This is a genomic window from Agromyces mediolanus (assembly GCF_044917495.1).
Taxonomy (GTDB): domain Bacteria; phylum Actinomycetota; class Actinomycetes; order Actinomycetales; family Microbacteriaceae; genus Agromyces; species Agromyces mediolanus_B.
In genome coordinates this window covers 282,272-337,392 of the sequence record NZ_JAVSSI010000003.1, presented here as the reverse complement: position 1 = coordinate 337,392, position 55,121 = coordinate 282,272, and the positions used below count along the sequence as shown (strand labels likewise).

General features: G+C 72.9%; 55 protein-coding genes and 1 tRNA gene (2 of these 56 running past the window's edge). 28 read left to right on the top strand and 28 right to left on the bottom strand.

The features are described from left to right. On the bottom strand, window positions 1-1,147 hold the 5' portion of the coding sequence (locus tag ROT00_RS06945; protein WP_404773438.1) for a polyamine ABC transporter substrate-binding protein. It extends 5 nt beyond the left edge of the window; only the first 1,147 of its 1,152 coding nucleotides appear in the window; its start codon is at window positions 1,145-1,147; the stop codon falls past the left edge of the window. A gap of 39 nt (window positions 1,148-1,186) precedes the next feature. Then, window positions 1,187-2,278, bottom strand: coding sequence for an ABC transporter ATP-binding protein (locus ROT00_RS06940; protein ID WP_404773436.1), 1,092 nt, complete (start codon window positions 2,276-2,278; stop codon window positions 1,187-1,189). 163 nt (window positions 2,279-2,441) lie between these two features. Here ROT00_RS06940 and ROT00_RS06935 point away from each other — a divergent pair, with 163 nt between their 5' ends. Both ROT00_RS06935 and ROT00_RS06930 read left to right on the top strand, forming a co-directional pair. Continuing rightward, window positions 2,442-3,179, top strand: a complete 738-nt coding sequence (locus tag ROT00_RS06935; RefSeq protein ID WP_404773434.1) for a FadR/GntR family transcriptional regulator — start codon at window positions 2,442-2,444, stop codon at window positions 3,177-3,179. After that, a complete protein-coding gene (locus ROT00_RS06930; RefSeq protein ID WP_404773432.1) occupies window positions 3,176-3,691 on the top strand; it encodes a tetratricopeptide repeat protein in 516 nt (171 codons plus the stop codon). The genes ROT00_RS06935 and ROT00_RS06930 overlap by 4 nt, the downstream gene beginning before the upstream one ends. Before the next feature lie 21 nt (window positions 3,692-3,712). Here the strand turns inward: ROT00_RS06930 and ROT00_RS06925 are convergent, their stop codons facing one another. The 3 genes from ROT00_RS06925 to ROT00_RS06915 all read right to left on the bottom strand — a co-directional run bounded on the left by ROT00_RS06925 (window position 3,713) and on the right by ROT00_RS06915 (window position 6,547). Next, window positions 3,713-4,033, bottom strand: coding sequence for a metal-sensitive transcriptional regulator (locus tag ROT00_RS06925; protein ID WP_404773430.1), 321 nt, complete (start codon window positions 4,031-4,033; stop codon window positions 3,713-3,715). Continuing rightward, window positions 4,030-5,682, bottom strand: a complete 1,653-nt coding sequence (locus ROT00_RS06920) for an FAD-dependent oxidoreductase (protein WP_404773428.1) — start codon at window positions 5,680-5,682, stop codon at window positions 4,030-4,032. Before ROT00_RS06920 ends, ROT00_RS06925 begins: the two co-directional genes overlap by 4 nt. 343 nt (window positions 5,683-6,025) lie before the next feature. Then, complete coding sequence (locus tag ROT00_RS06915; protein WP_404773426.1) at window positions 6,026-6,547, bottom strand: hypothetical protein; 522 nt, start codon at window positions 6,545-6,547, stop codon at window positions 6,026-6,028. A 342-nt stretch (window positions 6,548-6,889) separates the two neighbouring features. Between ROT00_RS06915 and ROT00_RS06910 the strand changes: the two genes are divergently transcribed. Continuing rightward, window positions 6,890-7,381: a hypothetical protein gene (locus ROT00_RS06910; RefSeq protein WP_404773425.1), complete on the top strand. Its 492-nt coding sequence runs from the start codon at window positions 6,890-6,892 to the stop codon at window positions 7,379-7,381. A gap of 25 nt (window positions 7,382-7,406) precedes the next feature. On the opposite strand, the gene ROT00_RS06905 is transcribed toward ROT00_RS06910, so the two are convergent. The 6 genes from ROT00_RS06905 to ROT00_RS06880 all read right to left on the bottom strand — a co-directional run bounded on the left by ROT00_RS06905 (window position 7,407) and on the right by ROT00_RS06880 (window position 13,565). Continuing rightward, on the bottom strand, window positions 7,407-8,786 hold the full coding sequence (locus ROT00_RS06905) for a dihydrolipoamide acetyltransferase family protein (RefSeq protein ID WP_404773424.1): 1,380 nt from the start codon (window positions 8,784-8,786) through the stop codon (window positions 7,407-7,409). Next, window positions 8,783-9,748 (bottom strand): alpha-ketoacid dehydrogenase subunit beta, encoded by a 966-nt coding sequence (locus ROT00_RS06900; RefSeq protein ID WP_404773509.1) that lies wholly within the window; start codon window positions 9,746-9,748, stop codon window positions 8,783-8,785. Before ROT00_RS06900 ends, ROT00_RS06905 begins: the two co-directional genes overlap by 4 nt. A gap of 59 nt (window positions 9,749-9,807) precedes the next feature. Continuing rightward, window positions 9,808-10,923 carry a pyruvate dehydrogenase (acetyl-transferring) E1 component subunit alpha gene (gene pdhA / locus ROT00_RS06895; protein WP_404773422.1) on the bottom strand — a complete coding sequence of 372 codons (1,116 nt, stop codon included), beginning with the start codon at window positions 10,921-10,923 and terminating at the stop codon, window positions 9,808-9,810. 108 nt (window positions 10,924-11,031) lie between these two features. Beyond that, the gene (locus tag ROT00_RS06890) at window positions 11,032-11,523 is read right to left on the bottom strand and encodes an Lrp/AsnC family transcriptional regulator (RefSeq protein WP_404773420.1); all 492 of its coding nucleotides are present in this window, start codon (window positions 11,521-11,523) and stop codon (window positions 11,032-11,034) included. A gap of 33 nt (window positions 11,524-11,556) precedes the next feature. Beyond that, entirely contained in the window at window positions 11,557-12,354 is a 798-nt protein-coding gene (locus ROT00_RS06885) for an oxygenase MpaB family protein (RefSeq protein WP_404773419.1), read from the bottom strand. A 56-nt stretch (window positions 12,355-12,410) separates the two neighbouring features. Further along, window positions 12,411-13,565 (bottom strand): aggregation-promoting factor C-terminal-like domain-containing protein, encoded by a 1,155-nt coding sequence (locus ROT00_RS06880; RefSeq protein WP_404773418.1) that lies wholly within the window; start codon window positions 13,563-13,565, stop codon window positions 12,411-12,413. An 89-nt stretch (window positions 13,566-13,654) separates the two neighbouring features. On the opposite strand from ROT00_RS06880, the gene ROT00_RS06875 reads away from it, so the two are divergent. Both ROT00_RS06875 and ROT00_RS06870 read left to right on the top strand, forming a co-directional pair. Then, window positions 13,655-14,824, top strand: coding sequence for a glycoside hydrolase family 3 N-terminal domain-containing protein (locus tag ROT00_RS06875; protein WP_404773416.1), 1,170 nt, complete (start codon window positions 13,655-13,657; stop codon window positions 14,822-14,824). Between the two features lie 151 nt (window positions 14,825-14,975). Beyond that, window positions 14,976-15,539: a YceI family protein gene (locus tag ROT00_RS06870; protein ID WP_404773415.1), complete on the top strand. Its 564-nt coding sequence runs from the start codon at window positions 14,976-14,978 to the stop codon at window positions 15,537-15,539. 94 nt (window positions 15,540-15,633) lie between these two features. Here the strand turns inward: ROT00_RS06870 and ROT00_RS06865 are convergent, their stop codons facing one another. Next, entirely contained in the window at window positions 15,634-16,740 is a 1,107-nt protein-coding gene (locus ROT00_RS06865; RefSeq protein ID WP_404773413.1) for a winged helix DNA-binding domain-containing protein, read from the bottom strand. A 119-nt stretch (window positions 16,741-16,859) separates the two neighbouring features. Between ROT00_RS06865 and ROT00_RS06860 the strand changes: the two genes are divergently transcribed. After that, a complete protein-coding gene (locus tag ROT00_RS06860; protein ID WP_404773411.1) occupies window positions 16,860-18,458 on the top strand; it encodes an ABC-F family ATP-binding cassette domain-containing protein in 1,599 nt (532 codons plus the stop codon). Between the two features lie 34 nt (window positions 18,459-18,492). Here ROT00_RS06860 and ROT00_RS06855 read toward each other — a convergent pair whose 3' ends face one another. From ROT00_RS06855 to ROT00_RS06845, 3 genes are read right to left on the bottom strand one after another with little or no spacing between them, the layout of a single operon-like run. Next, entirely contained in the window at window positions 18,493-19,362 is an 870-nt protein-coding gene (locus ROT00_RS06855; protein ID WP_404773410.1) for an SURF1 family cytochrome oxidase biogenesis protein, read from the bottom strand. Next, complete coding sequence (locus ROT00_RS06850; RefSeq protein ID WP_404773408.1) at window positions 19,359-19,601, bottom strand: hypothetical protein; 243 nt, start codon at window positions 19,599-19,601, stop codon at window positions 19,359-19,361. Before ROT00_RS06850 ends, ROT00_RS06855 begins: the two co-directional genes overlap by 4 nt. Continuing rightward, window positions 19,598-19,987 carry a DUF3099 domain-containing protein gene (locus tag ROT00_RS06845; protein ID WP_404773407.1) on the bottom strand — a complete coding sequence of 130 codons (390 nt, stop codon included), beginning with the start codon at window positions 19,985-19,987 and terminating at the stop codon, window positions 19,598-19,600. Before ROT00_RS06845 ends, ROT00_RS06850 begins: the two co-directional genes overlap by 4 nt. 143 nt (window positions 19,988-20,130) lie before the next feature. Here ROT00_RS06845 and ROT00_RS06840 point away from each other — a divergent pair, with 143 nt between their 5' ends. Together ROT00_RS06840 and ROT00_RS06835 are read left to right on the top strand one after the other, a co-directional pair. Continuing rightward, complete coding sequence (locus ROT00_RS06840; protein WP_404773405.1) at window positions 20,131-20,841, top strand: beta-ketoacyl-ACP reductase; 711 nt, start codon at window positions 20,131-20,133, stop codon at window positions 20,839-20,841. Between the two features lie 11 nt (window positions 20,842-20,852). Further along, a complete protein-coding gene (locus ROT00_RS06835) occupies window positions 20,853-21,320 on the top strand; it encodes a hypothetical protein (RefSeq protein ID WP_404773404.1) in 468 nt (155 codons plus the stop codon). 24 nt (window positions 21,321-21,344) lie between these two features. Here the strand turns inward: ROT00_RS06835 and serB are convergent, their stop codons facing one another. Continuing rightward, window positions 21,345-22,013 carry a phosphoserine phosphatase SerB gene (gene serB, locus ROT00_RS06830; protein WP_404773402.1) on the bottom strand — a complete coding sequence of 223 codons (669 nt, stop codon included), beginning with the start codon at window positions 22,011-22,013 and terminating at the stop codon, window positions 21,345-21,347. Next, entirely contained in the window at window positions 22,010-23,257 is a 1,248-nt protein-coding gene (gene glgC, locus ROT00_RS06825) for a glucose-1-phosphate adenylyltransferase (RefSeq protein ID WP_404773400.1), read from the bottom strand. The genes serB and glgC overlap by 4 nt, the downstream gene beginning before the upstream one ends. A gap of 92 nt (window positions 23,258-23,349) precedes the next feature. Between glgC and glgA the strand changes: the two genes are divergently transcribed. The 3 genes from glgA (at window position 23,350) to ROT00_RS06810 (ending at window position 25,778) form a co-directional block, all read left to right on the top strand. Continuing rightward, window positions 23,350-24,537 carry a glycogen synthase gene (gene glgA, locus ROT00_RS06820; RefSeq protein WP_404773398.1) on the top strand — a complete coding sequence of 396 codons (1,188 nt, stop codon included), beginning with the start codon at window positions 23,350-23,352 and terminating at the stop codon, window positions 24,535-24,537. 54 nt (window positions 24,538-24,591) lie between these two features. Next, a complete protein-coding gene (locus ROT00_RS06815; protein WP_404773397.1) occupies window positions 24,592-25,380 on the top strand; it encodes an ABC transporter ATP-binding protein in 789 nt (262 codons plus the stop codon). A gap of 143 nt (window positions 25,381-25,523) precedes the next feature. After that, window positions 25,524-25,778 carry a type B 50S ribosomal protein L31 gene (locus tag ROT00_RS06810; RefSeq protein ID WP_404773395.1) on the top strand — a complete coding sequence of 85 codons (255 nt, stop codon included), beginning with the start codon at window positions 25,524-25,526 and terminating at the stop codon, window positions 25,776-25,778. Between the two features lie 168 nt (window positions 25,779-25,946). Here ROT00_RS06810 and ROT00_RS06805 read toward each other — a convergent pair whose 3' ends face one another. Further along, entirely contained in the window at window positions 25,947-26,645 is a 699-nt protein-coding gene (locus ROT00_RS06805) for an exonuclease domain-containing protein (protein ID WP_404773394.1), read from the bottom strand. 60 nt (window positions 26,646-26,705) lie between these two features. On the opposite strand from ROT00_RS06805, the gene ROT00_RS06800 reads away from it, so the two are divergent. Together ROT00_RS06800 and ROT00_RS06795 are read left to right on the top strand one after the other, a co-directional pair. After that, window positions 26,706-27,596 carry an alpha/beta fold hydrolase gene (locus ROT00_RS06800; RefSeq protein WP_404773392.1) on the top strand — a complete coding sequence of 297 codons (891 nt, stop codon included), beginning with the start codon at window positions 26,706-26,708 and terminating at the stop codon, window positions 27,594-27,596. After that, complete coding sequence (locus tag ROT00_RS06795; RefSeq protein WP_404773391.1) at window positions 27,593-28,693, top strand: glycosyltransferase family 4 protein; 1,101 nt, start codon at window positions 27,593-27,595, stop codon at window positions 28,691-28,693. The genes ROT00_RS06800 and ROT00_RS06795 overlap by 4 nt, the downstream gene beginning before the upstream one ends. A 118-nt stretch (window positions 28,694-28,811) precedes the next feature. Here the strand turns inward: ROT00_RS06795 and ROT00_RS06790 are convergent, their stop codons facing one another. Both ROT00_RS06790 and ROT00_RS06785 read right to left on the bottom strand, forming a co-directional pair. Continuing rightward, on the bottom strand, window positions 28,812-29,420 hold the full coding sequence (locus tag ROT00_RS06790) for a histidine phosphatase family protein (RefSeq protein ID WP_404773390.1): 609 nt from the start codon (window positions 29,418-29,420) through the stop codon (window positions 28,812-28,814). Between the two features lie 52 nt (window positions 29,421-29,472). After that, window positions 29,473-30,318 carry a Sir2 family NAD-dependent protein deacetylase gene (locus ROT00_RS06785; RefSeq protein ID WP_404773388.1) on the bottom strand — a complete coding sequence of 282 codons (846 nt, stop codon included), beginning with the start codon at window positions 30,316-30,318 and terminating at the stop codon, window positions 29,473-29,475. Window positions 30,319-30,424: 106 nt separating this feature from the next. Here ROT00_RS06785 and ROT00_RS06780 point away from each other — a divergent pair, with 106 nt between their 5' ends. Together ROT00_RS06780 and ROT00_RS06775 are read left to right on the top strand one after the other, a co-directional pair. Beyond that, a complete protein-coding gene (locus ROT00_RS06780) occupies window positions 30,425-31,252 on the top strand; it encodes a TrmH family RNA methyltransferase (RefSeq protein WP_404773387.1) in 828 nt (275 codons plus the stop codon). Between the two features lie 11 nt (window positions 31,253-31,263). Continuing rightward, window positions 31,264-32,619: a D-alanyl-D-alanine carboxypeptidase family protein gene (locus tag ROT00_RS06775; protein WP_404773385.1), complete on the top strand. Its 1,356-nt coding sequence runs from the start codon at window positions 31,264-31,266 to the stop codon at window positions 32,617-32,619. A 27-nt stretch (window positions 32,620-32,646) separates the two neighbouring features. On the opposite strand, the gene ROT00_RS06770 is transcribed toward ROT00_RS06775, so the two are convergent. Beyond that, window positions 32,647-33,489, bottom strand: a complete 843-nt coding sequence (locus ROT00_RS06770; RefSeq protein ID WP_404773383.1) for an SGNH/GDSL hydrolase family protein — start codon at window positions 33,487-33,489, stop codon at window positions 32,647-32,649. Window positions 33,490-33,611: 122 nt separating this feature from the next. Between ROT00_RS06770 and ROT00_RS06765 the strand changes: the two genes are divergently transcribed. Then, on the top strand, window positions 33,612-35,417 hold the full coding sequence (locus ROT00_RS06765; RefSeq protein ID WP_404773381.1) for a DEAD/DEAH box helicase: 1,806 nt from the start codon (window positions 33,612-33,614) through the stop codon (window positions 35,415-35,417). A gap of 48 nt (window positions 35,418-35,465) precedes the next feature. Here the strand turns inward: ROT00_RS06765 and ROT00_RS06760 are convergent, their stop codons facing one another. Next, window positions 35,466-36,698: a trans-sulfuration enzyme family protein gene (locus ROT00_RS06760; protein WP_404773379.1), complete on the bottom strand. Its 1,233-nt coding sequence runs from the start codon at window positions 36,696-36,698 to the stop codon at window positions 35,466-35,468. Window positions 36,699-36,807: 109 nt separating this feature from the next. Between ROT00_RS06760 and ROT00_RS06755 the strand changes: the two genes are divergently transcribed. The 3 genes from ROT00_RS06755 to ROT00_RS06745 all read left to right on the top strand — a co-directional run bounded on the left by ROT00_RS06755 (window position 36,808) and on the right by ROT00_RS06745 (window position 39,354). Beyond that, complete coding sequence (locus ROT00_RS06755) at window positions 36,808-37,284, top strand: Lrp/AsnC family transcriptional regulator (RefSeq protein WP_404773377.1); 477 nt, start codon at window positions 36,808-36,810, stop codon at window positions 37,282-37,284. A 189-nt stretch (window positions 37,285-37,473) separates the two neighbouring features. Continuing rightward, on the top strand, window positions 37,474-38,562 hold the full coding sequence (locus tag ROT00_RS06750; RefSeq protein WP_404773375.1) for a VIT1/CCC1 transporter family protein: 1,089 nt from the start codon (window positions 37,474-37,476) through the stop codon (window positions 38,560-38,562). 45 nt (window positions 38,563-38,607) lie between these two features. Beyond that, complete coding sequence (locus ROT00_RS06745; RefSeq protein WP_404773373.1) at window positions 38,608-39,354, top strand: SDR family oxidoreductase; 747 nt, start codon at window positions 38,608-38,610, stop codon at window positions 39,352-39,354. Between the two features lie 35 nt (window positions 39,355-39,389). On the opposite strand, the gene ROT00_RS06740 is transcribed toward ROT00_RS06745, so the two are convergent. The 5 genes from ROT00_RS06740 to ROT00_RS06720 all read right to left on the bottom strand — a co-directional run bounded on the left by ROT00_RS06740 (window position 39,390) and on the right by ROT00_RS06720 (window position 46,298). Beyond that, window positions 39,390-40,256: a DUF3097 domain-containing protein gene (locus tag ROT00_RS06740; RefSeq protein WP_404773372.1), complete on the bottom strand. Its 867-nt coding sequence runs from the start codon at window positions 40,254-40,256 to the stop codon at window positions 39,390-39,392. Window positions 40,257-40,329: 73 nt separating this feature from the next. Beyond that, on the bottom strand, window positions 40,330-43,761 hold the full coding sequence (locus tag ROT00_RS06735; RefSeq protein WP_404773370.1) for an error-prone DNA polymerase: 3,432 nt from the start codon (window positions 43,759-43,761) through the stop codon (window positions 40,330-40,332). Beyond that, complete coding sequence (locus ROT00_RS06730) at window positions 43,761-45,299, bottom strand: DNA polymerase Y family protein (RefSeq protein WP_404773368.1); 1,539 nt, start codon at window positions 45,297-45,299, stop codon at window positions 43,761-43,763. The genes ROT00_RS06735 and ROT00_RS06730 overlap by 1 nt, the downstream gene beginning before the upstream one ends. Next, window positions 45,296-45,997 (bottom strand): hypothetical protein, encoded by a 702-nt coding sequence (locus tag ROT00_RS06725; protein ID WP_404773366.1) that lies wholly within the window; start codon window positions 45,995-45,997, stop codon window positions 45,296-45,298. Before ROT00_RS06725 ends, ROT00_RS06730 begins: the two co-directional genes overlap by 4 nt. A 216-nt stretch (window positions 45,998-46,213) precedes the next feature. Further along, window positions 46,214-46,298 (bottom strand) — tRNA-Leu (locus ROT00_RS06720). Between the two features lie 200 nt (window positions 46,299-46,498). On the opposite strand from ROT00_RS06720, the gene ROT00_RS06715 reads away from it, so the two are divergent. Beyond that, complete coding sequence (locus ROT00_RS06715; RefSeq protein WP_404773364.1) at window positions 46,499-47,818, top strand: M20/M25/M40 family metallo-hydrolase; 1,320 nt, start codon at window positions 46,499-46,501, stop codon at window positions 47,816-47,818. Between the two features lie 70 nt (window positions 47,819-47,888). Next, window positions 47,889-48,707, top strand: a complete 819-nt coding sequence (locus ROT00_RS06710; protein ID WP_404773362.1) for an undecaprenyl-diphosphate phosphatase — start codon at window positions 47,889-47,891, stop codon at window positions 48,705-48,707. 37 nt (window positions 48,708-48,744) lie between these two features. Here ROT00_RS06710 and ROT00_RS06705 read toward each other — a convergent pair whose 3' ends face one another. Next, entirely contained in the window at window positions 48,745-49,656 is a 912-nt protein-coding gene (locus ROT00_RS06705) for a PAC2 family protein (RefSeq protein WP_404773360.1), read from the bottom strand. 77 nt (window positions 49,657-49,733) lie between these two features. Between ROT00_RS06705 and ROT00_RS06700 the strand changes: the two genes are divergently transcribed. The 7 genes from ROT00_RS06700 to tatC form a co-directional block, all read left to right on the top strand. Then, entirely contained in the window at window positions 49,734-50,441 is a 708-nt protein-coding gene (locus tag ROT00_RS06700; RefSeq protein ID WP_404773358.1) for an HAD family hydrolase, read from the top strand. Next, window positions 50,438-51,448 (top strand): tRNA (adenine-N1)-methyltransferase, encoded by a 1,011-nt coding sequence (locus ROT00_RS06695; RefSeq protein WP_404773356.1) that lies wholly within the window; start codon window positions 50,438-50,440, stop codon window positions 51,446-51,448. Before ROT00_RS06700 ends, ROT00_RS06695 begins: the two co-directional genes overlap by 4 nt. A gap of 61 nt (window positions 51,449-51,509) precedes the next feature. Further along, window positions 51,510-52,463 (top strand): FKBP-type peptidyl-prolyl cis-trans isomerase, encoded by a 954-nt coding sequence (locus ROT00_RS06690; RefSeq protein WP_404773354.1) that lies wholly within the window; start codon window positions 51,510-51,512, stop codon window positions 52,461-52,463. A 46-nt stretch (window positions 52,464-52,509) separates the two neighbouring features. Further along, a complete protein-coding gene (locus ROT00_RS06685) occupies window positions 52,510-53,526 on the top strand; it encodes a helix-turn-helix transcriptional regulator (RefSeq protein WP_404773352.1) in 1,017 nt (338 codons plus the stop codon). Next, on the top strand, window positions 53,526-54,536 hold the full coding sequence (locus ROT00_RS06680; RefSeq protein ID WP_404773350.1) for a helix-turn-helix transcriptional regulator: 1,011 nt from the start codon (window positions 53,526-53,528) through the stop codon (window positions 54,534-54,536). The genes ROT00_RS06685 and ROT00_RS06680 overlap by 1 nt, the downstream gene beginning before the upstream one ends. Window positions 54,537-54,575: 39 nt before the next feature. After that, window positions 54,576-54,806, top strand: a complete 231-nt coding sequence (tatA, locus tag ROT00_RS06675; RefSeq protein WP_404773349.1) for a twin-arginine translocase TatA/TatE family subunit — start codon at window positions 54,576-54,578, stop codon at window positions 54,804-54,806. A gap of 6 nt (window positions 54,807-54,812) precedes the next feature. Next, window positions 54,813-55,121 carry the 5' portion of a twin-arginine translocase subunit TatC gene (gene tatC / locus ROT00_RS06670; RefSeq protein WP_404773347.1) on the top strand. The gene runs 489 nt beyond the window's last position, so 309 of the gene's 798 nt are visible here — the first part of the coding sequence; it begins with the start codon at window positions 54,813-54,815; its stop codon lies off the right edge, out of view.

The following is a 55,121-nucleotide window of genomic DNA, read 5'->3' as shown; positions in this document are numbered from 1 at the left end:
CTCCCGCGCGCGCCTTCATCTCGGCCACGATCTGCATGCGCGTCTCCTGCGCGGCGTTGATCTGACCGGTGTACATGCGCTGCTTCTCCTCCTCGGACGGGAAGATCATCCCGAGGAGCGGCGCGTCCTCGGCGGCGAGCTGGCTCTCCGCCGCGCCGATCCCGGTGCCGTAGCCGACGTACTCGGTGTTGCGCACGGCCTGCTCGAGGCCGAGCGAGTAGTCGATGAACTCGTAGGCCGCGTCGATGTTCTGCGCACCCTTCACGATCGCCCAGTTGTCGGTCCAGAGGTTGGTGTCGGGCGTGGGCAGGACCCACTTCCAGCGATCGGGCTCGGAGCTCGCCATGATGCCGCGCCGGGCCTCGCCGTTCCAGGTGTGCACGAGGGCCTGCGATCCCTGGGGGATGGCGCCGCTTCCGGGCGCGGAGTCGAAGGCCGAGATGTGCTGGGCGAGCTCGTCGACGAGGAAGGTGCGGATCTTCTCCAGCTCTCCCTTGTCCTGGGTGCTCTGGTCCCACCCGCGCGCGAAGCACAGGATGGCGCAGATCTCGCCCGGGTCGTCCGCGAGCGAGGTGCGACCGCTGGCCTCGTTCTTCGCCGCGTCGATGAAGTCGTCCCACGAGACGAGCTCGCGCGTGATGACGCGGGTGTCGTAGGCGAATCCGGTGGTGCCCCAGTACTTCGGCACGGTGTACGTGTTGTCGGGGTCCCACGCCTGGCCGAGGAACGCCGCGTCGATGTTCCCGAGGTTCTTCAGTCTGCTCAGGTCGAGCTTCTCGAGCAGGTCGTTCTCGGCCATCTGCGGCACGAAGACGCCGGTCGGGATCACGATGTCGTAGCCGCTCGTCCCGCGAGCGGCGACGAGCTTCGCGATCATCTCCTCGTTCGAGGAGTAGGAGTCGATCGCGACGCCGGATGCGAAGCCCTTCACGTTCTCGGGGGCGTCGTAGCCGGACCACGAGTAGACGCGCATCGTGCCCGAGCCGCCGCCGGAGCCGGATCCACCGCTGCCGGCATCGCCCGGGGCGCACGCGGCGAGGGCGAGGGTCGCGCCAGCACCGACGACGCCACCGAGGAAGAGTCGGCGTGTGATCTCACCCTCACGGGAGCGGGGGACGAGGATCCGGGGGATGCGCTGATCGGTCATGTGTGTGCTCTCCTTCGAGTTCGGACGGCGGGTGCCGGTTCAGGCGGCGAGTGCCGCGGGGAAGACCGCGACGTGGTCGGGGGTCCAGTCGGCGACGACCCGGTCGCCGACGCCGAAGCGCCGGGGTTCCGAGACGCGGGCGGACCGAGTGAGGAGCGTGCGGCCCGAGGTGGTGCGGACCACGTACTGGCGGGAGTCGCCGAGCGTGTTGACCGCTTCGACGACGCCGGCGCAGGCGTTCACCGGCACCTCGCCGAGCTCGGGGCGGAGCGAGATCGCCTCCGGTCGGATCGCGACGGTGCCCTGGAACCCGGCGGCGGGCGCCGTCTCCGGCAGGAATCGCACGCCGTCGCCGTCGACGAGCAGCCCGCGCTCGGCGCGCACGTCGTCGAAGAAGTTCTGCTGCCCGACGAAGCCCGCGACGAAGCGCGTGGCGGGACGCTCGTACACGAGCTCGGGCTCGTCGAGCTGTTCGATGCGGCCGCCGTTCATGATCGCCACCCGGTCGCTCATGGCGAGGGCCTCGCCCTGGTCGTGGGTGACGAACAGGAAGGTCGTCCGCAGCCGGGTCTGGATGAGTCGCAGCTCGATCTGGACCTCTTCCCGCAGCTGTCGGTCGAGTGCGGCGAGCGGCTCGTCGAGGAGCAGCACCCGCGGGCGGTTGACGAGGGCGCGTGCGAGCGCGACCCGCTGCTGCTGCCCGCCCGACAGCTCGGCCGGCTTCCGGTCGGCGAAGCGCTCGAGGCGCACCAGCTGCAGCGTCTCGGTGACGCGCTCGGCGATCTCGGCCCGGGGCACTCGCCGCTGGCGCAGCCCGTAGGCGACGTTCCCCGCGACGGTGAGATGCGGGAAGAGCGCGTACGACTGGAACACCGTGTTGACCTCGCGCTTGTTCGCGGGCAGTTCGGCGATGTCGACGCCGTCGAGCACGATGCGTCCCGCGTCGGGCTGTTCGAAGCCCGCGATCATCCGGAGCGTGGTGGTCTTCCCGCAGCCGGAGGGCCCGAGGAGCGAGACGAACTCCCCGGGGCGCAGGACGAGGTCGAGCGAATCCACGACCGGGGTCCCGCCGAACCGCTTCGTGACGCCTCGGAGTTCGAGGGTCGAGCCGCTCGTCGGTTCCATGCTCATCGCGTTCTCCTGTTGACCTCGTTGAAACTCAGGCCCTGCTGAACGCTCTGGGGGATCGATCAGGCCGGGACTTCCGATTATGTTTATATGTAGGTCATATTTCAAATCGAACGGAAACGGGTCGGACATTACTTTGCACGGGACTCTCCGAGATAATCGGGGGATGGATGCAGCGTCGCCCGGGTCATCAGCCCTCCACGAGCGAGTGATCGAGACCCTCGGCGCCGAGATCGTCTCCGGACGCCTCGCGGCAGGCGAACGCATCCTCACCACCGACGTCGCGGAGCGCTTCAACGCGTCCCGCTCCGCGCTCCGCGAGGTCGTGCGCGTCCTGGAGTCGATGGGGCTCGTCGAAGTGCGACGCCGGGCCGGGGTCGAGATCCTGCCGCGCGAGCGCTGGAACCCCTACGACCCGCGACTCATCCGGTGGCGCCTCGCGGGCCCGGAGCGGCTCGACGTCCTGCACGCGCTCAGCCAGCTGCGCAGCGGCGTCGAACCGCTCGCCGCCGGACTCGCCGCCGAGCATGCGACGGCCGAGCAGCGATCCGCGATCTTCGCCGCGGTGGCCGGGATGGCCGAGCAGTCCCGCGAAGCGGACGAGGCGCCCTATCTCGACCACGACCTCGCCTTCCACGCCGCTGTCCTGGATGCCTCGGGGAATCACTTCCTCGCCGCCCTCGGGCCGGTCATCGGCGAGGTCCTCCGCGGCCGCACGCACTACGACCTGATGCCGCACGAGGCGAACCCCACCGCGCTCCGACTGCACCAGGAGGTCGCGTTCGCCATCGCCGAGGGTCGCGCCGACGAAGCATCCCGAGCCATGGCGGCCATCGTGACCGAGGCCTCCCACGCGGTGCAGAACGTCGTCGCGGACGTGCGTCCGCGGACGGACGCGCGATGACCGCCGAGCTCACCCCCGAACTCGAGGAGGCGATCCGCCTGGGCTACGAGCGCCGGGACCGGGCGGACATGGCCCCGACGATCCGGTACTTCGCCGAGCTCCTCGCCGCCCACCCGGACCACCCGGTGCTCGTCTACGAGCTGGCGGGCGCCTACGACACGGCGGGCGAGGAAGCGGTCGCGCGCGAACACTACGAACGGGCGCTCGACCTCGGCCTCGAGGGCGATGTGCTCCGTCGCTGTCTCTGCCAGTACGGCAGCACGCTGCGCTGGCTCGGCGAGCTCGACGCGTCGCGCGACGTCCTCGATCGCGCGCGTCGGGAGTTCCCGGACTCCGACGCGGTGCGGATCTTCTCGGCGCTGACCCGGCTCGAGGCGTCCGATGCGGACGGCGCGGTCGGCGAACTCCTCGAGGTGATCACCGGGCACGCCGAGGCCACCGACCTCGGGCGGTGGGCCGTCGGTCTCCGTGGCCTCGCAGGCTGGCTGGCGGCGGGGCGACCCGCCGACTAGCTGCGGCCCCGGCCGGGCGGACTAGGCGAGCGAGAGGAAGAGCTTCTCGACCTCGTCGAGGCTGAGCTTCGCGCCGCCCTCAGCGCCCGAGGCCCGGCCCGTCGCACCCTCGATCTCGTCCGCTTCGCTCAGGCAGTCCTGCATCGCGTGCGAGATGATCAGGAAGCCCGCCCGGTCGAGGGCGCCCACGACGGCCGAGAGCCGCTGCACGACCTCACGGCAGTCGGCGCCCGACTCGACCGCTTCGATGACCCCGGCGAGCTGCCCCTGTGCGCGCTTCAGGCGGTTCGCGACCAGGCGGTCAGCGGGCTGCGGTGCGCTGGGCGAGTGCGTGTTCGTCATCGTGCCTCCATCGTCTCGGGTGCCGCGACGGCCGCGGCGCTGCCGGCGGACCAGGTGCGGTACCCGCCGTCGAGGTTCCTCGCATCGACGCCGTGCTGCATCAGGAGGCGCGCGGCCGTGTGGCCGCGTTGGCCGACCTGGCAGTACACGATCACCGGCGCGTCCGGGAGCTCCTCGAGTCGTTCGCGGATCTCGTCGAGCGGGATGCCGAGCGCACCGGGAATGGCGCCCGCCTCGCGCTCGGCGTCGCTGCGCACGTCGACGACCGTCGCCCCGTCGCGCTGCAGCGCTCCGAGCTCGTGCCACTGCACGGTCGTCGTGGTGCCGGTGCGGAGGTTGTCGGCGACGTACCCGAGCTGATTGATCGGGTCCTTCGCCTGTCCGTACTGCGGCGCGTACGCGAGTTCGAGTCGCGCGAGTCGCGATGCGGTGATCCCGCCCGCCATGGCGACCGCGAGGACGTCGATGCGCTTGTCGACCCCTGCGCCGCCGACCGCCTGCGCGCCGAGGATGGCATCGTCGGCGGGATCGATGAGGAGCTTCAGGGCCATCCGCTCGGCTCCGGGGAAGTAGCCGGCGTGCGAGGTCGGGTGGGTGTGCACGACGCGGAACGCCCGACCGGCCCGACGCAGCCGCCGTTCGGACCAGCCGACGCTCGCGGCGGAGAGCCCGAAGACGCGAACGATGGCGGTGCCGAGTGCGGGGGAGTTCCCCTCCTCGCGGCCGGCGATGACATCGGCGGCCGTGCGGCCGTGCCGGTTCGCGAGCCCGGCCATCGCGACGAGCGTCTCGGCGCCGTCGGGCCCGAGCTTCTCGACGCCGTCGCCCACCGCGTACACCCGCGGGTCGCTCGTGCGGTTCGCCTCGTCGACGGCGATGCCGCCGTTCGCGCCGAGCCGAAGACCGGCCGCCCGGGCGAGGGAGGTGTTGGGCGCCGCCCCGCTCGCGTTCACGATGAGATCGGGACGCACGGTGAGCCCGTCGCTCAGGAGCACCTCGCCGTCCGCGACGGAGCGGATCTCGGTCGAGGTGCGCAGCTCGACGCCGTTCGCGCGGAGTTCGTCCTCCACGAGCACCGCCAGCTCGGGATCGAGCGTGCCGAGCACGTGCGCGCCGCGATGCACGAGCGTCGTCGCGACGCCGCGGCGCACCAGGTTCTCCGTGGCCTCGAGCCCGATGTACCCGCCGCCGACGACGAGGGCGGTCTTGCCTGCATCGCCGGCGAGGAGCGCGGAGATCGCGTCGACGTCGTCGACCGTGCGGAGCGTGTGCACCGGAACCCCGTCGGCGTCGATCGGGTGCGCCGTCGCACCGACGGCGAGGATCAGCACGTCGTAGTCGAGCTCGACGAGCGAGTCGCTGCGGTGGTCGACGACCTCGACTCGGCGCTCATCGAGATCGAGCGCGAGCACCTCGTGCCGGGTGCGGACGTCGAGCCGGAACCGGGCGGCGAGCGACTCCGGCGTGTGCAGGAGCAATTCGGCGCGGTCGGCGATCTCGCCGCCGACGTAGTACGGCAGGCCGCAGTTCGCGTAGGAGACGTAGTCGCCCTGTTCGAGCACGACGATCTCGGCCGCTTCATCGAGCCGCCTGAGTCTCGTCGCCGCGGACATTCCACCCGCGACGCCGCCGATCACGATCACCCGCACGATGCTGCTCCTCTCGTGCGGCGCAGGTGCGCCGCAGTTCCGTTGTGTACAGTGTAGGCCATACCCCGGGGGTATCCGGGACGGAACAGAGGAGTGCGTATGTGTTCACCGGTCACCTGCAGGCGGTGCGGGAAGACGACCTGGTCGGGATGCGGCCAGCATGTCGCCGAGGTGAAGCGCCGGGTCCCCGCCGGTCAGTGGTGCGACGGTGCGCACGAGCCCGCCGAGTCGGGCGGCGGATTCTTCGCGAAGCTCTTCGGCCGCGGCTGAACTCCCGGAAAGGCCGGAGGCCCGACGAACGTGGTCGTCGGGCCTCCGGTGTGGAGCGGTTCGGGTCGCTCGCTCAGGGGCACGCCCAGTAGCCGACGCCGTCGTACACGATCCACTCCAGCGTCTCCGCGGGGCAGGGTCCGCAGTTGCTGTTGTCCGGTCGTGGCGACGTCGGCTGGGGTGCAGCCTCAGCAGGCGCCGGAGCGGCCGCGGGTGCGGCCTCCTCGGCGGAGCCACCCGACCACGAGCCCTCGTCGTCTGACCAGGAGGTGTCGTCGGCCTCCTCGTAGACGACCTCGGCCTCGGCCTCGGCTGCGGCAGCGGCTTCCGCCGCAGCAGCGTCGGCCGCGGCCTTCGCTGCCGCAGCATCAGCTGCAGCCTTCGCCGCGGCAGCGGCGCGAGCCGCTTCGAGACGGGCGTCGTGATCGGCTTGTGCGCTCGCACGGTACCCGGAGACATCCGTCCCCGGGTTGTCGCCGAAGCCCGCCGCGTGCACCGCGACCGCTGGCGCGGCCGCAGGCTGGGCGGCTTGGGCCGCGATGCCGGGCACGAGTGCACCGGCGAGGATGAACAGGGCGACGACAGTGGGTTTCATACCGCGTGTCCTTCCGTGCATGCACAGCCTCACAGCGGTCGCCGTGAGGCGAACGGTGACTGATCCGAGGGTTGGACACCTGCATTCTCCGACCGAACGGTCGATGAACACGGGCGTCCGCGCCTCAGGCATGCGCGGTACGACGTCAGCTTCGAGCGGGTACTCTCAGCCTCTCGCCCCCGAACGAGTTCCCATCTGCTTTCGATTCTGGCCGAAGGCGCGGGCCCGGCGATACCCCTGTACGTAGCCAGTTCAGGGGGCACGAGGGGGTCTTCGTCTTGACCGGGCATCGCAGCCGACCCCAGAATGGGGGACGTATCGCTGATCGGACCGGAGGCAACGATGACCGAGACCGCTCCCACGTCTGCCCTTCCCGATCCGCTCGGCACGGGCGTTCCCGCACCGGCTCAGGGCCCCGTTCCCGACCGTCCCGCGGCACCGCCGTCCGCCGGCAGGTGGAGCCGGGACCTGCGGTTCATGCTCGTCGTGCTGGCCGCGATCGTGGCGCTGTTCCTGGCGTTCGCGCTCCTCGTCGCCTTCGCCCCGAACGGCGCCGCCATCAGCGCGCTCGCGATCATCGCGGCGCCGATCGCGACGATGGTCGCCGCATACTACGGCATCTCCCTGGCGCTGAAGCAGGTCGCGGACGCCCGGGAGGCCGCCGAGACGGCCGACGCGCGGGCACGAGCGGCCGAAACCAGCGCGCGCGAGTCCGACGCCTGGGCCGCGCAGATGGAGTCCGGCCTGCGGGTCGCGGTGGCGAAGCTCCGGGATGCCGGGCGCGACACGAGCGACGTCGAGCGCGCCGCGGGCACGCCGGCCGAGTTCTTCTGAGCCCCGCCCGCGCGCCCGCGCTCCGCTACACCGCGGCGATGAGCGAGATCGGGTGCTCGATGCACCCGGCGACGAAGGTGAGCAGCGCCGCAGCCTCGGCGCCGTCGCAGACCCGGTGGTCGAAGCTCAGGGTGAGCTCCGTGACCGTCCGCGGGACGACGGCGCCGCCGACCACCCAGGGTCGCTCGATCAGGCGACCGACCCCGAGCATCGCCGCCTCCGGATGGTTGATGATCGCAGCCGAGCCGTCGACGCCGAGCGCGCCGTAGTTGTTGAGTGTGAACGTGCCCCCGCGGAGCTGGGCCCTGCCGGCCGCGACCTCGTCCGGCAGGGCGGAGATCGCATCCCGGAGCCCGCGGAGCCCGAGCGTGTCGGCGTTCGCGACGACGGGGACGAGCAGTCCGCGCGGACTCTGCGTCGCGATGCCGAGATGCACCGCCCCGTGCTGCACGATCTCCTCGCGCTCCGCGTCGAAGCTCGAGTTGAGCAGCGGGTGCCGGCGGAGACCCGCGACCACGAACGACGCAAGCAGGGCGCTCAGGCCGAACCGTTCGCCGGTCGCCGCGAGGAGCTCGCGGCGGGCCTCGACGAGACGCGAGGCGTCGACGTCGAGCCACACCGTGGCGTCGGGGATCTCGCGTCGGGAACGAGTGAACTGCGCGGCTGCGGCACGACGCATCCGATCGAGCGGGATGCGCTGGTCGACGGCCCGTCCGGGAGCCGCTGCCGAGTCGAGCGGAGCGGATGCCGGAACGGGCCGCTCCGACGCCGCACCGCTGGTCGCCGCGCCGTCGGACTTCGAGGCCCGGCGCGCCTGCAGCGCGGCGTAGTCCTCGACGTCGCGCCGGAGCACGAGGCGATCCGGGCCGCTGCCCTCGAGCCGGCTCGCATCGAAGCCGTTCTGGCGGGCGAGGCGACGCACGATCGGCGACACGACGGGGGAGCGCCGGCTCGGGTCGAGCGCGGGCGGCGACGTCGTGCCCGCCCGCGCAGCGCCGCGCCGGCCGAATCGCGCCGGGGCATCCGCCGCTCGCACCGTCGCTTCGCTCGCCATCGTCCCGTAGCCCACGAGCACCGCGCCGGACCCCGCCTCCTCGGCCGTCACCTCGGCGTCGGCGCCGATCACCGCCGGGCGCGCCGACGTGGCGACCGCGTCGGTCTCCGCACCGCTCGACTCCAGGCTCAGCAGCACGGCACCCTCGTGAAGGACTTCCCCGACCTCGCCGCCGAGCCGCTCGACGACACCCGCGTACGGGCACGGCAGCTGGACGACGGACTTCGCCGATTCGAGCTCGACGACGGGTTGATCGATCGCCACGGTGTCGCCCGGCGCGACGAGCCAGGCGACGATCTCCGCCTCGGTGAGGCCCTCGCCGAGGTCGGGCAGCAGGAAGTCGCGGCTCATGCGAGGTCCCAGTCCCAGCCGGCGAGCGCGTGCAGCACCCGATCGACCGTCGGCAGATGGAAGGCTTCGAGCTTCGGCGAGGGGTACGGGATGTCGAAGCCGGCGATGCGGAGCACCGGCTCGGCGAGCCAGTGGAAGTTCCGCTCGGTCACCCGGGCCGCGACCTCGGCGCCGTAGCCGCCGAACTGGGCCGCCTCGTGGATCACTGCGGCGCGCGAGGTCTTCCGCACGGAACGGCTCACGGTCTCGTCGTCGAAGGGGGAGAGGCTCCGCAGATCGACCACCTCGATCTCGAGCCCCTCCGCCGCGGCCGCCGTCGCGGCGTCCAGCGCCGTCTTCACCGTGGGGCCGTAGGCGAGCAGAGTGACGTCTGCGCCCTCGCGGAGCACGAGCGCGCGGTCCATCGGCGCGGTGGTCACCGGGAGCGCGAGTTCGGCGCGCGCCCAGTACCGGCTCTTCGGCTCCATGAAGATGACCGGGTCGTCGCTCGCGATCGCCTCGCGCAGCATCGAGTAGGCGTCGGCGGGGTTCGACGGGGTCACCACGGTGAGCCCCGGCGTCGCGGTCCAGTACGCCTCCGAGGAGTCGGAGTGGTGCTCCACCCCGCCGATCGCGCCGGCGCACGGGATGCGGATGACCATCGGCAATGTGAGCCGGCCCTTCGTGCGGTTCCGCATCTTCGCGACGTGCGAGACGATCTGCTCGAATGCCGGGTAGCTGAACGCGTCGAACTGCATCTCGACGACCGGGCGCATGCCGTACATCGCCATCCCGACGGCCGTGCCGACGATGCCGGACTCGGCGAGCGGCGAGTCCCAGATCCGTTCCTCGCCGAACGCCGCCTGCAGGCCGTCGGTCACGCGGAAGACCCCGCCGAGCGGGCCGACGTCCTCGCCGTAGACGACGACGCGGTCGTCCTCCGCCATCGCGTCGCGGAGCGCCCGGTTCAGTGCCGCGGCCATCGTCACCGGGCCGGCGACGGCGCCGGTGTCCGCGTCGGACTCGACCTCGGCGAGCGCGCTCACTGTGCCGCTCCGGCGGCCTCGAGCTCCGCGGCGAGGCGCTCGCGCTGCTCGGCGAGCTGCGTGCGGGGCGTGCCGTACACGTGCTCGAACAGTTCCATGGGCGCCGGTTCGGCCTCGATCGACATCGCCGCCCGGGTGCGGGCCGCGAGCGCCTCCGCCGCGTCGGTGATCTCGCCGCGCAGCTCCTCGCCGAGGGCGCCCTCCGAGACGAGGTACTTCTCGAGCCGCTCGATCGGGTCCCGGCGCTTCCAGTGCTCGACCTCGCGCTGCTCGCGGTACCTCGTCGGGTCGTCGGAGTTCGTGTGCGACTCCACACGGTAGGTGACGCCCTCGATGAACGTCGGCCCGAGGCCCGCGCGGGCCCGCTCGACGGCGGCGCGGGTGACGGCGTACACCGCCGCCACATCGTTCCCGTCGACGTGATAGCCGGGCATCCCGTAGCCGACGGCCTTGTCGGCGAGCGTCCGGGCGCGGGTCTGCCGCGAGAGCGGCACGCTGATGGCGTACTGGTTGTTCTGCACCAGGAAGACGGTCGGCGTCTGCCAGACCGCGGCGAAGTTGAACGCCTCGTGCGCGTCGCCCTCGCTCGTCGCGCCGTCGCCGAGGAAGGCGAGCGCGGCGATGGGGTCGCGCCGGAGCCGGGCGGCGTGCCCGAGCCCGACGGCGTGGAGCGCCTGCGTCGCGAGCGGGGTCGCCTGGGCCGCGGTGCGGTGCGCCCGCTGGTCGTAGCCGTTGTGCCAGTCGCCGCGGAAGGACACGAGGATCTCGGCGGGGTCGATGCCACGGGTGAGCAGGGTGATGCTCTCCCGGTACGTCGGGAAGAGCCAGTCGGCGGCGTCGAGGGCGGAGACCGCGCCGATCTCGCACGCCTCCTGGCCGAGCGCGGAGGGGTAGGTGGCGAGCCGGCCCTGCCTGGTGAGCGCGGTGACCTGCACGTCGAATCGGCGGGCGATCACCATGCGGCGGTAGAGCTCCACGAGCGTCGCGAGCTCGGGGAGGGCGAACCCGCCCGTGTCGCGGCCGGTCACGGCGTGGCCGGCGTTGTCCAGCAGCCGGAGCGGTTTCTCCGGGGGGAGCGTGCGGGTGGGCGGCAGCTCGACGTTGAGGCTCATGACGCCATCGTGGAACACCGTGGCGGCGCGTCGGCGCCGTGTCGCGCAAGCGTGAACGTTCGGCACTCGGCCGGCCGAAGACGGGACGATCGTCCGCCGCGGAGGAGCTCAGCTGCGCCAGATGTCCAGCGACTGCGCGGGCGGTCTGCCCTCGATCTCAGCGAGGATGAGGTGCGAACGGGTCGACACGACGCCCGGCATGTCGTGGATGTCGCGGAGGATCGCCTGGCTCAACTGCTCGTGGTCGGGCGCGCTCACGGTGAGGATGATGTCGATGTCGCCCGAGACCGCCTGCACCTTCTCGACGAAGGGGAGGGTCGCGAGCTGGTCGACGATCTGCTCCCAGGGGACGTCGCCGACGCGGACGACGACGAGCGCCGAGATCTCGAGCCCGATCGCCTTCCGATCGATCTGCGCGCCGAACCCGCTGATGACGCCGCGGCGCTGCAGCGCCTGCAGCCGGTTGTGGGCGGCCGTGCGCGAGACGTGGACCCGCTCGGCGAGGGTGCGGACCGAGAGCCGGCCGTCCCGGCTGAGTTCGGCGACGATCCTCCGATCGATGTCGTCGAGCGGCTCGCGATGCGACTGGTGCGTGGTCATGGCTCCTGCCGGGGTCTTCTTCGTCCTCGAGGCTCAGCGTACCCCGGTGACCCGCTCGGCGCGCCGCAGCGACTGCCGCAGCGGCAGCTCCAGGACGGTGCGGGGGAGCAGGCGGCGGACGATCGCCACGACCCGGAGCCAGCCGTCCCCGGCGCGGAGCACCCGGGGGTCCGACGAAAGCCCGTAGCCGGTCCGGATCGCCGCGGGCAGCAGCGCGACGGTCACGAGGCGCACGGGCGGCAGGAGCAGACGCAGCGGCCCCGGGAGCACGCGGGCCTCGAACAGCGCGCGGGCCACGGCCCGGGCGTCGTCGCCGACCTCGAGCCCGGCGACGCGCGCGGTCCACCAGGCGTCGAACTCCGCCCGGGTCTCCGGCCAGCCGGCGCTCGTCGCCTGGAGCTGCCCGCCGAGCGCGCCCAGGCGGCGGACGAGCACGTCGGCCTCCGCGGGCGGCAGCGGACCCGCGAGCCGTTCGTGGAGCTCGAGGGTCACGGCCGCGATCGTCGCGGCGACCCAGCGCGGCGCGTCCGGATCGAAGGCGCTGTACCGGGTCCCGTCCGGCGCGCTGCGTCCGTGCACGGGCCGGTGCCGCTCATCGACGCGCCGCGCCATCCGCTCGGCGAGCTCCGGGCTGCCGAAGCCGATCGTGTAGAGGTAGTCGAGCGTCCCGAGCAGCCGGTCGAACGGGCGGTCCGCGAAGTCGCTGTGCCGGGCCACGCCGGCCGCGACCCGCGGATCGGCGAGCTGGAGCAGGATCGCGGCGGCCCCGCCGACGAGCAGGCTCGCGTCCGCCGCGTGCCTGCGGAACACTTCGGTCTCGTCCTGCGCCACCGCTTCAGTGTGCCGTGGGATGCTCGATGCTTCCTGACGCTCGGCCCGGCCGGCGCTCAATACCAGTTGACCGCCTCGGAATGCGCCCACGCCCCGCACGGCGCCCCGTACCGATCGGAGATGTAGGCGAGTCCCCATTCGATCTGCGTCGCCGCGTTCGTGCGCCAGTCGGCGCCGGCGGTCGCCATCTTGCTCCCCGGGAGGGATTGGGGAATGCCGTAGGCGCCGCTCGAGGTGTTGTAGGCGTCCGCCCGCCAGCTCGACTCCCGGGTCCACAGCAGCACCAGGCACTGGTACTGGCCGTCGCCCCAGCCGTATCGGGCCACGGCCTGGCGGGCGTAGGCCTTCGCACCGTCCGGATCGACGACGACGCCGGGCGGCGGCGCGGGGGTCATCCCGCCGTTCGCCTCCGTCTCGGCGGCGGCGCGCGCGTCCGCCTCGCGTTGCGCGTCCACCCCGATCTGGTAGCGGCGCTCGAGTTCCACGGAGCGGTCGCGGAGGCTCGCGAGCTGCGCGTACAGGGTATCGAGGGTCGCCTGCTGCGCCGCGAGATCGGCTTCCGCCTTCTCGTGCGCCGCCTCAGCGGCATCCGCCCGGCTCCGGGCCTCGTCCGCGAGCCGGGTGCGCTCGGTCTCCGCGACGTCCGCCTGCGCGCTGAGGGCCTCCGCGTCGGCCTTCGCCGAGACGGCGGCCGCAGCGATGCCGGAGGAGAGGTCGGCGAGCCGTTCGGTGCGCGAGAGCGCCATCAACGTGCGGCTCGGATCGGCACCCGCGCGCGGGTGGGCGCTCTCGCTCAGCAGCGTCAGCAGCGCATTCGTCGAGCCGGAGCGCGCGAGCAGGGACGCGGTCCGGCCGAACTGGGCTCCGGCCGCCTCGGCGTCGGCGTTCGCAGCGCTCGCCGACGCCGCCAGGTCCCCGGCGTGCGCGGTGGCCTGCGTGAGCGCGGCGTCGGCCGCGGCGGACTCGGCGGCCGCGGCGACCGCCGCATCACCCAGGCGTCCGGACTCGGCCTGGAGCGAGGAGACCAGCGAGGCGATCCGGTCGGACTCCGCCTCCCGGGTCGAGACGTCGGACTTCGCCGCCTCGACCTCGTCCCAGCTCGGGTAGTCGGCGGCGGTCGCGGCGGAGGGCGCGGCGACGGCGAGGACGCCCCCGAGCACGAGAGCGGCGCAGATCGCCGCGCCGCGATGGGACGTGCGGCGAAGACGCATCAGGAACCACCTCCGCGGTCGTCGGCCCGGCGAGTCTACCCGCGGGCTCCCGCGCGGCGGCGTGGACACGCCCCGTAGACTCGATGGCCATGCAGCGAACGCGCGCGGGCCTCCTCGCTCTCCTGGCCGTCGCGACCCTCGCGGTCTCGGCCTGCGGGGCCGCGCCGGCGGCGTCGCCGAGCGCCGAGCCGATGCCCTCCTCGCCGAGCCCGACGACACCGCCCCCGCCGCCGACCGCCGCCGAGTGGGCCGCGGACCGGATCTCCGCGATGTCGCTCGAGGAGAAGGCCGCGTCCCTGCTGATGCTCCACGCACCCGGTATCGAGGCCGCTCCGCTCCGGGCGCTCGCCGAGCAGGGCATCGGCGGGTTGATCCTCATGGGCGACAACATCCCGGACGACCCGGCGGCGCTCGCGGCGCTCACCGCCGCCGTGCAGCCCGATCCCGAGGCGCGCACCCTCATCGCGGTCGACGAGGAGGGCGGCGACGTGCAGCGGCTGCCGTGGGACCCGGCGCCCGGAGCGTCCGAGCTGCGCGACGGTCCGGCCGCCCCGGTCACCGCGGCGTTCGCTCAGCGCGGCGACGTGCTCGCCGCGGCCGGCATCGACGTGAACTTCGGCATCGTCGCGGATGTCACGGACGACCCGGACTCGTTCATCTTCGACCGGGTCCTCGGCACGGATGCCGCGTCGGCGGCGCCGCTCGTCGCGGCCGCCGTCTCCGGCGAGCACGGACGGGCGGCCTCCACGCTGAAGCACTTCCCGGGGCACGGGCAGGCGCCGGGGGATTCGCACGAGAGCCTCCCGACGAGCCCGCTCGACCTCGCCCAGTGGCGTTCGATCGCGGCGCCGCCGTTCCAGGCCGGCATCGACGCCGGCGCCGAGCTCGTGATGACCGGGCATCTGGTGTTCCCCGCGGTCGACGCCGCGCCGGCCTCGCTGTCGACCGAGTGGCACCGGATCCTCCGCGAGGAGCTGGGCTTCTCCGGCATCGTCGTCACCGACGACATGCTGATGCTGCAGCACAACGGGCTCGCCGACTACCAGGACCCGAACGAGAACGCCGTGCGCGCCGTCGCCTCCGGGTCCGACCTGCTCCTCTACGTGCTGCCCGCCGATCCGGCGGAGTTCGGCATCTCCGTCGACGGGCTCGCCACCGCGATCGCCGACGCGGTCCGCGCCGGGCGGATCCCCGAGGCGCGGCTGGACGAGGCCGCGCTGCACGTCCTGACGCTCCGCCGCGCGCTCGTCGAGGGCTGACCCGCGCCGCGGACGCCCGAACAGCCGCGGACGCTTGAGCAGGGGAGTTCCGAGAAATTTCGTATGCATTGGAATACATCTCGGGATTCCATGCGTTGTCATCGAAGCGGGCCGACCCGGCCCCGACGAATCGACATCGGAGACCACCCTCATGACGACGACCGCACCCACCATCGAGATCCCCGGCTACCGCGCCGGCACCTGGACCATCGACCCCGCCCACAGCGAGGTCGGCTTCCAGATCCGCCACCTCATGATCAGCAAGGTGAAGGGCAAGTTCGAGCGCTTCGACGCGACCTTCGTGACCGCCGAGAACCCGCTCGACTCGAGCGTGACCGCTTCGGCCGAGGTCGCCTCCGTCTCGACCAACGAGCCGAACCGCGACGCGCACCTGCGCACCGGCGACTTCTTCGAGGCCGAGACCTACCCCACGATCGACTTCGTCTCGACCGGCGTCCGCGTCGAGGGAGGCGACTTCAAGGTCGACGGCGACCTCACCATCCGCGGCATCACGAAGCCCGTCACCTTCGACTTCGACTTCGGCGGCTTCGGCGGCGACCCCTACGGCAACTACAAGGCCGGCGCCACGGCGAAGGCCGTCATCAACCGCGAGGACTTCGGCCTCCACTACAACGCCGCGCTCGAGACCGGCGGCGTGCTCCTCGGCGACCAGGTGACGATCACCCTGGAGCTCCAGGCGCAGCTCGCGCAGTAGTCGCGACGAGACGAGGAGGGCCGGGCGCTGCGATCGCCCGGCCCTCCTCGCGTCTCCGCACGTCTCCTGACGCCCCGCGCCGGAGGCCGCCGGATCAGCTCGCCCGGTCCAACTCGGCGAGCTCCAGCGACCAGAACGACGCCCAGCGCTCGAACGCTGGCCGGAACTCGTCGAGCGCGGGCATCGCGTCGAACGCTGTGACCTCGATGCCGACGGCGCCCCGGCGCGGCGGCCGGCGCTTCCAGGTGCCGACCACCTCGCCGTCGGCGATGAGGAGCGGCAGGAACAGGCCGTTCTTGCCCGGCACGACCCGGAGCGCGTCCGCCTCCGTGCAGAACGCCGAACGGTCGCCGTAGCCGAGGAAGTACTCGTCGAACGGCGCGAGCACCTGACGCCCGGCCGGCGCGTCCGGCACCGGAGCCGCGTCGGCGGCGACGAAGCGCTCCCCATCGAACGCCGTCACCGTGTCGCCCGCGGCGGCGACGCCGGTGCGCGCCTGCGCCATCGTGAGGCCGCCCCACCACGCGAAGTCCCGCACCGACACCGGGCCGTGGCCGCGGGCGTAACCGAGGAAGAAGCGCGCGAGCGCCTCCTCGTCGTCGAGAGCCGACCCGGGTGCCGCAGGCGACCACTCGTCGAGCAGCGCGAACCGCTGCCGTGCGCGGGTCTCGATCGGCCCGCAGCAGAGCAGCCCCTCGTTCGCGAGGCGCCAGAGCAGATGGTAGCCGCGCTGCCCCTCGATCGGGATGCCGGCCCGCTCCCACGCCGCCTGCAGCTCCTCGCGGGTCGCGGAGCGGCCACCCTCGAGCTCGGCGACCGCGACGGTCCGGGCGCGCGCCGCGACCTCGTCGTCGATGCCCTCCCGCCGGTGGATCGTCGCCGCGCGCTGCAGCACGCGCTCGGCGGTGAGCTGCAGGATCGGTCGGAACAGCTGCGGCGCCACGAAGTGGAGGGTGCCGCGCATCGGCCACGAGCGGAGCAGCTGCCCGGCATCGATCGCGGCGTCGATCGCCTCCTCGTCGCTGCCGGGCACACGAGCGCCGAGCACCCATTTCGCGGCCGCGAGGTCCTGCGCCTGCACGCAGACGAGCCGATCGATCGCCGCAGCCGGCGAGGGGAAGCCCTCGTCGAGCCCCTGCGCGGCGAGCCGCGACGCCCGAACGGCCCTGGTCGCGGCATCCGCCGCCGGAGGAGTCGTCATACGCCGAGTCTGCTCGACCCCGCCGACGCCGCCCTGGCGACGCCCCGGCCGCGGGCGCGATAGACTGGGAGGCTGTGCCGCTCGGCACAGCACCCCCACCACCTCCAGGAGGCCCCGCCGTGCTCGCCGTCACCGATCTCGAGATCCGCGTCGGCGCCCGGCTGCTGATGGAGGACGTCTCGTTCCGCGTCAGCCCCGGCGACAAGATCGGCCTCGTCGGCCGCAACGGCGCCGGCAAGACGACGCTGACGAAGACCCTCGCGGGGGAGACCCTGCCGACGGGCGGCCGCATCGACCGTTCCGGAGAGATCGGCTACCTTCCGCAGGACCCGCGCTCCGGCGACCCGGAGATGCTCGCGCGCACCCGCATCCTCGACGCCCGCGGTCTCGGCACCCTCGTGCTCGGCATGCGCGAGGCCTCCGAGCAGATGGGGTCCGACGACCCCGCCGTCGCCGAGAAGGCGATGAAGCGGTACGGCACGCTGACCGACCGGTTCACGGCGCTCGGCGGCTACGCCGCGGAGGCCGAGGCGGCATCGATCGCCTCGAACCTGAACCTGCCCGACCGCATCCTCGACCAGCCGCTGAAGACGCTCTCGGGCGGTCAGCGCCGCCGCATCGAGCTCGCCCGCATCCTCTTCTCCGACGCCGAGACGATGATCCTCGACGAGCCGACGAACCACCTCGACGCCGACTCGGTGGTCTGGCTCCGCGAGTTCCTGAAGAACTACCGCGGCGGCGTGATCGTCATCAGCCACGACGTCGAGCTCGTCGGCGAGGTCGTGAACCGCGTCTTCTACCTCGACGCGAACCGCTCGATCATCGACGTCTACAACATGGGCTGGAAGCACTACCTGCGCCAGCGCGCCGCCGACGAGGAGCGCCGCAAGAAGGAGCGCGCCAACGCCGAGAAGAAGGCCGACGCGCTGCGCCTGCAGGCGGCGAAGTTCGGGGCGAAGGCCTCGAAGGCGGCGGCCGCGCACCAGATGGTCGCGCGCGCCGACAAGCTCCTCGCCGGGCTCGAGGAGGTGCGCGCGGTCGACCGCGTCGCGAAGCTGCGGTTCCCGACCCCCGCCGCGTGCGGACGGACGCCGCTCCAGGCCTCCGACCTCTCGAAGAGCTACGGATCGCTCGAGATCTTCACCGCCGTCGACCTCGCGATCGACCGCGGCTCGAAGGTCGTCATCATCGGCCTGAACGGCGCGGGCAAGACGACGCTGCTGCGCATCCTCGCCGGCGTCGACCAGCCCGACACCGGACAGCTCGAGCCCGGGCACGGCCTGCGCATCGGCTACTTCGCGCAGGAGCACGAGACCATCGAGGTCAAGCGCACCGTGCTCGAGAACATGGTGTCCGCCTCGCCCGCGCTCACCGAGACCGAGGCGCGCAAGGTGCTCGGCTCGTTCCTCTTCACGGGCGACGACGTGCACAAGCCCGCCGGGGTGCTCTCCGGCGGCGAGAAGACGCGTCTCGCGCTGGCGATGATCGTCGTCTCGGGGGCGAACGTGCTGCTCCTCGACGAGCCGACGAACAACCTCGACCCCGCGAGCCGCGAGGAGATCCTCGACGCGCTCGCGCACTTCGAGGGCGCCGTCGTGCTCGTCTCGCACGATCCGGGAGCCGTCGAGGCGCTGAACCCCGAGCGGGTGCTGATCCTGCCGGACGGCGTCGAGGACCACTGGAGCGCCGAGTACCAGGAGCTCATCGAGCTCGCCTGAGCCCGGTCGGCGCGGGTCGGCGCCGGCGCGCCGCTCAGCGCCGGTCGAGGATCTCGTCCTCCGCGTCCGCGTCGTGGTCCCGCTTCGCGGGCTCCTTCCGACGCGGCGCCCGGTGCTGGGTTCTGGCGGCTCCGGCCGCGGCATCCGTCGGCACGCCCTCGTCGAGGCCGGCCTCCTCGCGCGCCTTCCGCTCCTGGTTGGCCGCCCAGCCGAGCCCGATGAAGGCGAGCAGCGCGAAGACGTACCACTGCAGGGCGTAGGACAGGTGCGGGCCCTCGTCACGCTCCGGGCGGGGCGCGGCGAGCGGCGGTTCGGCGGCGTCCGCGCCGTCCTGGACGAGGATGCCGTACGCCCCCGTGTAGCTCGGTGCGCCCACGCGATCGGCGAGCTCCTCGAGGTCGATCGTCGCGAACTCGCGCCCGGTGGACGTGCGTCCGGCGATCCGGCCCTCGCCGGCCTTCAGCCGGGCGGTCACCTCGACCTCGCCGCTCGGCGGCGGCGGGACTTCGCTCGGCCGGCCGTCGGAGTTCTGCGCGACCCAGCCGCGGTCGATCATGAACACGTCGCCGTTGTCGAGGCGGAAGGGTGTCACGACCTCGAAGCCGGTGGTGCCCGAGAACGGCCGGTTCCGCACGACGACCTCGTCGTCGACGAGGTACTCGCCGCGCAGTTCGACGACCTGCCAGCGCTGATCGACGTCGAACGCGTCGAGCTCGGGCAGCGCGTCCGCGAGCGGGATCGGCTGCGCGTCGTAGTTGGCGTCGATCCTGGCGACCTCGGCGAGGGCCTCCGCCCGTCGGTTCAATTGCCAGGTGCCGAGCGCGGAGCAGACGATCGCGAAGACGATCACCAGCGCGAGATACCCGGCCCAGCGCGGGGCGATCAGGAAGCGCCAGCGGCTCATTCGTCTCCTCCGGGGTCGGCGGTCGGCGCGGCGAACCTGCTCACGGCGACGGGGAAGCTGCGGGCTTCGACGAAGCCGCGCAGGTAGTCGACGTGGGCGTCGCAGGCGAGCCAGATCTTGGTGCGGCCGTCGGTGTGGATGCGCGGGTTGCTCCACTCGACGCGCCACTGGGCGGGCGCATTGCAGCCGGCCCGCGAGCAGATCGCCTCGGCGGGACCGCCGCCCAGACCGCCGATCATGCCACGCCTCCGCGGGGCGAGTCGGGGCCGCCGTCGCCCCGGTCCTCGCCACCGGGCTGAGCGCCACCCTCGGTGCCGCCGCCGTGCGCGCCACCCTCGGCGCGGCCGTCGGCGGCGTCGTACCGCGTCGGCGCGGCGGGGAGCGCACGATCGGGGGAGACGATCTGCCCCGCGCGGCCCGAGCCCTGCGCGTTCGCGAGCACCACCGCGACGTACGGCAGGAAGATCGCCCCGGCGGCGAAGACGACGAGCCACCAGCCCTGCGCGAAGAGCATCGCGAAGATGCACCCCACGCGGATCGTCATCGCGATCGTGTACTTGAGCATGCGCGCGCGCCGCTCCTGATCGGGGGAGGGCGGCAGCGACGTGATCGACTGCTGCTTCATGGTGATCGCCGGGCTCTGACGGCGCTCCTCCCGTCAAGCCTACGTCCGTCGCGGCCGTGCGGATGCCGGGAATGGACGACGTTCTATGCTGGGACGGGCCTCGGGCGAGGCCCGCCATCTTTTCCGACTCGAATGGAGCCGACATGACGACGAGCCGCACCGTGCTGGTGACCGGGGGAAACCGGGGGATCGGGTACGCGATCGCCGAGGAGTTCCTCGCCCAGGGCCACCGGGTGGCCGTCACCGCGCGCTCGGGCGAGGGCCCGGCCGGCTCGCTCACGGTCCGTGCCGACGTCACCGACTCCGCGTCGGTCGACCGCGCGTTCGCCGAGATCGAGGCCGAGCTCGGCCCGGTCGAGGTCGTCGTCGCGAACGCGGGCATCACCCGCGACACGCTCCTCATGCGCATGAGCGACGAGGACTTCGAGCAGGTCGTGGACACGAACCTGGGCGGCGCGTTCCGCGTCGTGAAGCGCGCCTCGAAGGGGATGCTCAAGGCCCGCTACGGCCGCATCGTGCTCATCTCGAGCGTCGTCGGCCTCTACGGCTCCGCCGGCCAGGTGAACTACTCCGCCTCGAAGGCCGGCCTCGTCGGCATCGCCCGCTCCCTGACCCGGGAGCTCGGCGCCCGCGGCATCACCGCGAACGTCGTCGCCCCAGGCTTCATCGAGACGGACATGACCGACGCGCTGCCGGAGGCGCAGCAGGCCGAGTACAAGAAGAACATCCCCGCGGGCCGCTTCGCCGTGCCGAGCGAGGTCGCGAAGGTCGTCGCGTGGGTCGCCTCCGACGACGCCGCCTACATCTCCGGCGCGGTCATCCCCGTCGACGGCGGCCTCGGCATGGGGCACTAGGCGCGACGACCATGGTCGATCTCCCGACCCGCTTGGATGTCTCGGGTGCCGAGTTCGTCCGCATCGACGCGCCCGAGCCGATCGCGTGCTGGACCGCGAGCATCGAGCCCGCAGGAGACGGTCGGCTGCGTTCGGTGAGCGTCATCATGGATCCCGTCGCCCGACCGGGGGAGGACGTACTGCAGCTCGCGGGCGTCGTCGTCGCCCGCTTCGAGGAGCTCGCCGGCGCCGCCGCCGAGTACCTGCAGCAGCGGCTCCGCGAGGTGGAGTACGGCTTGAGCGGAGCGGAGCTCCTCGAGCTGCAGAGCGCCGAGCCGCCGTTCGGCGAGCCCGAAGCAGCGCTCTGGTCCGACGGGAGCTGGATGCTGCGCTTCACGGAGTCGCGTCTGGCGCTGGCGGATCCCTACGGCATCGGGGTGCTCTTCGAGGGGACCAGCCCGTGCGCGGTCGAAGACTTCTCGGACGTGGACCCGGCCTGATACCGGCGCCGGAATGCCGGGGCGCTATCCCGCGTCCGCGAGGCCGGCCAGCGGCAACAACTGCGAGAGATCCGGACGGTCGATCACGACGTCGGCCCGGCTCCGCACGACGGGCTTCGCGCAGAACGCGACGCCGAGCGCGGCGGTCTCGAGCATCCGAAGGTCGTTCGCGCCGTCGCCCGCCGCGACCGTGCGCCGGAGCGGGATGCCGCCCTCCGCCGCCCACTCGGCGAGCGCGACGGCCTTCGCCTCCGCGTCGATGATCGGGCCGAGCACGCGCCCGGTGAACCGCCCGCCCTCGATCTCCAGCCGGTTCGCGCGGCAGTGATCGAGGCCGAGCCGCTCGGCGAGCGGGTCGAGGAGCTCGTGGAACCCGCCGGACACCACGCCGATGCGCCCACCGGCCGCGTGCACACCGGCGATCAAGCGATCGAGTCCCGGCGTCGGGGTCATCCGTTCCCGCACGCGGGGGAGGATCGAGGCATCCAGTCCGGCGAGCGTCGCCACCCGCTCGCGAAGGCTCTCCGCGAAGTCGAGCTCGCCGCGCATCGCGCGCTCGGTGACCGCCGCGACGTGCGCGAGGGTGCCCGCCTCTTCGGCGAGGAGTTCGATCGCCTCTTCGCGGATGAGCGTCGAGTCCGCGTCGAGCACGACGAGGGGGCCGCGCGAGGCGGCCGGGGCTCCGGCGCTCACGCGCGAGCCCGGATGCGCGAGCCCTTGCCCACGACGGTGATGCCGCTCTCGGTGACGATGAAGCCGCGCGCGAGGTCCTGCTGACGGTCGATGCCGACCTCGGCGCCCTCCTCGACGACGACCTCCTTGTCGAGGATGGCCCGGCGCACGGTGGCGCCGCCCTCGATCCGGGCCCGGTCGAAGAGGATCGAGTCCGCCACGTGCGCGCCGGAGCCCACCATTGCCCACGGCCCGATGACGCTGCGTTCGAGGTGCGCGCCGGAGATGACCGAGCCGAGCGAGACGATCGAGTCGATGACGGTGCCGAGGGCGCCGCGGGCGTCCCTCGTGAACTTCGCCGGAGGCGAGTTGAGCTGCTGGCTGAAGATCGGCCACTCCCGGTTGTAGAGGTTGAACACGGGCAGCACCGAGATGAGGTCCTGGTGCGCCTCGAAGTACGAGTCGATGGTTCCGACGTCGCGCCAGTAGTAGCGGTCGCGGTCGGTGGCGCCGGGGACGTCGTTGCGCTGCAGGTCGTAGACGCCCGCGCGCCCCTCCTCGACGAAGGCCGGGATGATGTCGCCGCCCATGTCGTGGCCGGAGTCGGCGCGGTCGCCGTCGCGCTTGACGGCCTCGATGAGCGCGTCGGCGTCGAAGACGTAGTTGCCCATCGAGGCGAGCACCGACCCGGGCGCGTCGGGGAGGCCGACCGGGTGGGTCGGTTTCTCCAGGAAGCGCGAGATGCGGTCGGGCTGCTCGGCGTCGACCTCGATGACGCCGAACTGGTCGGCGAGCGAGATCGGCTGGCGGATGGCCGCGACCGTCGCGGCGGCGCCCGACTCGACGTGGGCGTCGACCATCTGCGCGAAGTCCATGCGGTACACGTGATCGGCGCCCACCACGACGATGAGGTCGGGCCGCTCGTCGTGGATCAGGTTCAGGCTCTGCAGGATGGCGTCGGCGGAGCCGGAGAACCAGCGCTTGCCGAGCCGCTGCTGGGCGGGCACCGAGGCGACGTAGGAGTTCAGCAGCCCGCTCAGCCGCCAGGTCTGCGACACGTGCCGGTCGAGGCTGTGCGACTTGTACTGGGTCAGCACCACGATCTGACGCAGCCCCGAGTTCAGCAGGTTGGAGAGCGCGAAGTCGATCAGGCGGTACTGCCCACCGAAGGGCACGGCCGGCTTCGCACGGTCCTCGGTCAGGGGCATCAATCGCTTGCCCTCGCCGCCGGCGAGGACGATCGCGAAGACCTTGCGCGCAACCATGGTCCCCAGCGTAACGAGCGCGGGCCGGATTCGTGCCCTCCGAGTCGATCCGAGTCCGCCGTCGCGCCACCGCGCTGCGATAGCGTGGCGGCATGCTGGTCGATCTGCTCACCAGGGAGTACCCGCCGGAGGTCTACGGCGGGGCCGGCGTGCACGTGGCCGAGCTCGTGCGCGCGCTCCGCCGCGACCTCGACGTCCGGGTGCGCTGCTTCGGCGCCCCCCGCGAGGAAGAGGGCACGTTCGCGTACACCCCGCCGGTCGAGTTCGCCGGGCGGAACGCCGCGCTCGGCACCATGGGCGTCGACCTCCTGATGGCGGACGACGTCGCCGGGGCCGACCTCGTGCACTCGCACACCTGGTACGCGAACCTCGCCGGGTTCACGGCGAAGCGCCTGCACGGGATCCCGCACGTCGTCACCGCACACAGCCTGGAGCCGCTCCGGCCGTGGAAGGCCGAGCAGCTCGGCGGCGGCTACCGGCTCTCCTCCTGGGCGGAGCGCACCGCCTTCGAGGACGCCGACGCGGTGATCGCGGTGAGCGAGGGGATGCGCCGAGACCTCCTGCGCGCCTACCCGGCGATCGACCCCGCCCGCGTCCAGGTCGTCTACAACGGCATCGACCTCGACGACTGGGCGCCGAACGACGACGCCGCACTGGTCCGCTCGCTCGGCGTCGACCCCGAGCGGCCCGCGATCGTCTTCGTCGGCAGGATCACCAGGCAGAAGGGGCTGCCGTACCTCCTCCGCGCCGCCCGGCGCCTGCCTCCGGAGGCGCAGCTCGTCCTCTGCGCGGGCGCCCCGGACACCGCGGAGATCATGAGCGAGGTGACCGCGCTCGTCGAGGAGCTCCGCCGCGAGCGCGACGGCGTCGTGTGGATCGACCGGCACCTCCCGAGGCCCGAGCTCACCGCTCTGCTGACCGCGGCGACCGCGTTCGTCTGCCCCTCGATCTACGAACCTCTCGGCATCGTGAACCTCGAGGCGATGGCCTGCGGCGCCGCCGTCGTCGGCACCGCCACCGGCGGCATCCCCGAGGTGGTGGCGGACGGCGTGACCGGGGTCCTCGTCCCGATCGAGCAGGCCGACGACGGCACCGGCACCCCGCTCGACCCGGAACGCTACGTCGCCGATCTCGCCGCCGCGCTCGAGCGCGTCCTCGCCGATCCGGCGGAGGCGAGGCGGCTCGGCGCCGCGGGCCGTGTCCGGGCGGAGGAGCACTTCGGGTGGACGGCGATCGCCGAGCGCACCCGCGAGGTGTATCGGGACGCGCTCGCCCGCTGACGGGGGCGCGGCGGTGGGCCGTCGGGCCCTCCCGCTGCCGATAGCATGGATCGCATGGCGAGCACGGTTCTGAAGTTCAGCGATGTGTCGGTGGTCCGCGACGGGAACACCATTCTCGACGGGATCGACTGGACGGTCAGGGCCGATGAGCGTTGGGTCGTCCTCGGCCCGAACGGCGCCGGCAAGACCACGCTGCTCCAGATCGCCGCCGCGGCGATGCACCCGAGCTCCGGCGAGGCCGAGGTGCTCCTCGAGTCGCTCGGCAAGGTCGACGTGTTCGAGCTCCGGCCGATGATCGGCTTCGCCTCCTCGGCGATGGCCCGCAAGCTCCCGAAGACCGAGACGGTGCTCGACGTCGTGCTGACCGCGGCGTACTCCGTCGCCGGCCGCTGGAACGAGGAGTACGAGGAGATCGACCTCCGCCGCGCGCAGCGGGTCCTCTCCGAGTGGGGCCTCGAGCGCTTCGCCGACCGCCGCTTCGGCAGCCTCTCCGACGGCGAGCAGAAGCGCGTGCAGATCGCCCGTGCCGTGATGACCGACCCCGAGCTCCTGCTGCTCGACGAGCCGGCCGCGAGCCTCGACCTCGGCGCCCGGGAGGAGCTCGTCGGCCTCCTCGGCGGCTACGCCTCCTCGAGCGCCTCCCCGGCGATCGTGATGGTCACCCACCACGTCGAGGAGATCCCGCAGGGCTTCACGCACGCGCTGCTCCTGAAGCAGGGCCAGGTCGTGGCATCCGGCCCGTTCGGCGAGGCGCTCACCGCCGAGACGCTCAGCGAGACCTTCGGCCTCCCGATCGAGCTGAGCGAGAACGACGGCCGCTTCGCCGCGCGGGCGACCGCCTGAGGGCGGCTTCCCGCTGCATCTGCTAAACTCGTGAGCTGGCCCGAGGGCCACCGAGCTTCCCTGCCGTCGTACTGCGCCAACCGGGCGGTCGGCCGCGGCGGCGGAATCCCCATCCATCTCGACTACTGATCAAGGAAGTCTTCATGAAGACCGACATCCACCCCGAGTACAACGCCATCGTCTTCCGCGACCTGGCGTCGGGCGCCACGTTCCTCACGCGTTCGACCGCGACGAGCGACAAGACGATCGAGCTCGACGGTGTCACCTACCCGGTCATCGACGTCGAGATCTCGAGCGAGTCGCACCCGTTCTACACGGGCAAGCAGCGCATCATGGACTCGGCCGGCCGCGTCGAGAAGTTCAACCAGCGCTTCAAGGGCTTCGGCGGCTCCAACTAAGACCGTCGCGACACGGGCGGGCGACCTTCGGGTCGCCCGCCCGTTCGTCGTTCCCGGGGTGCCCGCGACGGGGAGACCAGGGACGGGCCTCAGCGGGATGCCCCGTGGCAGGCCGGGATGCCCCCTGGCCGGGAGGTCGCGTGACCGGTTCCGCGGGCGAGCACGCGCTCAGCGCAGCGGCCAGGCCCCGACCGCGACGAACTCCGGCTCCCCGTTGCGCCGGCGCCAGTCCTGGTAGCTCTCGGCCTGGAGCCTCGCCCACTCGACCTGGCGCTCGTGCAGCTCCGCCGCCGCGAGCGCCGCGACCTCCGGGTATGCGCGGGCGATCGCCTGCGCCACCCGGCCCGCCGCGGTCGCGTCGGCACCGGCGTCGTGCGCGTCGACGAGTTCGACCCCGTAGTGCGCCGCGGCGGCCGTCAGGGTGCGCTTGCCGCGCCGGTAGCGGTCGACCGCCTTGTCGATGACGAGCGGGTCGATGACGGGCCAGGGCCCGGGCAGGGGAGTGGTGCCGTAGCGCTCGGCCTCGCGCGACAGCACCGAGAGGTCGTACGCGGCGTTGTAGGCGACGATCGGCAGGCCGCGGGCGGCGGCGTCGGCGAGGGCGGCCACGATCTCCGCGACCGCGCGCGCCGCCGGCATGCCCTCGGCCCGCGCCCGTTCGGTGGAGACGCCGTGGATGAGGCTCGCCGCGGTCGGGATCTCGACGCCCGGATCGGCGAGCCAGCTGCGCTGCTCGATCACCCGGCCCTCGCGATCGAGCACGCCGACGTAGGCGGTCACGATGCGACACGTATCGATGTCGATGCCCGTGGTCTCGAGGTCGAAGACGGCGAGGGTGTCGGCCCAGTCGGCGGTGGCATCGATCATGGCGTCACCCTACGTGCGGCCTCCGACAGCTCGGGCGAGCCGCGCCGTAGACTGGAGAGGATGACCCCCTCGCCGTACGCCGCCCTGCTCGAGCGCATCCCCGTGCGCGAACACCGCGCCACCGTGCTGGGCACGACGACCGCGTGGTGGGAGTACGGCGAGCCCGGCGCACCCGTGATCGTGTTCGTCCACGGCTTCCGCGGCGACCATCACGGCCTCGAGCCCATCGTCGCGAACCTGCCCGGCTTCCGCATCATCTCGCCCGACCTGCCCGGCTTCGGCGAGTCCGAGCCGCTCGCGGGCGCCCACGACATCGACGGCTATGCCGCGTGGCTGTCGGCGTTCATCGAGTCGCTGTCCCTCGGCGGCGCGTACACGCTGCTCGGGCACTCCTTCGGCTCGATCGTGGCCTCCGCGGCCGTCGCGGGCGGGCTGCGCCCGGAGCGGCTCGTGCTCGTGAACCCGATCGGCGCACCGGCGCTCGAGGGTCCCCGCGGCATCATGACCCGTCTCGCCGTCGCGTACTACCGGGCCGCCGCGGCCCTCCCGGAGCGGGCCGGCTTCGCCGTGCTGAAGAGCCGGGCGATCGTGCGCGTGATGAGCGTGACGATGGCGAAGACGCGCTCGCGCGAGCTCCGCCGCTTCATCCACGATCAGCACGACCGCTACTTCTCCGCGTTCAGCGACCGCGACAGCCTGCTGGAAGCGTTCCGCGCCTCCGTCAGCCACGACGTGCGCGAGTACGCCCCGCGGATCGACGTCCCGGTGCTCCTCGTCGCCGCCGAGCGCGACGACATCACCCCGATCGCGGCGCAGCACGTGCTCGTCGAGCGCTTCCCCGACGCGCGGCTCGAAGTGATCCCCGAGGTCGGGCACCTCATCCACTACGAGGCGCCGGGCGACGCCGCCCGCCGGATCCTCGGCTTCGTGCCGCACGGAGCGGCCGCGTGAGGATCGTCTTCGACTGCAGGTACACCCGCATCGGGCAGCACGACGGCATCAGCCGGTTCACGGCCGGCCTCGTGGGCGAGCTCGGCAAGCGGCATCCGGTCACCATGCTCATCAACGACCACCGCCAGCTGGAGCTCCTGCCCGAGCTGCCCTGGCAGCTCGTCAGCGGGCCGACGAGCCCGCTCGAACCGTTCGTGGCGCTGCAGGTGAAGCGGTTGAAGCCCGACCTCGTCTTCTCGCCGATGCAGACGATGGGCTCGCTCGGCCGCGACTACCGGCTGCTGCTCACCCTCCACGACCTGATCTACTACGAGAACCGCACGCCGCCGCGGAACCTGCCGTGGCCGGTGCGGATCCTCTGGCGCCTCTACCACCTCGCGTGGTGGCCGCAGCGGGTGCTGCTGAACCGCGCAGATCGCGTGGTCACCGTGTCGGAGACGACCGCGGGGCTCATCGCCGAGCACCGCCTCACGAACCGCGAGGTCACCGTCGTGCCGAACGCGGCGGACGAGCTCGGCCGACCCGAGCTGCCGCGGCGGCGGCCCGCCCGTCCGCGCCTCGTCTACATGGGCTCGTTCATGCCGTACAAGGGCGTCGACACGCTGGTCCGGGCGGCGGCGAAGCTGCCCGACCACGAGCTGCACCTGCTCAGCCGCATCGACGACGAGGAGCGGCGCCGGCTCACCCGGCTGGCGCCCGACGCCCGCATCGTGTTCCACGACGGGGTCAGCGACGAGGAGTACGCGGAGCTGCTCGCGGGCGCGACCGCGCTCGTGCACGCCTCGCGCGCGGAGGGCTTCGGCATCCCGCTCGTCGAGGCGATGCGGCTCGGCACCCCCATCGTCGTGAGCGACATCCCGATCTTCCGGGAGATCGGCGGCGACGCCGCCAGCTACTTCGACCCGGCCGACCCCGGCGACCTCGTCCGCGCGCTCGACGAGCTCGAGCGCGACGAGGCCTGGGAGCGGCGCTCGGAGCTCGCGGTCGCGCAGGCGGCGCAGTACACCTGGGCCGCGTCGGCGGAGCGGCTCCTGGAGCTCATGCAGCGCACCGTCGCGGAGCAGGGCGGTCGCGGCCGCTCGCATCGGCGCCGCTGAGCCCAGTCGCCCTTGAGTCCCGGCGCCGCTGAGCCCCGGTGCCGCTGCGCCCTGGCGCCACGCCCGACCTGTCTCGACGCACGTCGTGCGTTGCGGCAGCGCACGGACGCGCGAGGAGTCAGTCTCCGGTGCCGGTGAGCCGCTCGGGCTCGACGAGCTCGAGCGCCTCGTCGACGACCCGCACGAGATGCACCGATCCGTTGTCGATGCGGTAGCCGGGACCGGGGAGGGTCCAGTCGCTGAGGTGCAGGATGAGCGAGTGGATGACGCCGCCGTGCGCGACTGCGAGCACCCGTCCGCCGGGATGCCGCCGGGCGAGCGCGAGCAGCGCCGCGGAGCTGCGTTCGATGACCGCCGACCGCGGTTCGAGCCCCTCGATCGTCGCAGCCGACGCCTCGAGCTCGGCGCGGCCCGCGGGGTCGAGCCCCTCGAGCGCGCCGTGGCGACGCTCGACGAGCTCCGGCACGTGCACCGGCTCGGCGAGGCCGAGCCCGGCCGCCATCATCGACGCCGTCTCGGCCGCGCGCGCGAGCGGGCTCGCGTAGATCGCATCCCACGGCTCGTCGCGGAGCGCCTCCGCGGTCGCGGCAGCCTGTCGCCGCCCGGTGTCGTTCAGCGGGATGTCGGTGAGCCCCTGGATGCGCCGCTCACGGTTCCAGTCGGTCTCGCCGTGCCGGACGAGCGCGATCGTGACGGGCTGGAGCGGCACCCTGCTGAGCTCGGTCATCCGACCATGCTCGCAGATGCGCCCGCGTGTTCACGACGCGAGGGCATCGGTTTCACGACGCGAGGGCATCGGCGATCGCGGTCAGGGTCTCGGTGGTGCCGGCGTCGATCTTCACCGTCGCGCGGCCGTCGCCCTTCGTCTCGCCGCGGTTCACGACCACGATCGGCAGCCGGCGACGACGGGCGAGCTCGATGAGGCGGATGCCGGAGTTCACGACGAGCGAGCTGCCGGCGACGAGGAGCGAATCGGCCGCCTCGACGACGCCCGCTGCGGAGCGGAACGTCTCGACCGGCACGAACTCCCCGAAGAACACGACGTCGGGCTTCAGCATGCCGCCGCAGACGGTGCACTCCGGGATGCGCATGTCCGCGACGTCGTCGACCTCGACGTCGCCGTCGGGGTTCGTGCGCACCGCGCGCTCGAGCTCCGGTTCGAGCCCGGGGTTCAGTGTCGTCAGCCGCTCGGCGATCGCCTCCCGGGCGAAGAGCTGGCCGCAGGCGAGGCACACGACGCGGTCCATGCCGCCGTGCAGCTCGACGACGCGGCGGCTCCCCGCGCGACGGTGCAGACCGTCGACGTTCTGCGTGACGATCCCCGTCGCGACGCCGGCCGCCTCGAGACGGGCGAGGGCGAGATGCCCGCCGTTCGGCCGCGCGGAGCCGAAGGAGCGCCAGCCGAGGTGGCTGCCCGCCCAGTAGCGCTTCCGCGCCGGTTCGGAGCCGAGGAAGGTCTGGAACGTCATCGGCGTGCGACGCGGCGCGCCCTCGCCGCGGTAGTCGGGGATGCCCGAGTCGGTGCTCACCCCGGCGCCCGTGAGCACGGCCACCCTTCCGGCGCCGAGCACCTCGACGGCGCGCTCGATGCCCGCCACGATCGGCTCCGCAGTGCTGGTGCTCACAGGGCTCCCTTCCACGGCTGCGACCAGCCCGTGTCCCACGATGGTAAACGCCGCACTTTTCCAGTTTGTTTCCTCGGGTGGCAGGCTGGACCTCCGGGAGGACCACTTGCACATCGAACGAGTGCGCGACGCGGCATCCGACGCCGTCGCCGACTACGCGAACCTGACCGACGTCGCACTCCGCAGCACCGCCGAACCGGAGCGCGGCATCTACCTGGCCGAGTCCGCGAAGGTCATCGCCCGCGCGCTCGCGGCGGGCCACCGGCCCCGCTCCGTGCTGATGGAGGAGAAGTGGCTCCCCGGCCTCGAGCCGCTGCTCGCGGCGTACGACGTGCCCGTCCACCTCGCCGACGCCGCCCAGTTGGAGGAGATCACCGGCTACCGGGTGCATCGCGGCGCCCTCGCCGCCTTCGAGCGCCCCGAGCTGCCCGACCCCGCCGAGCTGCTCCGCGGCGCCCGGCGGGTGGTGGTGCTCGAGGACATCGTCGATCACACGAACGTCGGGGCGATCTTCCGCAGCGTCGCCGGACTCGGCGCCGACGCGGTGCTCGTCAGCCCGCGCTGTGCCGACCCGCTGTACCGGCGGAGCGTCCGGGTGAGCATGGGCACCGTCTTCCAGGTGCCGTGGACGCGCCTGCCGGACTGGGACGAGGCCGTGCCGCTCCTGCACGGCCACGGCTTCGAGATCGCGGCCCTCGCGCTCGCCGACGACGCGGTGTCGCTGCGCGCCCTCGCGGCGGATCCGCCGGAGCGCCTCGCACTCGTCTTCGGCGCGGAGGGCGACGGCCTCAGCCGGCGCGCCCTCGCCGCGGCCGACCGCATCGTCACGATCCCGATGCTGCACGAGGTCGACTCGTTGAACGTCGCCGCCGCCGCGGCCGTCGTCCTGTACGCGCTGACCGATCTCCAGCTCGGGCACGGCTCCGGCGGCTAGGCTCGCAGGCGATGACGACCCACGCTCCCGGCCGCGAGGCCGAGTCCGACGCCGCGCTCACGGGCGACCGCCCCGCCGACCCCGCGGGCGGCTCCGACGCCGCCGCGGCACGGCTCGCCAGGGCGAAACTGTACCGCCGCCGCCGGATCGTCGTCTTCAGCGCCCTCGCGCTCGTCCTCGCGCTGCTCGTCTCGGGCGGCGTCTACGCGGGACGGGCGCTCGGCGCTCCGATCCCGGCAGCGGTCCCGCTCGTCACGGCGCCGCAGCCGGTCGCCGCCGCGGCCCAGCAGCTCGCGCTCCCCGGCTTCGGCGGCTACGCGGTCGGCGCCGTCGGCTTCGACGGGCTCCTCGCCACCGGCTCCGCGGATGCCGCCCTGCCGACCGCGAGCATCACGAAGATCATCACCGCGCTCGTCGTGCTCGACGAGCATCCCGTCGCGGCGGGGGAGGGCGGTCCGGACATCGCCTACACGGAGGCGGACGTCGAGCTCTACTGGGACATGATCGCCCAGAACGGCTCGGTCGCCCCGGTGGAGCCCGGCATCTCGCTCACCCTCGTGCAGAGCCTCGAGGCGATGCTGCTGCCCTCCGGGAACAACTACGCGATCTCGATCTCGAACTGGGCGTTCGGCTCCCAGGAAGCGTTCCTCGAGCGGGCGCGGACCTGGCTCGCCGACCACGGCTTCGCGCACACCGCCATCGCCGACTCCAGCGGGCTCTCGCTCGACAACACCAGCACCCCGGCCGAGCTCGTGCGGCTCGGTGAACTCGCGCTCGAGAACCCCGTCGTCGCGGCGATCGTCGCGACGCAGGAGGTCGAGCTCCCCGAGCTCGGGCCGATCGAGAACTCCAACAAGCTCCTCGGCAGCCGCGGCGTGGACGGCATCAAGACGGGCACGACCGACGACGCCGCCAATCTGCTCTTCTCCGCGGACGTCACGGTCGGCGAGGAGTCCGTCACGATCGTCGGGGTGCTCCTCGGAGCCCCCGACCACGCGAGCCTCCGGGCGGCGGTCGCCGCGCTGCTCGACAGCGTCGCACCCGGGTTCCGCGAGGTCACCGCATTCGACGAGGGCACCGATCTCGCGAGCTATGCGACCCCGTGGGGGCAGACCGCCCACGCCGAGGCGAGCGAAGCCGCGCGGCTCCTCGTCTGGAGCGACACGCCCGTCGAGGTGTCCGTGGACGCGGAGTCGATCACCACGGCCGCCGACGGCACCGAGGTCGGCAGCGCCACGGTCACGGCGGGCTCGCGATCGGTCGTCGTCCCGCTGCGGCTCGACGCCTCGGTCGAGGATCCGGGCCCGTGGTGGCGGCTCGGCAACCCGGGCGCGCTCGACGCACCGGTCGCCGCGCGGCACGACTGATCGGGCCGCGCTCCGCGGGCGGCCGGGTCAGTCGGCGGCGCGCTCTTCGTTCGCGGCGTACGGGCCGGCAGCCGGTCGCTTGGCCGTCACCGAGTCGCCGGACGACTGGTGCCGGATGCGCCGGACGACCCACGGCACGAGGTACTCCCGCGCCCAGGCGAGGTCCTCGACACGAGCGGTGCGCCAGCTCCGGGCGGGCAGCGGCTCCGGAGTCGAGGGCTCCAGCTCGTTCTCGACGTTGAGGGTCGCGAGCACCATGCGCGCCACGGTGTGATGGCCGAGCGCGTTCAGGTGCAACCGGTCGGGGGCCCACATCCGCTGGTCTTGGATCTCCGTGAGGGCCCACTGATCGGCCACGAGCAGGTCGTGCTTCGCCGCGATGGCGCGCAGGTTCTCGTTGTAGATCGCGACCTTGCCGCGGATGCCGCGGAACACGGGGGAGAAGCCGACGTCGACCCCCGTGAACAGCACGATCGTGGCGCGGTCGCGGGAGAGCCGCTCGACGGCGTACTCGAAGCGGGCGGAGATCTCGTCCGGGTCGGTGCCGGGCCGGATGACGTCGTTCCCGCCGGCGGAGATCGTGATGAGGTCGGGCCGCAGCGCGAGCGCGGGCTCGATCTGCTCGTCGATGATCTGCTGGATGAGGCGTCCGCGGATGGCGAGGTTCGCGTAGGCGAAGTCGTCGTCGCCCTGCGCGAGCACCTCGGCGACTCGGTCGGCCCAGCCGCGATGTCCGCCGGGAACCGTGGGCTCGGGATCCCCGATCCCCTCGGTGAAGGAGTCGCCGAGCGCGACGTAGCGGGACCAGGGATGGCGCTGCGCGGACGTCGCTGGCGGCGTGGATTCGTGTGACGTTCCTCCGACTGGCATTCCTCCATTCTGCACACGCCGCCGACGCACCGCGGCAATCGGGCCGGCGTCGTCGCCGCGCCAGGCCCGGTCGGCGGTGCGGCTTCGCTCGTGTCGGATGCCTCGGGTAGCCTCGTATCCTCATGAGCTCAGTGATTCCGAACGGCGCCCACCCGGGCACCTCGGCCGCCGAGCACCTCTCACCGTCCTATCCCGAGCGCGCCGCCTGGGGCACCGCCTCCAAGCTGCGCGCCTGGCAGGCCGAGGCGCTCGAGCACTACCTCGCCGAGCTCCCGCGCGACTACCTCGCCGCTGCGACCCCCGGCGCCGGCAAGACGACCTTCGCGCTGCGGCTCGCCGCGGAGCTCCGCGCCCGTCGCATCGTCGACCGCATCACCGTCGTCGCCCCCACCGACCACCTGAAGCGGCAGTGGGCCGACGCCGCCGACCGCGTCGGCATCCGCCTCGATCCCGGGTTCCGCAACGCCCACGGCCGTTCGGCGCGCCACTTCCACGGCGTCGCCGTCACCTACGCGCAGGTCGCCATGCGCCCCGCGCTGCATCGCGAGCTCACCCTGTCCGGCCGGAGTCTCATCATCCTCGACGAGGTGCACCACGGCGGCGACACGCTCTCCTGGGGCGACGCCATCCGCGAGGCCTTCGAGCCGGCGACGAAGCGCCTCTCGCTCACCGGCACCCCGTTCCGCAGCGACACCGCGCCCATCCCGTTCGTCGACTACGCGCCCGACGCGAAGGGCATCCGCGTCTCACGCACCGACTACGCCTACGGCTACGACCGGGCGCTCGCCGACGGGGTCGTCCGTCCCGTCATCTTCATGGTCTACGCCGGCCACATGCGCTGGCGCACGAAGGCGGGCGACGAGATGGAGGCCCGTCTCGGCGAGGACAACACGAAGGACATCACCTCCGCCGCGTGGCGCACGGCGCTCGAACCGAGCGGGGAGTGGATCCCGGCCGTGCTGCAGGCGGCGAACCGCCGGTTGAGCGAGGTCCGGCAGTCGATCCCGGATGCCGGGGGGCTCGTGCTCGCGACCGACCAGACCGTCGCCCGCGCGTACGCCCAGCAGCTCGAGCAGATCTGCGGCGAGCCGGTCACGGTGGTGCTCTCCGACGACAAGGAGGCCTCGGCGAACATCGAGGCGTTCTCGGCGTCGACGAGCCGGTGGATGGTCGCGGTGCGCATGGTGTCGGAGGGCGTCGACGTGCCGCGGCTCGCCGTCGGCGTGTACGCGACGAGCTCCTCGACCCCGCTCTTCTTCGCCCAGGCGATCGGGCGCTTCGTGCGCGCCCGCCGCCGCGGTGAGACTGCCTCGGTGTTCCTGCCCAACGTCCCGGTGCTGATGGCGCTCGCGAGCGAGCTCGAGCGCCAGCGCGATCACGCCCTCGACCGGCGCGACGGCGACGGCGGCGACGACCCGGGCCTGGAAGACGGCCTGCTCGAAGCGGCCAACCGCGAGGAGAAGGCGTCCGACGAGCTGTCGGCGGAGTTCACCTGGCAGGCGATCGCCTCCGACGCCACCTTCGACCGGGTCGTGTACGACGGCACCGAGTTCGGCACGCTCGCGGAGCCCGGCAGCGACGAGGAGTTCGACTTCATCGGCATCCCCGGTCTGCTGGAGCCGGAGCAGGTATCCGAGCTCCTCCGGCACCGCCAGGCGCGCCAGGCCCGCCGTGCGGGCGAGCGGCGCAAGCAGACCGTCGCCGACGAGGAGCACGCCGAACCCGTCGCGCTGTACCGCACGCTGAAGGAGCAGCGGGCGCTCCTGAACAGCCTCGTCGGCCTCTGGGCGCGGCAGACGGGCGAGCCGCACTCGCAGGTGCACGCGCAACTCAGGCGCGTCTGCGGCGGTCCTGCCGTCGCCCAGGCGACCGTCACCCAGCTCCAGGCCCGCATCGAGTTCGTGCGGAAGCGGCTCGGCGCCCGCTGACGCCCCGGCACGCCGGGGTCGATCGCCGCTCGCCCGGGGCGGGACGCCTCAGTCGCGGGCACCCGCGAGCACGACCGGCTCCCGGCTCGCGTCGCCGTCGGCGAAGGAGGCCGCGTCGAGCGCGCGGAGCAGGTCGTCGGCGAGGTCGTCGACGTGCTCGAGCCCGATCGAGAGCCGCACGACGCCCGCTGCCGGCTTCGCCTCGCCCGCGACCGGCCGGTGGGTGAGCGACGCGGGGTGCTGCACGAGCGAGTCGACGCCGCCGAGGGAGACCGCGTGCGTGACGAGCTCGCAGGCCTCGACGAAGCGCTGCGCTGCCGAGAAGCCGCCCGCCAGATCGAGCGCGATGATCGCGCCGGGCCCCGACTGCTGCCGCCCGATGAGGCCGGCCGGATCCTGCCCCGGGAGCCCGGGGTAGTGCACGGCCGCGACGGCGGGGTGCGCGGCGAGGCGCTCCGCGAGCTCGCCCGCGGTCGCCTGCTGGGCGCGCACGCGCACCGGAAGCGTGCGCAGGCCGCGGTGCAGCAGGTACGCCGCGAAGGGATGCAGGAGACCGCCCGTGAGCGCGCGCACGCGCCGGAGCCGGCCGACCCACTCCGCGTCGCCGGCGATCACTCCGCCCATGACGTCGCCGTGCCCGCCGAGATACTTGGTGGCGCTGTGCAGCACGAGGCTCGCGCCGTGCTCGAGCGGTCGCTGCAGCACCGGGGTCGCGAAGGTGTTGTCGACGAGCAGCGTCACCGTCCCGGCCGCCCGGGCGAGCACGGCCAGATCGACGAGCTCGAGCGTGGGGTTCGCGGGCGTCTCGACGACGACGAGTCCCGTCTCGGGTCGGATCGCCGCGGCGACCTCGTGCACGGTCGCCCACGTCACCTCGGTGCCGAGCAGCCCGGTGTCGAGCACGTGATCGGTGCCGCCGTACAGCGGGCGCACGGCGACGATGTGCGGGCGACCGGCGCTCGCGGAGGCGATGAGGAGCGCCGAGAGCGCCGCCATCCCGCTCGCGAAAGCGACGGCGCCCTCGGCGCCCTCCAGCTCCGCGAGCGCGGACTCGAACCGCGCGACGCCGGGCTGCCAGAGCCGCTGGTAGACGGCGGAGCGATCGGCGCCGAGATCCTGGCCGCCGGCGAGCTCCTCGTACGACAGCCCGCCGAGCTCGACGGAGGGGAGCGGATTCGTCGTGGAGAGGTCGAGTGGAGGAACATGGGAGCCGAGCTCGCGCACCCCGTCCATTCCAGCGTGGACGGCGCGGGTCTCGAAGCGGGACGTCGGTGTCTGCATTCCGCCAATGAAGCAGGATCTGCGAGAATCGGCAAGTAGTGTCGCAGAAACTCGCGAACTGGTATCTTGAGTCGCAGATTCATCGATCTTCGACCGAGAGGACAGAGCGATGGCGCAGAAAGCCGAACTCGACCGCGTCGACCGGGCGCTCATCGCGGCGCTCTCCTCGAACGCCCGCGCCTCGGGCGCGGCCCTCGCCGCGGAGGTCGGAGTCGCCGAATCGACGGTGTCGCTCCGCCTCCGCCGTCTGCAGAGCCTCGGCATCATCCGGAGCTTCCGCGTCGACGTCGACCTCGCCGCGCTCGGCGTCTCGCTGCAGGCGCTCATCGCCGTCCGCCTCGTGAAGCACGACCGGAGCGAGATCGACGCCTTCCGCCAGGCGGTGCCGCACCTTCCCGGCGTCCTCGCCGTCTTCCACATGGCCGGAGCCGAGGACTACCTCCTGCACGTCGCCGCCCGCGACGCCGAGGAGCTGCGCGAGTTCGTGCTCGCGCACCTCACCGGCCACCCCGCCGTCGCGCACACCGAGACGAACCTCATCTTCGAGTACGCCTCGGGCGACGGCTGGCAGCACCTCGTCGGGTGATCGCGGTAGTCGGGGCCACCCCGACGCTTCGGCGCACCGAAGGACGTTCGGGAATCCGAAATGCTGCGAATCCCGCCGTTTCGGGCCGATCCGACCGGCGCCACCGGTAGCTTTGCTGAGGCCGCGAACGCGGCCCACGCGATGGCGCGGGCTGCACGGGCGAGTCGTGCGCCCGCGAGAAGGAGCAGCATGAGCGAGCCGCAGGGCACCGCCGCAGATCGCGCCAGATGGCGCCGCTACCTGGCCGACGAGCGAGCCGAGGCCGCCGTCTACCGGGAGCTGGCCGCGCGCCGCGAGGGGGAGGAGCGGGAGATCCTGCTCGCCCTCGCCGCAGCGGAGGGACGCCACGAGGCGCACTGGCTCCGTCTCCTCGGCGGCGACGAGCAGGGCGTGCCGCGCGCCGACATCCGCACCCGGATGCTCGGCGCCCTCGCCCGGCGCTTCGGATCCATCTTCGTCCTCGCCCTCGCCCAGCGGGCGGAGGCCCGCTCCCCGTACGCGAGCGACCCCGACGCGACCGCAGCGATGGCCGCGGACGAGCGCATCCACGGCGAGGTCGTGCGGGGCCTCGCCGCCCGCGGCCGACGCCGTCTCGCCGGCACCTTCCGCGCCGCCGTGTTCGGCGCGAACGACGGGCTCGTCTCCAACCTGGCGCTCGTGCTCGGCATCGGCGCGACCGGGGTCCCCGCGCCGGTCGTCCTCTTCACCGGGGTGGCGGGACTCCTCGCCGGCGCCCTCTCGATGGGGGCCGGCGAGTACGTGTCCGTGCGGTCGCAGCGCGAGCTGCTCGAGGCATCCGCCCCCGACCCGAGCGCGCGCGAAGCGCTACCCGACCTCGACATCGACGCCAACGAGCTCGCCCTCGTCTACCGCGCCCGCGGCATGGAACCCGAGGAGGCCGCCGAGCACGCCGCCCTCGTCGTCGCGCGCGTGCACGCCGTCGAGCAGCACCCGACGCCGACCGACGCGCTCGGCGTCGCCGAGCACGACGACGAGGCCGTCGGCACGGGACTCTCCGCCGCGATCTCGAGCTTCTGCTTCTTCGCCTCCGGGGCGCTCATCCCAGTGCTGCCGTACCTGTTCGGGATGACCGGGCTCCCCGCCGTCCTGCTGGCCACCGTGCTCGTCGGCATCGCGCTCCTCGCGACGGGCGCGACCGTGGGGCTCCTCTCCGGCGCCTCGCCGCTCAAGCGCGCCCTCCGCCAGCTCGCGATCGGGCTCGGCGCCGCAGCCGTCACCTACGTGCTCGGCCTCGCCTTCGGCACCACGATCGGCTAGCGTGGCGACTCGTGCCGCCGAGCGGGCGGCATGAAGGAGGTCGCAATGCCCGTCGCACTCGTCACCGGTGCCGGACGCCGCACCGGCATCGCCCACGCGATCGCCGTCGCCCTCGCGGAGGCCGGCTGGGACGTGGCCGTGACGAGCTCCGCCGAGCGCGACCGGGAGGTGCCCTTCGGCGGCGACCCCGACCGCGATCCGGACGCGCTCGAGCGGGAGCTCGTCGCGCACGGGGCGCGGACGGTGCGGATCGACGCCGACCTCGCCGACCCGGACGCCCCCGCCCGCCTCCTCGCCGAGGTCGGCGCGGAGCTCGGTCCGGTCACGGCGCTCGTGCTCTCGCACGCCTACAGCGTCGACTCCGGACTGCTGGACACCACGCTCGAGAGCTTCGACCAGCACTTCGCGGTGAACACGCGGGCCGCCTGGCTCCTGATCCGCTCGTTCGCCGCGCAGCTCCCGCACGGCGGCGGCAGCATCGTCGCGCTCACGAGCGACCACACCGTCGGCAATCTGCCCTACGGGGCGAGCAAGGGCGCGCTCGACCGGATCGTCATCGCAGCGGCGCGCGAGCTCGGCGGCCTCGGCATCCGCTCGAACGTCGTGAACCCGGGCCCGGTCGACACGGGCTGGATGGACGACGACACCCGCGCCGCGCTCACCGCCGCCCAGCCGAGCGGCCGCCTCGGCACCCCGGAGGACGCCGCGCGGCTCGTGCGCTTCCTGGTCTCGGATGACGGCCGGTGGATCACCGGGCAGCTCATCCACAGCGACGGCGGCTTCTCGGTCTGAGCCGGACGGCCGCCGCCCTGACGGAGAGGTCGCCGTCAGGGCGCGGTCACGAAGTCGATCAGCTCCTCGACCCGGCCGAGCAACGACGGCTCCAGGTCTCCGTAGCCGCGCACCCGGCCGAGGATGTGCTGCCAGGCACGCGCGATGTCCGCCTGCTCGGCGTGCGGCCAGCCGAACGCCGCGCAGATGCCGTGCTTCCACTCGGTGCCGCGGGGGATGACGGGCCACGCCTCCACGCCGAGCCGCTGCGGCTTCACCGCCTGCCAGACGTCGATGTACGGGTGCCCGACGACGAGCACATGCGCTCCATGCGGGCCGCGGGCGACGGCGTCGGCGATGCGCTGCTCCTTCGAGCCGGGCACGAGGTGGTCGACGAGCACGCCGACCTTGCGTCCCTTCCCGGGGCGGAACTCGGCGAGCGTCTCCGGCAGCACGTCGACGCCCTCGAGGTACTCGACGACGACCCCCTCGACCCGCAGGTCGGCGCCCCAGATCTTCTCGACGAGCTCGGCGTCGTGGCGACCCTCGACGAAGATCCGGCTCGGCAGCGCGACCTTCGCAGGCCCCGCCTCGGCGACGAACGACCCCGAGGCGGTGCGCAGGCGCCCGGTCTGGACCTTGGGCTTCGGCGCGACGAGCCGAACCGCTCGGCCGTCGAGGAGGAAGCCGTGCCCGAGGGGGAACAGCCGGCGCCCGCCGAATCGGTCCTCGAGCACGACGTTGCCCTGCTCGATGCCGAGGATCGCCCCGCAGAATCCGGACTCGGCGAGCTCCACCACCAGATCCCGCTCGGCCGCGACCTCGGGGATCGTGGTGCGCCCCCTGGCCTTCCAGTCGCCGGCGAGCACATCGCTGCCGTAGCGGTCGTGGGGGTCGGATCCGAAGGGCGGGGTGGCGGGCACCGGTCGAGGGTATCCGACCGCGCCCGCCCTCGGGCGGAGACACGACGACGGCCGCGCGAGACGCGGCGACCCGTCATCGGAAGTCCCGGGAGCGGTGCGGCGCCGTGACGATGAGCTGCTCGAACCGGTCGACGACGAGATTCGTCACCCCCTCCGGGCTCCGCTCCAGGATGCCTCGCACGACCATCGCCGGCGCCTCCCGCGCGATGCGGCGGTAGCGGTTCCAGACGCCGACGCCGGCGATGACGTTGAGGGTGCCCGACTCGTCTTCCAGGTTCAGGAAGGTGATGCCCGAGGCGGTCGCCGGGCGCTGCCGGTGCGTGACGACCCCGCCGACCTCGACGCGGCGGCCCGACTCCACCGCCCGCAGCCGGTCGATCCGCACCGCGCCGCGCGCATCGAGCTCGTTGCGCGCGTGCCGGATCGGATGGTCGTCGGGGGAGATGCCCGTCGCCCAGAGGTCGTACACCACCTGCTCGGCCTCGCTCAGGATCGGCAGCAGCGGCGGCTGCACCACCACCACGGAACCCGGCAGGAACTCGGCCCGGTCCTGCGCGGCCTCGCCCGCGAGCCAGAGCGCCTCGCGCGGTGCCAGCCCGAAGGCCTCGAAGGCCCCGGCGGCGGCGAGCGCCTCCAGCTGCTCGGTGTCGAGGGCGGCGCGGCGCGCCACGTCGGGCATGTCGCGATAGGGGCCGCCGGACTCGCGTTCGGCGACGATGCGCTCGGCGACCGCCGTGCCGATCGAGGCGACGTCGGCGAGCCCGAGTCGCACGGCGAACCCGGCGTCGCGACGGTGCGCGGCGGAGCGGTCGGGCGCCGCCCGGTCGAAGTCGCCGATCGGGGGCTGCTCGGCGTCGAGGCAGCCGTCCAGACCGCTCGGTCGTCGGGCCGGATCGCCGAGCGGGCCCGTCGCGTCCGCCCGGTCGAGCGGTTCCAGCCCCGCGTGCACCTCGGAGCGGAGGACGTCGGGGCGGAGGATGCGCACGCCGTGCCGTCTGGCATCGGCCGTGAGCGTGTGCGGCGAGTAGAAGCCCATGGGCTGCGCCCGGAGCAGCGCGGCGAGGAACGCGGCCGGGTAGTGCAGCTTCAGCCACGAGCTCACGTAGACGAGGAGCGCGAACGCCAGTGCGTGGCTCTCCGCGAAGCCGAAGTTCGCGAAGGCCTCGATCTTGCCGTAGATCGCGTCGGCGTCGTCCTGGGAGAGGCCGTTCCGCGCCATCCCCGCGTAGAGCTTCTCCTTCAGCTCGGAGATCTTCTGCACGCCCCGCTTCGAGCCCATCGCCCGCCGCAGCAGGTCGGCGTCGGCCGCCGTGCAGTCGCCGACGGCCACGGCCATCTGCATGAGCTGCTCCTGGAAGAGCGGCACCCCGAGCGTGCGCTTCAGCACGGGTTCGAGCTTCGGGTGCAGGTAGCTCACGGTCTCCTCGCCCGTGCGCCGACGGATGTAGGGGTGCACCGCGCCGCCCTGCACCGGCCCGGGCCGGATCAACGCGATCTCGACCACGAGGTCGTAGTAGCAGCGCGGCTTCAGCCGGGGGAGCGTGCCCATCTGCGCCCGGCTCTCGACCTGGAACACGCCCACCGAGTCGGCCCGGCAGAGCATGTCGTAGACGGCCGGCTCCTCCTTCGGGATGGAGTGCAGCTCCCAGTGCTCGCCGGTGCGGGCCTCGATCAGGTCGAAGGCGTACTGCAGGGCGGCGAGCATGCCGAGACCGAGCAGGTCGAACTTCACGAGGCCCATCCAGGCGCAGTCGTCCTTGTCCCATTGCAGCACCGTGCGGCCGGGCATGCGGGCGTGCTCGATGGGGCAGACCTCGCCGACGGGCCGATCGGTGAGCACCATGCCGCCCGAGTGGATGCCGAGATGCCGCGGGAAGGTCAGCAGCTGCTCGGCGAGCTCCACCACGGGACCCGGGATGTCGTGGTCGTCGGTCTCGACGACGGCGCCCCAGCGTTCGACCTGCCGCGACCAGGCATCCTGCTGACCGGTGCCGTAGCCGAGCGCCTTCGCCATGTCGCGCACGGCCGCCTTCGGCCGGTAGCTGATGACGTTCGCGACCTGGGCGGCGTTCTGCCGCCCGTACTTCGTGTAGACGTACTGGATGATCTCCTCGCGGCGGTCGGAGTCGAAGTCGACGTCGATGTCGGGCTCCTCGTCGCGCAGCGCGGAGAGGAAGCGCTCGAAGGGCAGGTCGAACTTGATCGAGTCCACCGCGGTGATCCGCAGCGCGTAGCAGACGGCCGAGTTCGCGGCGGAGCCCCGGCCCTGGCAGAGGATGCCTCGACGGCGCGCCTCCGCGACGAGGTCGTGCACGATCAGGAAGTAGCCGGGGAAGTCCTTCTGCTCGATGACCGCGAGCTCGTGATCGAGCCGCCGCCGCACGTGGTCCGGCACCCCCGGGTAGAGCTCCTCGGCCCCCTGCCGGACGAGCTCGCGCAGCCAGCTCATCGGCGTGTGCCCGTCGGGCACCTCCTGCCTCGGCAGCCGGGGCCGGGCGCTGCGAAGGGTGAAGCCGAGCTCCTCGGCGAGCACGACGGAGCGTTCGACCGCTCCCGGATAGCGGGCGAAGCGGGCGAGCATCTCGGCGCCGCTGCGCAGGTGCTGCTCGTTCGAGGCCGGCAGCCAGCCGTCGAGCTCGTCGAGGCTGCGCCTCGCCCGGACCGCAGACAGCGCGTTCGCGAGACGGTGCTCGCCCGGGGTCGCGTAGTGCACGGCGTTCGTCGCGAGGAGCGGCACCCCGGCCCGGGCGGCGAGCGCCGCGAGCTGATCGTTCGCCCGCTGGTCGCCGGGATGCCCGTGGTCGAAGAGCTCCACCACGACCTGCTCCCGGCCGAACAGCGCGGTCAGCCGGTCGAGCTCCCGCCGCGCCGCGTCCTCCCCGTGCTCGGCGAGCGCCCGCCGGACCGGGCTCTTCCGGCATCCCGTCGGCACGACCCACTCGCCGTCGGCCTGCTCGGCGAGCCGTTCGAGCTCATAGACGGGCCGCCCCTTCTCCCCGCCCGCGAGCTGGGCGCCCGTGATCGCCGCGGCGAGCCGGTGGTAGCCGGCCTCGCCGCGGGCGAGGACCAGCAGGTGCTCGCCCTCGGGATCGGCCGCGCCCAGCTGCGGGGCGGACAGGCCGAGCGAGAGCTCGGCGCCGTAGACGGTGCGCAGCTCGGGGAAGCTCTCGGCGGCCTCGGCGAAGCGGACGATGCCGTAGAAGCCGTCGTGGTCGGTGATCGCGAGCCCGGACAGACCGAGCCGGCGGGCCTCCTCCACGAGCTGCTCAGGCTGGGAGGCGCCGTCGAGGAAGCTGTAGTTGGAGTGCACGTGCAGCTCGGCGTAGGGCACGACCGGGCCGTTCGGGGCGACAAGGCCCTCCGCAGGGCGGTACGGGGCGCGCTTGCGGCTGAAGGCCGGCCCGTCGCCGCCGTCGGCGATGAGCTTCGAGGGCCTCGGCCGGCGCCGGTCCGAAAGCCGGCGCTCGAGCTCCGACCACGGGATCTCCGGGTTGTTCCAGCCCATCAGTCGTACCTCGCCTCGGCCCACCAGCCCTCGGCGTCGCGGAGCAGCAGCCAGGCGCAGCCGTCGTGGTCGACGAGCTGGAAGCGGTGCACGCGCCGCGCCCGCTCCGGGTCCCACCAGCGCTCGACGACCGGCCAGGGGCCGGCCCAGGCGCGCACCTCGGCGGGTTCCGTGCCCACGAGGGCGAAGGCGGCGGGCGGCGAGCCGATCGCCCCGCGCTCGTCGATCGCGACGGAACCGCCCGCGGCATCGCGGAGGAGCACCGGCACCGGCTCGTCGAAGACGCTCGCGGGGGCCCGGGCGGGCAGGGTTCCCGGCCAGGGGCCGGGGCGGGCCGCCGGTGCACGGTCCCCCCACGGCACGAGCACCTGGCGATCGCCGAGCAGACGGCCACCGCCGACCGTCGCGGTGACGACGCCCTCGTGGCCGAGGAGCCCCTGCACCCGGGTGAGGGCGTGGTGGACCCGTTCGTCGGGGCCGCCGCCCCAGAGGCCCGGCTCGTGGTCGCCGGTCGAATCCAGGCGTTCGGGGACGACCCGCACACGGGTCACCGCCGCGGCGAGCCCGGCCTCGGCGCTGCCCGCCCCCTGCAACTGCCAGCGGACCCGGTCGAGCACCTCGGCGGCGGTGAACCAGCGCGGGTGCAGCCAGCTCCGCCCCGAGTGGCCGCCGCGGTCGTCCTCCAGCTCGATCCGGAGCGCCGTGCACACGAGCCGGGACTCCCGGATGCGGTCGATGAAGCGTTCGGCCGACACGCGGAACGCGAAGGCGAGCTGGTCGATGCGATCGATCGGCGGCTCGAAGCGCTGCTCCACCTCGAACTCCGGCGGGGGCGTGCGAGCCGCCACCTCGGACTGCTCGCGCCCGGCCGCACGGGCGTGGGCGAACGCCCCCGCCGGGCCGAAGCGCCGCCGCACATCGTCGGCCGGCAGCGCCGCGAGCTCGCCCAGGGTGCGGACGCCGAGCCGGAGGAGCAGCGTGCGGGTGCGCTGCTCGACGACGAGCGAGACCGGCAGCGGCGCGAGGAACTCGGCCGAGCCGCCCTCGGAGACGATGCCGACGGGGGAGCGCAGCGCGGTGCGGGCGGCCTGCTCCGCGGCGAACGGGCCGTCGGCGATGCCGATCTTCGCGCCGGGGATGCCGAGCGCGGCCACAGTGTCGAGCAGGGCCCCCGCCGCCTGGGCCTCGCCGCCGTAGTAGCGGACCGGGCCGCGCGCCCGCATCGCGAGCGTGCCCGGGCGCACGATCTGCACGGCGGGCACCGCCTCCTCCACTCCGCGCACGACCGGCTCGAACGCGCGGTGGTCGAGCACGGGGTCGTAGGGGAGCACGACGAGCTCGGGGGAGCGGTACTGCGCTTCGCGGAGCCGGATGCCTCTCGACACCCCGTCGCGTCGGGCCGTGGAGGAGCAGGAGTGCACGGCGCCGGCCTCGACGAGCGCGATCGGCCGCGCCGGATCGATCCCGGCCTCGCGGCCGGCGGCGAAGACCGGCCAGTCGGGGCACCAGAGCACGATGGTGCGGGTGCGCCGGGTCATCCCGCCCGCCGTTCCCCGGCCGACGGCCGGACCGCGGCCAGCGGCGGGGCCGCGACGAAGCCGCGCGCCCCCTCGGCGAGACGGAGCCGCGCCCGGCGCCCGCTGGCGAATCCGCCGCGACCCGAGGCGCGCACGAGCAGTTCGTGATCGGCGAGCAGGCCGTGCCCGCGTTCGAGCCCGCTCCAGCCGCTCGACTCCACGCCGAGGCTCACCTCGCTGCCGGGCCAGTCGCCGTCGACGAGGAGCGCCGAGCCGCGCTCGCGGAGCCGCGCGGCGAGCCTGGACGCCTCGGCCGGCTGCACCCGTCCGCCCGGGCGGACGGCGACGAGCGGGATGGCCTCGGCGAGCGTCGCGACGACGGTGAACCAGTGCCGGCCCGGGCGCGGCACGAGCGCGAGACGGTCGAGGTCGAGGCCGAAGCGTTCGGCCGCCTCGATCCCGAACTCGGGGATGCCGACGACGGCGCACCAGCGCCCCGCGGCGCTCGCCTCCGCGAGGAGGGCCATGAGCAGCGAGCCGGACCCGCGTACCTCGGTGACGGTGCCCTCGCGCACGGTTCCGCCTGGCAGGAGGGCGTTGAAGGCGGGATGGGTCGGCAGCGCCCGCCCCTCGAGCTTCGTCGCCTGCATGCCGTGGATGCGGCTCTGCAGCTCGGCGACCCGCTCGAGGCGGGTGCGCTGGGGAAGGGTCGAGGTCACCCCTTCAGTTTCGAACAGAGATTCGAATTCAGCAAGTCCGGAATCGAACAGGTATTCGAGTCTCCGAATGGACGAGCGCCCCCGGAAAACAGACGACCCCGGAAACGGACGATCCCGGACAAAGGACGGTCTCGAGGAACAGGCGATCCCGGGAAAGTCGACGGCCCCGGAAATGCGAAAGGGCCGGATCTTTCGATCCGGCCCTTTCGACCCACGTGCGCGAGGGGGGACTTGAACCCCCACGCCCTATACGGGCACTAGCACCTCAAGCTAGCGCGTCTGCCAATTCCGCCACCCGCGCGTGGTTTCCCGCTGATCTCTCAGCGGGCCGTAGAAGACATTAGCACGGTTTCGGAGGGCTGTTTGACCACTCCGGGGCCCAGCGGCATCCGTGTTCGGGAAAGCGCAGATCACCCGGCGGAAACCCGTCTTCGGCCCCCGCAGCGCGGGCAACTCCGGGGGAGTGGGGAAGAACGAGGCGGGCACGATAGCGTGGAGCGCATGGCCGAGGCAGCAGCGACGAACCCCGACGAACTCGACGAGACGGCGAGCATCGCGCAGGAGCTGATCCGCTTCGACACCACGAACTACGGCGAGGGCCGCGCGAACGGGGAGCGGGAGGCCGCCGAGTACGTCGAGGCCAAGCTCGCCGCCCTCGGTCTCGCCCCGCAGATCTTCGAGTCGGCGCCCCGCCGGGCGAGCGTCGTCGCCCGGGTGCCCGGGCGGAACCCGGAGAAGCCGGCCCTCGTCCTGCACGGGCACCTCGACGTGGTCCCGGCCGATCCGCGCAACTGGAGCGTCGACCCCTTCGCGGGCGAGGTGCGCGACGGCATGCTCTGGGGACGCGGCGCGGTCGACATGAAGGACATGGACGCCATGATGCTCACGGCGCTCGGCGACCTCCTCCGCAGCGGCCGCCAGCCCGAGCGCGAGCTCGTCGTCGCCTTCTTCGCCGACGAGGAGGCCGGGGGCGACTACGGCGCCCACTGGATGGTCGAGCACCACCCCGAGCTCTTCGCCGGCGCCACCGAGGCGATCAGCGAGGTCGGCGGCTATTCGATCACCGTCGGCGGCACCCGCGCGTACCTCCTGCAGACGGGCGAGAAGTCCCTGCTCTGGGTGCGCCTCGTCGCGCGGGGGACCGCGGCGCACGGCTCGCGCCTGATCCACGACAACGCCGTCACGAAGCTCGCCGAGGCGGTCGCACGCATCGGGCGCACCGAGTGGCCGCTGCGGCTCACCGGGACGACCACGGAGCTCCTGGCGGCGATCGCGGGCGTCCTCGGCGTCGATCCCGAGCAGGTCTCGCCCGACGAGCTCGCCCTCGCCACCGGCTCGGCATCCGGCTTCATCACCGCGACCCTCCGCACGACGACGAACCCGACGCTGCTCGAGGCCGGATACAAGCACAACGTCATCCCCGACCGGGCGGAGGCGCTCGTCGACATCCGCACGCTCCCCGGCGAGGAGGAGCAGGTGCTCGCCGCGATCCGCGAGCTCGCGGGCGAGGACGTCGAAGTCGAGATCGTGCACCGCGACGTCGGCCTCGAGGCATCCACCACCGGTCCGCTCGTCGACGCGGTCGCCGGCGCCATCGCCCGGCACGACCCCGGAGCGCCGGTCTTCCCGTACCTGCTCTCGGGCGGCACCGACAACAAGGCGCTCTCCCGGCTCGGGATCGCCGGCTACGGCTTCGCACCGCTCCGCCTCCCGGAGGGCCTCGACTTCCCGGCGATGTTCCACGGCGTCGACGAGCGCGTGCCGCTCGACGCGCTCGCCTTCGGGCACCGCGTGCTTCGCGACCTGCTGCTCGAATACTGAGCCCTCCCACGGAGGGGGCTTACGATCGTCTCCGTCGCCGCACGCCATCGACCGAACGGACACACGACACGTGATCGAAGCCCTCATCCTCGGGTTCGTCCAGGGACTGACCGAGTTCCTCCCCATCTCCTCGAGCGCGCACCTGCGCATCCTCGGCGAGCTGCTCCCCGGGGCGCAGGACCCGGGGGCCGCCTTCACCGCGATCACCCAGATCGGCACCGAGGCGGCCGTCGTGGTCTTCTTCTGGCGCGACATCGTGCGGATCATCTCGCACTGGTTCGGCTCCTTCACCGGCCGGGTGCCCCGGAACGACCCGGACGCCCGGATGGGCTGGCTGATCATCGTCGGCTCGATCCCGATCGTGGCGCTCGGCGTCCTCTTCCAGGACGAGATCGAGACGACGTTCCGCTCGCTCTGGATCGTCGCGACGATGCTCATCGTCTTCGGCGTCATCCTCGGCCTCGCCGATTGGGCAGGCCGCAAGACGCGCACCCTCGAGCAGCTGAACGTGCCCCACGGCATCCTCTTCGGCCTCGCCCAGGCACTCGCCCTCATCCCCGGCGTCTCGCGCTCCGGCGGCACGATCTCGATGGGGCTCTTCCTCGGTTACGAGCGCTCCGCCGCGGCGCGCTACGCGTTCCTCCTGGCGATCCCCGCCGTGTTCGGCTCGGGCTTCTACCAGCTCTTCAAGAGCATCGGCGAGCCGAGCGTCTACGGGCTGGTCGAGACGGGCGCCGCGACGCTCGTCGCCTTCGTGGTGGGACTGCTCGTCATCGCGTTCTTCATGAACTACATCTCGAAGCGCAGCTTCCTGCCGTTCGTGATCTACCGGATCCTGCTCGGCGGGCTGCTCTTCGTCCTGCTCGGCACGGGCGTGCTGAGCGCCTGATCCGGGAGGGCGGACCTCGCCGGCGCTTGGGGAGCGCTCAGCCCTCGCGCGGCCGCCAGGGCTCGTCGCCGGCCGGACCGTCGCCGCGACGGCGCAGGTAGCGCTCGAACTCCTTCGCGATGGCCTCCCCGCTCGCCTCGGGAGCGTCGACCGCGTCGCGCGCCTCCTCGAGCTGGGCGATGTAGGCGGCCATCTCGTCGTCGTCGGCCGCGAGCGCGTCGACCCCAGCCTCCCAGGCCTTCGACTCGGCTTCGAGCGAGCCGCGGGGGATCGACAGGCCGGTCAGCTCCTCGAGCTTGCCGAGCAGGGCCAGCACCGCCTTCGGCGACGGGGCGTTGTGCACGTAGTGGGGGACCGAGGCCCAGAGCGAGACCGTCGGGATGCCGGCCCGCTCCGCCTGGTCGGCGATCACGCTGAGGATGCCGACGGGGCCCTCGTAGCTCGAGCGCTCGACGCCGAGCGAGGCGCGCACCTCGGGGTTCTCGCTCGACGCGAAGACCGCGAGGGGGCGGGTGTGCGGCGCGTCGGCGAGCATCGCACCGAGCAGCACGATGCCGTCGATGTCGGCCGCGAGGGCGGCGTCCACGAGCTCCGCGGTGAACGCCTTCCAGCTGCGCGCCGGCTCGGCCCCGAGGAGCACGTGCAGGTGCTCGGCGCCGGGCCCGCTCACGGGCTCATCGGCGCTCTCCGCGTCGGGCTCTCCGCCCGGGCCGAGCAGGGCGGCCCCCGGCCACTCGATGCGGCGGACGCCGTCGTCGCCCGCGACGATCGACGGGCGCGAGAATTGGAAGTCGAAGTACAGCTCCGGGTCGACCGCGGCGCGCTCGACGAGCCCCAGCCGGCCGACGAGGAGCTTCGCGGCCCCGGTCGCGGCCTCACCGGCGTCGTTCCAGCCCTCGAACGCCACGACGAGGAGTCGCCCGCCTTCGAATCCGACCGGATGGTCCACTGGCGTCGCCCCGCTTCCATGCCCCGGACGATCCGGGTTCGATTCCACAATAGGCGCTGCCCGTAGACTTGCCCGTTGTGACCACTCGCCTTCCCGCCGCCGTCCTCTGGGATATGGACGGCACGCTCGTCGACACCGAACCCTACTGGCTCCGCGCCGAGGCCGAGCTCGTCCGCTCGTTCGGCGGCGTCTGGACCGATGAGGACGGGCTGCAGCTCGTCGGCGCCGGCCTCTGGGACTCGGCCGCCGTGTTCCAGCGCGCGGGGGTGGAGCTCACCGCCGACGAGATCGTGCAGCACCTGACGGGGCGCGTGCGGGAGCAGATCGTCACCGACGGGGCGCCGTGGCGCCCCGGGGCCCGCGAGCTCCTCCGCGACATCCGCGACGCCGGCGTCCCCACCGCCCTCGTGACGATGTCGCTCCGCTCCATGGCCGAGGACATCGTGGCGGCCACCGGGTTCGAGGCGTTCGACGTCCTCGTCGCCGGCGACATGGTCGACCACCCGAAGCCCCACCCCGAGCCTTACCTCCGCGCCGCCGAGGCGCTCGGCGTCGACATCGCCGCGTGCATCGCCTTGGAGGACTCGCCTCCGGGCGTCGCCTCCGCGGTCGCGTCCGGCGCGTTCGCCGTCGGCATCCCGCACATCGCCTCGCTCGACGAGAGCGACGCCCACGTCCTCTGGCCGACGCTCGCGGAGCGCTCGAGCCTGCACCTGTTCGAGGCTGCGAGCGCCCACCTGGCCGCGCGCCCCGACGCCGATCGGTCCGAGGAGGCCAGCGCGTGAACGAGAGCCGCGGAGAGCGGAGCGGACCCTTCCGGGTCGGCGACCGCGTGCAGCTCACCGGCCCGAAGGGCCGGATGCACACCATCACCCTGGAGCCCGGCAAGGTCTTCCACTCGCACAAGGGCGGCATCGCCCACGACGCCGTCATCGGCCTGCCCGACGGCTCGGTCGTCGCGAACGAGGTCGGCGTGGAGTACCTTGCGCTCCGGCCGCTCCTGAGCGACTTCGTCATGTCGATGCCGCGGGGCGCGGCCATCGTCTACCCGAAGGACGCCGCGCAGATCCTCGCGCAGGCCGACGTGTTCCCCGGCGCCACCGTGGTCGAGGCGGGCGTCGGATCCGGGGCGCTGTCCCTCTGGCTGCTGCGTGCGATCGGACCGGAGGGCCGGCTGCACTCCTTCGAGCGCCGCGACGAGTTCGCCGACGTGGCCCGCGGAAACGTCGCGACCTTCCACGGCCGCGATCCGGAGAACTGGTCGATCACGCTCGGCGACCTCGCCGAAGCCCTGCCCGAGACGGTCGCCGACGGCTCGGTGGACCGCGTGGTGCTCGACATGCTCGCGCCGTGGGAGTGCATCGGCGCGGTGTCGCGGGCCCTGAAGCCCGGCGGTGTCGTGCTCTGCTACGTGGCCACCGTCACTCAGCTCTCCCGGGTCGCCGAGGCCATCCGGGCCACGGGGGAGTACACCGACCCCGACGCGAACGAGACCATGGTGCGCGGCTGGCACGTGCAGGGCCTCGCGGTCCGTCCGGACCACCGGATGATCGCCCACACCGGCTTCCTGATCACCGCCCGCCGGCTCGCCCCCGACACGATCCTGCCCGAGCTCAAGCGCCGCCCCTCGAAGACCGAGTTCAGCGACGAGGACGTGGAGGCCTGGACCCCTGGCGCCCTCGGCGAGCGGACCGTCAGCGACAAGGCGCTCCGCAAGCGCGTCCGCGCCGCCGACACCGCGGCCGGCCACGCCCGCGCCCCCATCGACGAGGCCCCCGGCGATGCCGGGTAGGCTTTCAACGCTCACCGCCTCGCCGGCGGAATCCGTGACCGTGCCCCAGAATCGAGGATCCGTGCGCTCGTCTCTCGCGCTCATCGCCACCGGCGTCGTCGTCGTCGCCCTCACCGCCTGCTCGACCGGCCCCGCGCCGCTCGCGAGCCCGGGCGCCTCGACCGAGGCGGTCACCGTCACCGGCGAGCTCGGCTCCGAGCCGAAGGTCGAGTTCCCCACGCCGCTGACCCCGACGAAGACGCAGTGCGAGGTGCTGACGGAGGGCGAGGGCGACCGCATCGCCGACGGCCAGCTCGTCGAGGCGGCCTTCGTGGTGTACGACGGCGGCACGGGCGAGCGCGTCGGCGGCGCCGGCTACGAGGGCGCCGGCGGCACGCCGCTGGTCCGCGGCACCACCCAGTCGAATCTGGCCCTCGACAAGGGCCTGAGCTGCGCGCGCGAGGGCTCGCGCGTGCTCATCGCCGCGGCCGACTTCGACGCGTTCGGCACCGGCGAGGCGACTCCCGGCGCCGACCCGGAGAACGGCGCGATCATCGTGCTCGACGTGCTCCGCGCCTTCCCGACGAAGGCCACGGGCGCCCCGCAGCTCACCCGCGACGGCTTCCCGGCCGTCGTGCTCGCTCCCGACGGCACGCCCGGCATCACCGTCCCGAAGACGGATCCGCCCGCCGATGCGAAGGAGCACTCGCAGGCCGAGACGCTGAAGGCCGGAAACGGCCCGGCCGTCGCGGAGGGCGACACCGTGATCGTGCAGGTCACCGGCGTGAACTGGGACGACAACTCGGTGCTGCCGGGCTCGACCTGGGAGGCCGGGCAGCCGAGCGCGGTGCTCGCGACGAGCGACGTGACGAAGACGTCGACCCTGCCCATCGGCGCGGTCTCCGCGTTGATCGGCGCGAAGGTCGGCTCGCAGATCGGCGTGATCGTCCCGCCCGCCGAGGCGATCTCGACGAGCAGCCAGGCGCCGTCGCAGTCCGCCCAGTTCTTCGTCATCGACATCCTGGGCGTCGTCTGAGCCGCGCGCGCCGGCGCGCCGCCGCCGGTTCAGTATGATCGCTGCTGTGGCGGAGAAGTCTCGGGGAACGCCCCGCATCCAGGTCGAGGACCGCCTCTTCAGCCTCGTGCTCGCGCTGCTCGCGACCGAGACCGGGCTGCTGAAGTCGGAGATCCTGTCGACCGTGCGCGGTTACGCCGAGCGCTACGACCCCGCGGGGGCGAACGCCAGTCTCGAGCGGCAGTTCGAACGCGACAAGGACGAGGTCCGGGAGCTCGGCATCCCGCTCGAGACGATCGAGTCGCCCGACCGCCCGGGCGACAACCAGTCCCTGCGCTACCGCATCCCGAAGGGCCGCTACGACCTGCCCGACGAGGTCACGTTCACTCCCGACGAGCTCGCGCTGCTCGGCCTGGCCGCCGAGGTGTGGCGCGAGGCATCCCTCTCGTCCGACTCGCAGCGCGCGCTCACGAAGCTCCGCGCGCTCGGCATCGAGCCGCGCGAGCCGGTGATCGGCTACGCCCCGCGCCTCCGGGTCCGGGATGCCGCGTTCGAACCGCTGCGGCAGGCCCTCGACCGCCGGCAGGCGGTGTCGTTCCGCTACTTCAAGCCGGGGGAGCCGGCCCCGAGGCTCCGCCGGGTGGAGCCGTACGCCGTCGTGCTGCACGAGGGGCGCTGGCACCTGCACGGGCGCGACCGCGATGCCGCGGGCCTGCGCACCTACCTGCTCTCACGCATCGTCGGCCCCGTCGAGGTGCTGCCCGGCGTCGCCTTCGACGCGCCGCCCGCCGATGTGCAGGACCGGATCCTCGGCGAGCTCGAGGCGCTCCGGCTCCAGCACACCGCGGATCTCGCGGTGAGCGCCGGCAGCGACGCCGAGGTCAGGCTCGGCAAGCGCGCCGCCCTCCGGGACGACGACCAGGGCGTGATCAGCCTGCACTACACCGATGCCGAGATCCTCGCCGACGAGCTCGCCGCCTACGGGCCCGAGGTCCGCGTGCTCGCACCGGCGACGCTCCGCGACGCGGTCCGCGCGAGGCTCGCGATCGTCGCCGAGGCGCACGACGGGGGAGCGGACGCCTGATGGTCGCACGGAAACCGCTGCGAGCGTCCGACAAGCTCGTCTTCCTCCTCTCGTTCGTGCCGTACCTGCTCGAGCGTCGCGTCGTCGACGTCTCGGAGGCCGCGGAGTACTTCGGGCTCAGCGAGGCCGAGATCCGCGACGCCGTGCGCCTGATCGCCACCTCCGGGCTGCCGGGCGAGACGGGCACCTACCAGCCGAACGACCTGTTCGACATCGACTGGGACTCCTTCGAGGACGACGACGTGATCGTCATCGTGCACCACGTCGCGATCGACGACGCCCCGCGCCTCTCCGCCCGGGAGGCGAGCGCGCTCATCGCCGGCCTCCAATACCTCTCGGCGTCGCCGGAGAACGCCGGCAGCGTCCGGCTCGCAGCGCTCCTCGAGAAGCTCCGGCTCGGCACGACCGGCGCCCCCACGCAGCTCGCCGTCGCGGAGTCGGAGGCGGATGCCTCCCTCGCCCGGATCCGAGAGGCGGTGGCCGCGGGCCGCCAGCTCGAGTTCGACTACCGCAACGCCCTCGGGGAGCGCGCGCGGCGCCGGGTCGACCCCCTCCGGATCGCCTCGCTCGGCGCCGACTGGTACCTGCAGGCCTACGACCACGGGCGCGAGGACATGCGGAACTTCCGCATCGACCGGATGACGGGGCTGCTCGTGAGCGAGCTCCCGATCGACGACCACAGCGGACGCGAGCTGCCCGACACGCTCTTCCACGGCTCGGAGAACGATCTCGACGTCGTGGTCGATGTGGCGGAGGACACCCTGCCGCTCCTCGCCGACTACCTGGCCGACTCGAGCAGCGAGCCGGCGGGCGACCGGCTGCGGGTGACCCTCCGGGTCGCGCACTACCACGGCCTGAAGCGTCTCATCGCGGGGCTCCCGGGACTGGTCACCGTCGTGGCGCCGCCGGAGGCGCGCGCCGCGGTCGCCGAGTGGGCCCGCGCCGGACTCGCCGGCTACGACGGACCGGACGTCCCGAGTGGCGACTCGCCCGCGGGGCCGACCGGCTAGACTGTTCACCACGAGTTTCCGAACATTGGACGAGCACCCATGTTTCAAGGTTTCACCGGCTGGCACGCGCTGATCATCCTGGTGGTCATCCTGCTGCTCTTCGGCGCGCCCAAGCTGCCCGCCCTCGCCCGCAGCCTCGGCCAGTCGATGAAGATCCTGAAGAGCGAGGTGCGCTCCGACCAGACCGGCGACGAGGCCGGCGACGGCACGGCGAAGTCCTCCGAGGAGCAGTCCAAGGCCGGAAGCGCAGACTCCGGCAAGAACGGCTGATCTCGCGTGACCGCGGTGAGAGAGCGCGGTGAGAAGAACCGCGAGAAGCGGATGTCTCTCGGCGCGCACCTGATCGAGCTTCGCAAGCGGCTGTTCATCTCGGCCATCGCGATCGTCGTCGGCGCGATCGGCGGCTGGGTTCTCACCGACCTCTTCGTGTGGGATGCGATCCAGGAGCCGGTGGACCGGGTCGCCGAGGCGACCGGCAAGCAGGCGGAGATCGTGTTCCCGACGATCGGCAGCGCGTTCGACCTGCGCCTGCAGATCGCGTTCACGATCGGCATCGTGCTCTCGAGCCCGGTCTGGCTCTACCAG

Coding starts and splice junctions, on each gene's coding strand:
- ROT00_RS06940 (WP_404773436.1), bottom strand. CDS start 2,278: ATGAGCATGGAACCGACGAGCGGCTCGACCCTCGAACTCCGAGGCGTC.
- ROT00_RS06935 (WP_404773434.1), top strand. CDS start 2,442: ATGGATGCAGCGTCGCCCGGGTCATCAGCCCTCCACGAGCGAGTGATC.
- ROT00_RS06930 (WP_404773432.1), top strand. CDS start 3,176: ATGACCGCCGAGCTCACCCCCGAACTCGAGGAGGCGATCCGCCTGGGC.
- ROT00_RS06925 (WP_404773430.1), bottom strand. CDS start 4,033: ATGACGAACACGCACTCGCCCAGCGCACCGCAGCCCGCTGACCGCCTG.
- ROT00_RS06915 (WP_404773426.1), bottom strand. CDS start 6,547: ATGAAACCCACTGTCGTCGCCCTGTTCATCCTCGCCGGTGCACTCGTG.
- ROT00_RS06910 (WP_404773425.1), top strand. CDS start 6,890: ATGACCGAGACCGCTCCCACGTCTGCCCTTCCCGATCCGCTCGGCACG.
- ROT00_RS06905 (WP_404773424.1), bottom strand. CDS start 8,786: ATGAGCCGCGACTTCCTGCTGCCCGACCTCGGCGAGGGCCTCACCGAG.
- ROT00_RS06900 (WP_404773509.1), bottom strand. CDS start 9,748: ATGGCCGCGGCACTGAACCGGGCGCTCCGCGACGCGATGGCGGAGGAC.
- pdhA (WP_404773422.1), bottom strand. CDS start 10,923: ATGAGCCTCAACGTCGAGCTGCCGCCCACCCGCACGCTCCCCCCGGAG.
- ROT00_RS06890 (WP_404773420.1), bottom strand. CDS start 11,523: ATGACCACGCACCAGTCGCATCGCGAGCCGCTCGACGACATCGATCGG.
- ROT00_RS06880 (WP_404773418.1), bottom strand. CDS start 13,565: ATGCGTCTTCGCCGCACGTCCCATCGCGGCGCGGCGATCTGCGCCGCT.
- ROT00_RS06875 (WP_404773416.1), top strand. CDS start 13,655: ATGCAGCGAACGCGCGCGGGCCTCCTCGCTCTCCTGGCCGTCGCGACC.
- ROT00_RS06870 (WP_404773415.1), top strand. CDS start 14,976: ATGACGACGACCGCACCCACCATCGAGATCCCCGGCTACCGCGCCGGC.
- ROT00_RS06865 (WP_404773413.1), bottom strand. CDS start 16,740: ATGACGACTCCTCCGGCGGCGGATGCCGCGACCAGGGCCGTTCGGGCG.
- ROT00_RS06855 (WP_404773410.1), bottom strand. CDS start 19,362: ATGAGCCGCTGGCGCTTCCTGATCGCCCCGCGCTGGGCCGGGTATCTC.
- ROT00_RS06850 (WP_404773408.1), bottom strand. CDS start 19,601: ATGATCGGCGGTCTGGGCGGCGGTCCCGCCGAGGCGATCTGCTCGCGG.
- ROT00_RS06845 (WP_404773407.1), bottom strand. CDS start 19,987: ATGAAGCAGCAGTCGATCACGTCGCTGCCGCCCTCCCCCGATCAGGAG.
- ROT00_RS06840 (WP_404773405.1), top strand. CDS start 20,131: ATGACGACGAGCCGCACCGTGCTGGTGACCGGGGGAAACCGGGGGATC.
- ROT00_RS06835 (WP_404773404.1), top strand. CDS start 20,853: ATGGTCGATCTCCCGACCCGCTTGGATGTCTCGGGTGCCGAGTTCGTC.
- glgC (WP_404773400.1), bottom strand. CDS start 23,257: ATGGTTGCGCGCAAGGTCTTCGCGATCGTCCTCGCCGGCGGCGAGGGC.
- glgA (WP_404773398.1), top strand. CDS start 23,350: ATGCTGGTCGATCTGCTCACCAGGGAGTACCCGCCGGAGGTCTACGGC.
- ROT00_RS06815 (WP_404773397.1), top strand. CDS start 24,592: ATGGCGAGCACGGTTCTGAAGTTCAGCGATGTGTCGGTGGTCCGCGAC.
- ROT00_RS06810 (WP_404773395.1), top strand. CDS start 25,524: ATGAAGACCGACATCCACCCCGAGTACAACGCCATCGTCTTCCGCGAC.
- ROT00_RS06805 (WP_404773394.1), bottom strand. CDS start 26,645: ATGATCGATGCCACCGCCGACTGGGCCGACACCCTCGCCGTCTTCGAC.
- ROT00_RS06800 (WP_404773392.1), top strand. CDS start 26,706: ATGACCCCCTCGCCGTACGCCGCCCTGCTCGAGCGCATCCCCGTGCGC.
- ROT00_RS06790 (WP_404773390.1), bottom strand. CDS start 29,420: ATGACCGAGCTCAGCAGGGTGCCGCTCCAGCCCGTCACGATCGCGCTC.
- ROT00_RS06775 (WP_404773385.1), top strand. CDS start 31,264: ATGACGACCCACGCTCCCGGCCGCGAGGCCGAGTCCGACGCCGCGCTC.
- ROT00_RS06770 (WP_404773383.1), bottom strand. CDS start 33,489: ATGCCAGTCGGAGGAACGTCACACGAATCCACGCCGCCAGCGACGTCC.
- ROT00_RS06765 (WP_404773381.1), top strand. CDS start 33,612: ATGAGCTCAGTGATTCCGAACGGCGCCCACCCGGGCACCTCGGCCGCC.
- ROT00_RS06760 (WP_404773379.1), bottom strand. CDS start 36,698: ATGCAGACACCGACGTCCCGCTTCGAGACCCGCGCCGTCCACGCTGGA.
- ROT00_RS06755 (WP_404773377.1), top strand. CDS start 36,808: ATGGCGCAGAAAGCCGAACTCGACCGCGTCGACCGGGCGCTCATCGCG.
- ROT00_RS06750 (WP_404773375.1), top strand. CDS start 37,474: ATGAGCGAGCCGCAGGGCACCGCCGCAGATCGCGCCAGATGGCGCCGC.
- ROT00_RS06745 (WP_404773373.1), top strand. CDS start 38,608: ATGCCCGTCGCACTCGTCACCGGTGCCGGACGCCGCACCGGCATCGCC.
- ROT00_RS06735 (WP_404773370.1), bottom strand. CDS start 43,761: ATGGGCTGGAACAACCCGGAGATCCCGTGGTCGGAGCTCGAGCGCCGG.
- ROT00_RS06730 (WP_404773368.1), bottom strand. CDS start 45,299: ATGACCCGGCGCACCCGCACCATCGTGCTCTGGTGCCCCGACTGGCCG.
- ROT00_RS06715 (WP_404773364.1), top strand. CDS start 46,499: ATGGCCGAGGCAGCAGCGACGAACCCCGACGAACTCGACGAGACGGCG.
- ROT00_RS06680 (WP_404773350.1), top strand. CDS start 53,526: ATGGTCGCACGGAAACCGCTGCGAGCGTCCGACAAGCTCGTCTTCCTC.
- tatA (WP_404773349.1), top strand. CDS start 54,576: ATGTTTCAAGGTTTCACCGGCTGGCACGCGCTGATCATCCTGGTGGTC.